Origin of the sequence: Eubacterium sp. MSJ-33 (assembly GCF_022174665.1) — a bacterium.
In the GTDB taxonomy this organism is placed as follows: domain Bacteria; phylum Bacillota; class Clostridia; order Lachnospirales; family Lachnospiraceae; genus Coprococcus_C.
Genome location: NZ_CP076562.1, coordinates 1,240,001 through 1,297,671 on the forward strand (window position 1 = coordinate 1,240,001; position 57,671 = coordinate 1,297,671).

Genomic DNA, 57,671 nt, shown 5'->3' on the forward strand with positions numbered 1-57,671 from the left:
GTATTTTATAATTACGTATCTCGAATTCGTTCTTGCTTAATTCTTTTTTATTATACAACAATTTTACATAAATTTCTACAAATTCTTACGTGAAATTTGTTCAAAATTATTATTTTTTTGTGAACACAACTTTGCCATCCACCACGGTCATACTTACCTTGTCAGATGCCTGAATCTTTCCGGACAAAATCTCCTCCGCCAGAGAATCTTCTATATTATTTTGAATTGCACGTTTTAATGGTCGGGCACCGTATTTCTTATCATAGCCCTTCTCGAAAATGAAGTTCTTCACTGTGTCGCCATAGGTAAGTGTAATATCCATCTGTTTTGCCAGACGGTTCTTCAATTCCTTCAGCATCAATGCAGCAATCCCCTTGACATCCTCTTTTGAGAGTGCACGGAATACAATAATGTCATCAATACGGTTCAGGAATTCCGGTTTGAATAACCGTTTTACCTCCTCCATGACATTATTTTTCATATCTTTATGCTCGGACTCTGCATTTTCCACGTTAGAAAATCCTAATTTCTTCGGATCTACGATTCTTTGCGCTCCGGCATTACTTGTCATAATGATAATCGTATTCTTGAAATCCACGGTTCTTCCCTGTGAATCTGTGATACGTCCATCATCGAGTACCTGCAGCAATACATTAAATACATCCGGATGTGCCTTTTCAATCTCATCAAATAAAATGACAGAATACGGGTTCTTACGCACCTGTTCCGAAAGCTGTCCACCCTCTTCAAAGCCAACATAGCCCGGTGGCGAACCAATCATCTTCGACACACTGTGTTTCTCCATATATTCAGACATATCCACACGGATAATTGCATTCTCATTTCCAAACATCGCTTCTGCAAGTGCCTTGGAAAGTTCTGTCTTGCCAACACCGGTTGGTCCAAGGAATAAAAATGATCCAATCGGACGCTTCGGATCCTTCAAACCAACCCTGCCGCGGCGAATTGCCTTAGCCACTGTCTCAACCGCCTCATTCTGCCCCACCACACGCTTATGCAGAATTTCTTCAAGCTTCAGCAACCGCTGGGACTCCGTCTGCGTAATCTTGCTGACCGGAATTTTAGTCCACACAGAAACAACATCCGCAACATCTTCTTCTGATACAAGCATCTGCTCCTGCTCTTTTTCGCGCATGTAATGTTTGGTCTTTTCGATTTTCTTGTCTGTCTTATCCAGATCCTTCTTCAATGCCTGCGCAGTTTCTATATCACCCTCTGAAAGTGCCGCCTCCAACGCATCCTCCAGATTGTGACGCATTTCTTCTGCTTTCCTTGCCGTTTTATTGCCTGCAAAGATGCCAAGTTTCTTTCTCGAAGCGGCCTCATCAATCAGGTCAATCGCCTTATCGGGCAGGAATCGGTCATTGATATAACGAATCGCATAGTCCGTTGCCGCTTCCAATGCATCATCCGAGATAGTTACTCCATGATGCTCTTCATACTTGCTCCGCAATCCCTGTAAGATGGCAATCGTCTCCTCACGTGTCGGTTCTTCCACATAGACTGGTTGGAATCGTCGTTCCAGTGCCGCATCTTTCTCGATATACTTCCGATATTCGGTCCGTGTTGTCGCACCAATCATCTGCACTTCGCCACGGGACAATGCCGGTTTCAGGATGTTAGAAGCATCCATGGCGCCCTCAGCACCGCCTGCGCCAATCAGTGTATGCAGCTCATCTACAAAAAGGATTACATTACCTGCCGCGCGCACCTCGGCAATCACACGTTTGATACGTTCCTCAAACTCGCCACGATATTTTGAACCTGCCACCATACCAGACAAATCCAGACTTAAGATGCGCTTGTCTGCCAGAATCTCCGGCACCGTACCAGATGCGATCATCTGTGCCAGACCTTCCACAACTGCGGTTTTACCTACGCCGGGCTCACCCACCAGACATGGATTATTCTTCATACGACGACACAGAATCTGCATCACGCGTTCCACTTCTGCATTTCTGCCAACAACCGGATCCAGGCGTTCTTCTCTGGCTGCTCCCGTCAGATCCCGGCTATACTGTTCCAATGTAGGATAAGAAGATTTTTTCTTACTCTTCGGATTTTTTAACGCACCCAGTTCACGCTTTGCCTGCGTCAGATCCATACCAAGCGCTGTTAACGTATCAACGAAAGTCTTTTGCAGATTAACAGCCATTGAATTCAAAAGCTTGATTGCAAGCGTATCAACCGATTTTAAAATTGCAAGCAAAATATGCTCCGTACCGATTTTCTCGTTACGAAGCCTGTCCGCTTCCTTTTCTGACTGTTCCAGAAGCTGTGTCAGTTTATCCGAATATGCCAGTTTCCTGGCTGTTTTTTTACTTCCGCTATTCTGTTCCAGATATTTCAAAACAAAGGATTCGTCTGCCCCATTTTCTGCAAGAATTTTCCACGCGGTTACCCAAGGACAGCTAAGCATACCAAAGAGCAAATGCTCCGTGCCGATATAGCTGTACTTCATCTGATGGGCAGTCTCCTCCATCACAACAAGCACTTCCCGTGCCTGCTCTGTATATTCTAGTCTCATGTTTTCTTGTTACCTCCGTGTGCAATGTCGCCAAATTCTTTATACATATCCGTTATAATCTGGTGCATTTCAGCAAGACTGATATCTTTGCATATTGCCTCTGCAACAAGCATCTGCATATCCAGATTGACCTTCTCGAGCTGTTCCTTGCGCGACTCTACCGTCACGCAGACAACAGCTCCTTTTCTGCGGTCAAGCTTCAGATATCCGTCATTTCGAAGTAATGCATATGCTTTATTCACTGTGTGCATATTCACACCGATATCTTCCGCCAATTGCCGAACCGACGGCAACGACTCACCATTCTTGATTTTATCCTGTGCAATTCCCAGTATGATCTGATTCCGCAACTGCATATAAATCGCCTCGTTGCTGTTAAAATCAAGTTCAATGAACATAAAATTCCTTCTTCCTAATTACTGTTCATCGATGGCCTTACCAATATCATGTCGCATATATTTGTTCTCAAAATCAATCCATTCGGTTGCTTTATATGCGTTCGCACGTGCCTCTACCAATGTCTTACCCTTCGCTGTCACACCTAATACACGGCCACCGTTTGTCACAATTCCTTTATCTGTCTGTTTGGTTCCTGCATGGAATACATAGTATCCGTCTTTATCCTTAAATGTATCCAGACCGTCAATGACAAATCCCTTGTCATAATGCTCCGGGTATCCATCTGACGCGAGAACTACGCAGACTGCTGCCTGCTCGTCGAACTCGAGTTCTACCTCATCAAGTCTGCCATCAATACAAGCTTCCATCACGTCGATAATATCATTCTTCATACGTGGAAGTACAACCTGCGCCTCCGGATCACCAAATCGTGCATTATATTCCAGTACACGCGGGCCATCCGGTGTCAACATCAGACCACAGAATAAGATTCCCGTGAAATCTCTGCCCTCCGCCTTCATTGCATCCATCGTCTTCTGGTAGACATGTTCCTTGCAGAATTTGTCTACTTCGTCTGTATAAAACGGGCTTGGTGAGAATGTTCCCATACCTCCGGTGTTAAGTCCCTTGTCACCATCTTTCGCACGCTTGTGATCCTGTGCGGACGCCATCGGTTTGATATGTGTTCCATCACAGAAGCAAAGCACCGATACTTCACGTCCAGTCATAAACTCCTCAATAACAATCTTATCTCCGGCAGAGCCAAACTGCTTATCAAGCATCAGCGTCTTGACGCCTTCCTTTGCCTCATCGAGTGTATTGCAGATCAACACCCCCTTGCCAAGTGCCAGACCATCCGCCTTCAATACAATTGGCATCTTTGCTGTTTCCAGATATGCAAGTGCCGCATCTGCATTGTCAAATGTCTCATATGCAGCACTTGGAATACCGTATTTTTTCATCAAATCCTTAGAAAATGCTTTTGAACCTTCTATAATAGCCGCATTGGCTTTTGGTCCAAATACACGAATTCCCGCATCCATAAATGCATCTGCAACACCTGCAACAAGCGGATCATCCGGTCCGACAATTGCAAGATCAATCTCCTTTTCTTTTGCAAATGCAACCAGTTTGTCTGCATCCATTACTGATATATCTACACAGGTTGCAAGCTGCGCAATACCTGCATTTCCGGGAGCTGCATAAAGCTCTGTCACACGTTTACTCTGACTACACTTCCATGCAATGGCATGCTCTCTGCCACCGCCACCAACGATAAGTACTTTCATGATTTCCTCCTTTATTCGGTTCTATTCCTACACTTCACCATTGGCAATCATATTGATAGCCGCCGGAAGCAATTTCCACTCTGCCTCTTCCATCACACGTCTCTGCAGAATTTCCGGCGTATCCCCCGGTTTTACTTCCACTGCCTTCTGTAAAAGAATCGGACCGGTATCTGTTCCTTTATCCACATAATGTACGGTTGCACCGGTCAGCTTAACGCCACGGGCAAGTGCCGCCTCATGCACTTTCAAGCCATAATATCCGGTTCCGCAGAACGATGGAATCAGGGATGGGTGAATATTGATAATCTTATTCTCATATTCATCGATCATAATCTCCGGAATCACAACCAGGAATCCCGCAAGTACAATCAGATCCGGCTTGTATGCACGGATTGCACAAAGCAGTCCTTCATTAAACGCAACGCGATTCTCGTAATCCTTTGGGGAAACGACCTTTGCATCGATACCCGCTTTCTCCGCACGCTCCAATGCGCGCACGCCATAATTGTTGCTGATCACACCAACCAATTCTGTATTTGTAATCGTACCATCTGCCACCGCATCAATAATTGCCTGCAGATTCGTTCCGCCACCGGACACGCACACAACAACCCTTAGCATAATTCGACTCCTTTTTCTCCTGCCTTTGTCTCACCGATCACCCATGCCTTATCTCCGGTCTTCTCCAAAGCAGCAAGTGTTTTATCTACATCGGCAGCATCTACAGCAAGCACCATACCGATACCCATGTTATATGTGTTATACATCATCTTCTCTTCAATATCGCCGGTCTTTGCAAGGAGCTTGAAAATCGCCGGTACTTCATAGCTGTCCTTCTTCACACTTGCAACGATTCCGTCCGGCAGCATACGCGGAATATTCTCATAGAAACCACCGCCTGTAATATGACTGCACCCCTTGATTGTTACTCCGGATTCCTTCACACCGCGGAGTGCCTTCACATAGATTCTTGTCGGTGCAAGCAGTGCCTCACCAAGTGTTGTCCCAAGTTCATCATAGTATGTAGACAAGCTTTCCTTTGTCATATCAAATACTTTACGGACAAGAGAGAATCCGTTGCTATGTACACCCGTTGAAGCAATACCGATCAATGCGTCACCCGACTTGATATTCTGTCCGGTGATCATATCCTTCTTATCGCAGACGCCAACTGCAAATCCGGCAAGATCGTATTCATCTTCCTGCATCAGGCCCGGATGTTCTGCTGTCTCTCCACCGATCAATGCCGCATCTGACTGTACACATCCCTCTGCAACGCCACTGACAATCGTTGCAATCTTCTCCGGGTAGTTCTTTCCACATGCAATATAGTCAAGGAAAAACAATGGTTCTCCACCTGCACAGGCAATATCATTGACACACATTGCAACTGCATCAATACCAATCGTATCATGCTTATCCATCACCATTGCAAGCTTCACTTTCGTTCCACAGCCATCTGTTCCGGATAATAAAACAGGCTCTTCCATATCCTTGATTGTATTCAGAGAAAAAGCTCCCGAAAATCCACCAATGTTGGTCAGCACTTCCGAACGCATCGTCTTCTTGATATGCTCTTTCATCAGTTCTACAGACTTGTAACCTGCTTCGATATCAACGCCAGCCTTTTTGTAATCCATAATTTTATCCTCCTGTTTGCGGGACGAACCCAATCTTCTTTTCATACCCGATAATTATAGTCGATATAGAACAGTTTGTAAACCTTGAAAATATGTATTTTTATGTCAAATTTTGTTGAATTTTGAGCCTATATATGCTACTTTTATAAGTGGGTATTACTATGTAAATTTTTGTCTTTTATGCATATTGACACAAAAAGACGTTCGGGGGTGTTTCAATTTTATGAAGAAAAACAACAAGCGGTTAAATATCGGTTTTTTTACCTGTCATTTGGATAATGACTATGCCTATGAGGTTTGTAAAGGCGTTGACTATGCTGCCAAAGAACTCGACGTAAATCTAATCGTATTTCCTGGTATGTATATGAACGCTTCCTATAACGATCCTAAAAACGCTCGTTTTGATTACCAGTATAATTCTATTTTTTATTATGCTTCCAAGCATACATTAGATGCATTAATTGTTTCCATCGGTTCGATCGGAAGCTTTCTATCCGAAAATGATATGATTGCATTTCTGAAAAACTTCGATATTCCGATCCTTACCATTGAAATTGAAGTTCCCGGATATCCTTATCTTTACACAGAAGGACGTACCGGCATGAGAGAAGCAATTGAACATTTAATTACCGAGCACCACAAAACAAAAATCGGTTTTGTCAGCGGGAGACGTGAGAACGCAGATGCCAAGGAGCGTCTAGATACCTATTGTCAGGTGTTGATGGATCATAACATTCCTGTCGAAGAAGACCGTATTGTATATGGTAATTTCTCAGAGTACACCGAAGACATTGTAAATAATCTGCTGGATGCCAATCCTGATTTGGAAGCAATCGTATTTGCAAACGATTCCATGGCAATTGGAGGATATAATGCCATTAAAGCACGGGGTCTCGAAATTGGAAAAGATATTCTGGTTACAGGCTATGACAATGCACCCGCATCTCTGATTTTAGATCCACCACTTACAACCGTACACAATAACATCCTCGATATGGGGTATCATGCAGTCCACGAAGTTCTGCATCTGCTTAAGCACGGAAATACAAGCAAAAGCATTTTAAATTCCAGTCTGATTGTGCGTTCTTCCTGTGGTTGTGGTGATTTTAAATCGAAGAAAGCTCAGGAATTAGCTTCGATACTGGCAAAGAAAGATATTGATCTGGCACGTAATTATATTCTGCAATATCTATTCGGAAGCTACAGGGATAACTTTTATTATTCCAAATTGATCAGCCTTTTCGCAGATCCTTTGGAGCTGATTTTGAAGCCGCTCATAAACGGCAGCATGGATTTCAATATTACCGATATCTCAGGCAGTCTTCTGGCAATGATTGATACCGATTTTATTGATTTATATTTCAGCAGTGACAAACTGACCTATGCCATACGGGAACTGAACCAGTTACTTTGCTCTATTGCAGACGAAAGCCACAAATGCAAAATAATGGAGTTATTCAACCGGCTCTACTCGGATATGCTTGCAAAATCATCAACAACATTATACAACACGATTCACAATCATAAGCAGGCAGTGTGGACTTCCATGTATATCACACGAGACACTCTGACTTACAGCGACGATGAAGAATCCTGTTTCCGTCTGATCATGGATAAACTGCAGGATGCACATTTTATAAGTTCTTATATGTACATGTACGAAGAGCCGGTTATGCTGATGGCTGACGGTTCCTGGAAGATTCCAAAAACCATGTATCTGCAGGCGTGTAACAACAACGGAAAAACAACTTATTTAAGCGGAGATGACCGTCTGATCTGTTCGGACAAAGTATTTTTCAACCAATACACTTCCTTCGACCGGCGCCGCACACTTGTCATCACTCCGTTGTTCACGAATAATATTCAATATGGTCTGTTCGTTGGTGAAATCGGCATTGAACATTTTCAGAATATCTATCCGAACAGTCTGCAGCTTGCAACATCCCTGAATTTTATTTCCCTGATGAAGCAGCAGCTTCTCACTCAGAGCAAGCTTGCAAATTCAGCTGCAGAACTGAACGAAAAAAATATTCTTTTAAATAAGCTTTCTATCACCGATGGTTTGACCGGCATTAACAACCGACGCGGATTTTTAGACAGCGTACAGGCGCATGTCAACTCTTCCTACAATGAAGGAAAGCCGGCCATGCTGTTATTCGCGGATATGGATAACCTGAAACAGGTAAATGACAGATTTGGTCACAAGAATGGTGATTATTCCATCAAATGCATTGCTCATATTCTTCAGCAAAGTTTTGACTCCGATGATGTAATCGGAAGAATCGGCGGAGATGAATTTGTAGCGTTCTGTTTCTTAGACGATCCTCATACACCGGATCATCTGTGTGCAAAAATAAAAGAGCTTTCCGATCACCTCAATCAAACAAACGAAAAGCCCTATTATATCGATGTGAGTCTTGGTATATCCACCTTTATCTGCAGTCCATCACTCAATATCGAGGATGTCCTGCATCAGGCTGACGAAGCCTTATATGAACACAAGAAAAATAAAAGAAAAGATGTTTTGAAGCCAGTTTAAAAACTGGCTTCATAAATCTGTTTTGTTACATCTGCTTTATTCATCGAATAAATATGTACGCCGGCAACGCCGTGTTTCTTGAGATCCAGAATCTGATTCACGGCATATTCAATGCCGGCTTTCTTCATATCCTCCGGATTCTCTCCGTACTTTGCAATCATATTGCTCATCTCAACCGGGACAGAAGAACCTGACAATGTTACACTTGTACCGAGCTGTTTTGCAGCCGTCACAGGCATGATACCTGCATGAACCGGAATATTAATTCCTGCTTTTTCCAGTTTGTCCATGAAGGAATAAAAAGCATTATTATCAAAAAACATCTGCGTAATCAGACAGTTTAATCCCAAATCCACTTTTTGCTTCAGATGCCGGATATCATCTTCCTGGTTTTTCGATTCCGGGTGTACCTCCGGATAGCACGCTCCTGCAATAAAGAAATCACCATTTTTCTTAATCTCCGGAATCAAATCTGTCGCATACTTAAAATACCTCTGGTCAAATTCTTCCTGAGTCATGGTTCTCGGTTTATCTCCTCGCAGAGCCAGAATATTTTCCACACCTTTCTTTTTCAGTTCGAACAGCAATGCACGAAGCCCTGCTTCATCCATGCCCACTGCTGTCATATGTGCGAGTGCCTCCACTTCGCATATATTCTGAATATATGCCGCAATCGTTGCGGTCTTTTTACTGTTGCTTCCGCCTGCTCCATATGTAACACTGATAAAGTCCGGTTTCAATGTCTTTATCTCATCCAATGTTTTATAAATCTGGTAGATGTCATCGTCTCGCTTCGGCGGGAACACCTCACAAGAAAACACAACACCACTATGTTCTTTTTCCTGAATCATGCCTATCTCCTTTTGTATTTTAAATCCGCCTTCCTTGTACCAATATCAATCATCATACATTTCAGGATTCGCCATCAGCAATAATTTTTCATACAGCTTTGGTGCTTCCTTCTTCAAACTTACCGGTTTGAAATCATTGTTCAAAAAACAATGGGCAGTCATCGCTGTATGTTTCACCGTCTTCATATCCGCATCATAAATCTTATAATTGATATAGAATTTGAATGCACTGACTTTATAAATATCCGGAACAACTTTAACGGTCTCTCCAAATTTTATGCTCTCTGTAAATTTCTCAGACAATTCCAACACCGGTATCATATATCCCATATTCTCCAATTCCGCATAAGGAAGACCATAATAGGACATCATATCAATCCGGCAATCTTCCAGAATACGAGCATAATTTGAATGATGCACGACTCCCATACGGTCAGTTTCATAATAATGAATTTGTCTTTCATAATATGGATATCTTTTCATGCTTAGGATTCCTTCTTTTCTTCAGCTTTTTTTCTCTGATCTGCAATATGCTTTTCTACTGATGTTTCTTTTTTCTTTGCTGTCTGCATTCTCACTTTATTCTTCTCATCATACAGCTCGTTCGAAAGAAGCTGACCAAGTTCCAAAATCTGCGCATATCGTTCTTCTTTGCTTAGTTCTTTCAGATTTCCCATCAGTTCGGCTTTATTTTCTTCCACAATTCGCGTTTTTTCTTCCAATGTATGTACAAACTCTTCATACTGTTGTTTTACCATACTGTAAGAATTCGCAAGCAGATCATTTACCTCTGTCAGCATCTCATCCGTATAAATCAGAGAAGCTGCGTAAATATCTCCGGCTGTACGAAGCGCCTCACGATCCTCTATCTGCAGATCCCCCGGATGGAACGCAGGAAGTGTCGACATTCGTTTTGTGACACGAATCCGGCTTGCATTCCGCTCCGCCTCCATCAGAATTTCTTCCGCTTCTTTTTTTGCCTCAGTCAAAATTCTGCCTCTTCGGTCATTCACTTCCCGATAAATCTTCAACTCACCCCGGACAATATTTTCCAGTTCTCGGATTAATCGAACCATCTCTTCTTTATCTACAAGTACTTTTCCAGAAGCAAACGGAACATTTTGTCCATTTTCAACGCTATCAATCAGTTGTTCAATAATTTGATCTGTTCTTCCGTTTTCCATAATCACATTTATCAACTTTCTATATTACTGTGTGTACAAAACTCACTATAATATACAAGTTTTCCTCTATAATTTCAACCTTTTTTCATCGGAAATGACACATATGCACAGAACTTCCCATCTTGTTCCGACAACAGCAAGACTCCGTCGAGATCCCGCGCAAGCCGTCTGACACTGCGGATACCAAGTCCATGCTTGAATTTATCTTCTTTTGTCGTGTGCAGTTTGGGATTATCTGTAAGTATTGGAACGCTTATACGATTTTGTACCAATATACAATACATCCCTTTTTCCTCATACATATCCAACGTGATTTCACGATTGTCTTCTTTTTCCTCTGCTTCAATCGCATTATCCAGCAGATTTGCCAAAATCACAGCCGTTTCCATCGTACATGCAGGCGGAACAACTCCGTTGATCCTTATATCTACCGGAATATTTTGTTTTGCCGCAGTTTCCAGTTTGTCATTTAGTACTGCATTAATTGCCCCACTCGAAGCATAATATACCATCTGAGAATTCAACCGCCGTTCTACGATGTCCACAATTCTGGTTCTTGCCTCTTCATATTCCGCATTTTCAAGCAATCCCAGAACTGCGACAAGATAAGATTTTACATCATGATTGATGGTACGCGCCTGCTCATATACTTCACTTACCTTCTGATACATCGTAGATTCCTGCGCAACCTGCATATTCAAAATCTCATTTTTGACAGCAATGCGTTTTAATTCTTTTAATGAATGCACACATATACATATCAATATACTCGCAAGAAGAAACACTACTACAAATACAAGAATCCCAATCCAATTACCATATTGCCCATTCGAGCCCAGCCAGACCACCATAGTCAGACACACAAGTCCGATTGAAAGCGCAATGGATAATGATAATACCAGTTTCCTAAGAAATTCCAAACAACATCCTCCTCACATAATTCGCATGCTGCCGGCGAACCTGTTCCAGATATTTCCGACTGACCGGTACGTGTTCCTGATTGTCTAACCGTATCTCCTTCGAATTAATTGCATAAATATTCCGCACATTCACCAAATATCCGACATGCACTCGCAAAAAGCCATATTTCTCCAGTTTCTTTGCAAATTCGGAGATTTTTGCCCGCAGAACCTCCTGCCTGCCATCCTCTCTGTGAATAATCACATAATGCCCACTGCTCTCAAGATACAGCACATCACTGACGCAAATCTGAACCATATTGACGCCTACTTCCATCTCACAATACATCGTCTGCTGCTTAATCTCCTCCAGCACACTCAGCAAAGCTTCTTCCAGTTCCTGCAGCAATCGCTCTTTCCGTATAAAACGGAACGGACGATAATGAAGCGCATCAAACACAAGTTCATTTCGATTTGTAATAAAAATAATGTTTACCATATGCTTTCGGCATTCAATCTGCTTTGCAATATGCATACCATCAATTCCCGGCATATCAATATCCAGTAATAGCACATGCATATTCAAAATTTCTTCGAAATTCCGCATCAGATCATTTCCGCTTTTATATGTACAGATAGAAAAAACAAATTTTCCTTCTTCATGAATCGGAGCAAATATCTCCTCTGTATTTTTTTGTATTCGGTTTAAATCATCCTTATTGTCATCACAAATAGCAATTTTTATATCCATAGAGTCCCCATCCCAAGGTGTATCTCATTTATTTATCCATATAAGTAATAAGCTCTGCTGTTTCTTTTCTCGGTGTTGCATCCGGTGTGAATTTCGGGAATCCGATCGGAATCAGAGCCGCAACCGTTTTTCCCGCTTCCAGGCCGATCGTCTCTGCAACCTTTGCATCATCAAACACACCCATAATACAGCTTCCAACACCCTTATCATAAGCTGCTAAGCTGAATGTCATCGCCGCGATACCCGCATCAAACATCTCCCAGCCGGTTCCCTTGCTTGTTGAGAAGCTTCCATCCTTCTCATAGCCGCATCTGCCGTTCACCTGTGTAAGCACAACCAGATTCTTGCATTTTGAAAGCGTCTTTGCATTGTGTTCAAATCCAAGCAGACAATCATCACAGATTTTCTTGATAATATCCTCATTCTGAATCAATATATAACGAAGCGTCTGTGTATTCTTCCATGTCGGTGCCATCTTCGCTGTATCTATAATCTCCTCGAACAATTCATGGCTGATCAGCTCCTCCGTATAGCGTCTCACACTTCTTCTTGTCTTTAATCCTTCTAATAATTCCATCGTTTTGTCCTCCTAATATTTATTTTTACTTGAATCCATATTCAAGTTATGGTACTCTAATCACTGCGTAAGTCAGATAAGTGATTGCGGCTGCCACATCGGCAGGTGAGGAAAGTCCGGGCTCCATAGGGCAGGATGCCGGATAACGTCCGGTGGAGGTGACTCCCAGGCCAGTGCAACAGAAATAAACCGCCACATATATGTGGTAAGGGTGGAAAGGCGAGGTAAGAGCTCACCGCTGTTCTGGTAACAGGGCAGGCTCTGTAAACCCCATCCGGAGCAAGACCAAACAGAAAACCATACAGCTGCCCGCTGTGTTTTCAGGTAGGTTGCTTGAACCTTACGGTAACGTAAGGTCTAGATAGATAATCACTCTCGACATAACCCGGCTTATCGTCTGGCTTACGCTTTTTTATTTTTCTTCCAGTTGCTTATACATCAAAACAGCTGCCCCCAACAAACTCCCGTAAAATTGAATTTGTCGGAATATTTGTTACCTCCATTCCAAGGAAATAATCCAGGAATTTCAACAACCGTTTTGCCTCATAATACTCTTCACATTCCTTTGGTACTGAAAACAAAAGCGGCTCCGCATATTGCTTAATTACACTCAATTCGTAGATCAAAGCTGAATTAAACATCACATCAGCCTCTTCTTGATATGGGAAAATGTATTTTTCTTCGCCACGTCGGACAGACGGCCACATCGCAATTGTCTCCCGTGCATCGTTTCCCCGTGTCCGGGCATCCCGCACAATCCGGCGAATCAGTCTTCCATCGGTAGTCGGAATCCGGTTATGATCATCAATATTAATTTGTGTCAGCGCACTAATATAGATTTTAAATTTGCTGTCATCCGGAAGCCCCTCTGTCATCAGTGGATTTAACGCATGAATTCCTTCCGCAACAAGCACATCGCCGGAATTTAATTTTAATTTCTTTCCTTTGTATTCTTTTCTTCCCTGTGTAAAGTTAAAAGTCGGAATCGGAATTTCTTCTCCTAAAAGTAACTTCTTCATGTCCGAATGGAACAGATTAAGATCCATTGCTTCAATACATTCAAAATCATAATTTCCATTCTCATCCTTCGGTGTATTCTCCCGGTCAACAAAATAATTATCGAGTGAAAGCGGATACGGCCGCAATCCATGTGCTCGAAGCTGCACACTTAACCGATGCGAAAACGTTGTCTTCCCGGAAGAACTCGGCCCCGCAATCAACACAATCTTCTTTTCACCTGCACGAATCATATCCGCAATCTGGGCAATCTGTTTCTCCTGCAATGCCTCATGCACAAGCATCAGTTCCCGGATATCGCCCTTTGTAATACACTCATTCAGCTGTCCAACATTGCTGACATCCAAAGTCTGACTCCAGTCATCCGATGTCTTCAATACAGAGAATAATTTCTCCCGCGGTTCAAACTCAGGGATAATCTCCGGTTCTTCCCGTGTCGGTGCCATCAACATAAATCCCGTATCATAGGGTACAAGATCATAACAGGTAATATATCCCGTAGACGGAACCATATAGCCATAGAAGTAATCTTCATAATCCTCAATGCTATACAGGTTTGCCTTTGACACACGTCTGTATCGGAATAAGCGTTCTTTATCAAACCGACCCTGTTTTGCAAACCTCTGTACCGCTTCTTCCGTGGATACCGATTCCTTGATAATTGCTATATCCTTGCGAACCAGTTCATTCATCCGGTTTTTTACACGGAATAAGATATCCTTTGTAACAGGAACTTCTTCTGATACCTTGCGTTCCCCGTCCCGCGAATTCTTCAGAAGCCGGCAATAATATCCTTTGCCAAGCGAATACATCACTTTTACACTGTAACCGCTTCCCATTACATCCGAAAACGCTTTTACCATAAGAAAGGTCAGACTCCGCTTATACGTATCCATACCAATCACAGACGTTTTCTCCACAAGGCGCAGTTCCACATCCCGATCTAACAGCTTGCCAAGTTCACACAGCTTCCGATTGCAAAACGCAAGCACATATTTCTGCTTATCCTCCTGCATATGTGCGTGCACAAATTCCGTGATTGCCGAAAATTTATCCACCTCATACACTTGCCCATCCATCGTAACCTTGATTTTTTCCATAACACCCACTCCTTTCATGCACACCTATAAAACCGAAAACGGAACCCCGACTTCCGCTGTCTCGATTTCAACATCCATACAATAATCCTGCAGATATTGATACATCATATGCATAAATATATGTTCCAATCCATAATGCGAAGCATCCAGAATTGAAAGTCCCATCTCGTTTGCATCCAATCCCTCGTGATGTCCGATATCTCCTGTGATCAGACAAGTCGCACCTTTTTTAACCGCAATATCTATTACGCTTTTTCCAGAGCCTGGGCAAATTGCCACTTTTCCCACTGTATCATCTGTATTTCCGTACAATATCACATTTTTTAAATCGAACTTTTCTTTCACCAGTGCAGCCAGATCCCGCACCTCCATCGAAACAGGAAGATATCCGATCTCGCCAATGCCTTCGCCGTCTTTTGTCTCATCCAGCACTTCCACATTCTGCAGCCCAAGCATCATGGCTGCTTCTTTCGCCATGCCACCTATTGTATCAAAATTTGTATGCATCGCATAGCAACAAATACCGTGTTCAATCAGTTTCAATATTTTCCGCCCCAGTACAGTTTCATCATTGACCCGATCAACTTTGCCAAATATCACAGGGTGATGCGATACAATCATATCAACCCCTTTTGAAATAGCTTCGTCAATCACAGACTCTGTGACATCAAGCACTAACAGCAGCTTGCGAACTTCCCTGTCACGTCTTCCCACCAGTAATCCAACATGATCCCATTCCAGTGCATACTCCCTGGGAGCTTTTTTATCCAACAGGTTTATAATATCCATACATTGCATCGTATCACCTCATTTCGCATCATTCGAATACAATCCGATTGCTTCACCAAGCAGGTTCAATTGTGTATCTAATTCCTTTATTCTCCTTTGTGATGACGCCGTCTGTTGTTTTACTAACCGTTCTCTCAATTCCTGCATTTTCTTTTCTTCCAGTTGCAGATAGGTATTATATGTCTTATTTTCCTTATGTAATAAAACAGGGCCATACAGCATTTCTACCGGCTGCATATTCATACACGGCTGCTGTGGTTGTTTTTTTATTGCTTTGATAATTGTGTAAAACTTACCATCTTCTTGCAAAAAATCCTCATCTACAATGATGTATCCCTGCTCCTGCAAGTATCGGCGAACTGTTTGCGGCTCCGATTGCGGTTGTAAAATCAAGCCAATCCCTGCCTCCAGGTGTTTCCTTCCACGCATCAATATTCCGCGCATGAGTTCCCCACCCATTCCTGCAAGAACCGCCCAGTCTGCTTCCCACATATCAAGCTGCTCAAATCCGTCAGAAATACGTGTTTCTACACTTTTATCGAATCCATATTCCTGGATATGTGTCTGTGCGATTGCCAAAGGTCCTTTTCGTACATCCATAGCTATCACATGATCTGCCAACGACTCTGCTATACACGACATCGAGACAAACGCATGATCACATCCGATATCCGCTACACAGGCAATCTTCCCATGTGCTTCTTTCTCCCGTCTCAGCATCGCAAGTATCGCCTGCATACGCATGGACAAAGGTATTTTTCTTTTACTCGTTTGCATCTAAGAAATCCTTCAACTTTCTACTCTTGCTTGGATGTCTCAGTCTACGCAATGCTTTTGCTTCAATCTGGCGGATACGCTCTCTGGTTACCTGGAATTCTTTTCCAACCTCTTCCAGAGTTCTTGCACGGCCATCATCCATACCAAAACGAAGACGTAAAACCTTCTGCTCTCTCGGTGTCAATGTATCCAAAACCTCATTGAGCTGGTCTCTAAGCAGATTGCTCGCTGCAGCCTCTGCCGGAACCGGCACATTCTGATCCTGGATAAAATCACCCAGATGGCTGTCTTCTTCTTCACCGATCGGAGTTTCCAGCGATACCGGTTCCTGCGAAATCTTCAAGATCTCACGTACACGCTCTACAGAAATCCCCATACGCTCTGCAATCTCCTCCGGAAGCGGTTCTCTTCCTAACTCCTGCAGAAGCTGTCTGGACTCACGAATCAGCTTATTGATTGTCTCAACCATATGAACCGGAATCCGGATTGTTCTTGCCTGATCTGCGATTGCACGTGTTATCGCCTGACGAATCCACCACGTTGCATACGTACTAAACTTATATCCCTTTTCATAATCGAATTTTTCAACAGCCTTGATGAGTCCCAGATTTCCTTCCTGAATCAAATCCAAAAACAGCATACCACGTCCTACATATCGTTTTGCAATACTGACAACCAAACGAAGATTCGCTTCTGCAAGTTTCTGTTTTGCCTTCTCATCGCCTGCCTCCATGCGTTTTGCCAACTCAATTTCTTCCTCTGCTGTCAAAAGCGGTACCTTTCCAATCTCTTTCAGATACATACGAACAGGATCTTCAATGCTTACACCGTCCGGAACAGACAAATCAATCTTCTCGATATCAATGTCCGCATCTTCCGTATCTTCCAGAATCATATCATCCAGAATCTCATCATCATCCTCTGTCTCAGACAATACAGCAACATGATGTTCATCCAGATAATCAAATATTTTTGTCATAATATCTGTCGTGAGTGTAATATCCGGCTTACCGACAAAATAATTCACGATTTCCGTATCGATCAACGTATTATCATTCTTCTTTGCCATCTCCACAAGATTCTCCAGATGTTCCTTCATCTGATCTGTCTGCATGATGTTCTCATCTGTATTCTTTGCTGTGCTTGTTTCCTTATCTGTTACTTTCTTTGCCATTTTAGGTTCCATCCTTCCATTGTGATTATATTCTATCCATTCTTTAATGAAATATGCAATTTCGTCAATTTTGCCTTTTCTGCTATCAACTCCGGCAACTGTTCCGGATTTAATGCAATATTCGCCAATTCATAATCAATCCTTGCCATCTTTACTTTTCTGACCAGATCATTGATTATGCGCTCCCGTTCCTCTTCTGTAACCTGAACATCCAATTCTGTCTGTAGAATCTTCGCAACCAGTCTCTGTTTTTCAACATCCTCAAACAGATTCACAATTGCTGCCGGGTTCACGGTTCCTGTCTCCTTATATTGGTCAAACAATCTTTTTGCCACTATATGATAATCTTCATCCACAAAGTCCGCTTCCGTGAGAATCCCATCTAAAAGCTGAAACAATTCCGGATTTCCAACCATCCAGGTAAGAAGCACCCGCTGTGGTTGCAGCCTCTGATCATCCGGATCTTCTCTTGAACGTCCATAGCCCTCCGTTGACTGTCTCACCTCCGGTTCCACCGAAATCGGCACATCAGTCTCTGGCTGTGACGGTGATGTCTTTATACCTATCGTACCATATTTTGTCACCATCGACTTCAGATCCCCTACATCTATATGATACTTTTCTGCAACCGCCTCTATATAACTGTGCCGGACAACCGGTTCATCCAGTGCGGACAATCGTTTCGCCGCATCCTTTGTAAATTGAATCTTCTCTTCCGGATCCTTCAGATTATAATTCTGTGCAATTGCATCAATCTCGAAAACAATTCCCGTTACCGCATCGGCAATGCGCTCTTCAAATGCTTCCTTCCCAAGATTATGTATAAATTCATCCGGGTCTTTATACGGTTTCAAATTTATGACACGTGTTGCAATTCCAACCTCCCGCATAATTCCAATTGCTTTCATTGTTGCTTTTCGGCCGGCGCCATCACTATCATATGCCAGATAAACCTCATCCGTGTATCGTTTTACAATGGTTGCATGTCCCATCGTCAGTGCAGTGCCAAGCGAAGCCGCTGCATTATCAAAGCCAGCCTGATGCATTGCAATTACATCCATATATCCCTCACACAGGATAATCCCCCGCCGCTTCGAGCGTCTCGCATAATTCATGGCAAACAAAGTGTGGCTTTTATCGAAAACCGCTGTCTCCTTCGTGTTGATGTATTTGGGCATTCCGTCACCGAGCACACGACCGCCAAATCCGACAACTTTACTGTTGATGTCCATAATCGGAACCATCGCCCGGTTCCAGAACATGTCCTGTCCTCCTCTGCGCTCATCAATCCGAACCAATCCGGAATCTTTCATCTGCGCATCTGTATATCCTTGTTTCTTTAAATGCTGATATAAATCATTCTCATAAATATTCGCATAACCAAGTCCAAACCGCTGAATCGTCTCATCCGTGAATCCACGATTGTGATAATACTCCAGCGCATGTTTTCCAGCCGGTGTCGCAGTAAGCAGATAATTAAAATAAATTGCTGCTGTTCGGTTCATATCTTTCAGAAGCACTTTATAATTTTCCCTCTGTCTTTGTTCTTTCGAAAAATGCTGTTCCGGCAGATTTACCCCGGCACGTTCTGCAAGCATCTTCAACGCTTCCGGAAATGAAAAATTCTCATATTCCATAATAAACGTTATAACATTTCCGCCCACGCCGCATCCAAAACAATGATACATCTGTTTATCGCGATTCACATGAAAGGATGGCGTCTTCTCATGATGAAATGGACAGCATGCCATATAGGAATTTCCACGTTTTTTTAATGTAACGTAGCTGCCAATCACATCCACAATATCATTTCGGCTGCGTACCTCTTCAATTACATTTTCTGAATAATACAAAACTACTTCACCTGTTTCTTATACAAACTTTATTCCTTGCTCCACGATTTTGGAATAAAGATTTTCTTCGCCATATCAATCGCATAATTATCAGTCATCCCGGCAATATAATCGCAGATGACTGTCTCTTTCAATTCTCCCTGCTCAATAAACATCCTATATTCTTCCGGAAGCCTTTCTTCATGCCCCATGAATTCCTCATACAACATACCAATCAGACGTTCCGCTTTCACCTCTTCACTTTTTGCAACCGGATTCGTATATAAATCCTGAAACATGAATTTGCGAAGTTCTTGAAATGCTTCCTGATATTCCTGCGGTAATATAATATCGTCTATGTCTGTACTCGCAGTAACCACCGTATGTATAAGCGTATTGATTCGATCCCGGGTATTATGTCCAAGAAGATTTGTACAAGCCGCAGGCAGCATATCCTCTGTCAAAATCCCCGCCCGGATACCATCATCTATGTCATGATTTACATACGCAATTTTATCCGAAAGTCGAACAATCTTTCCCTCGAGTGTTGCCGGAACACATCTGCTTCTATGATTCAGTATTCCATCTCGAACTTCCCATGTCAAATTCAGGCCTTTTCCATTTTTCTCTAATCGTTCTACCACACGTATGCTCTGTTCATTGTGGCAAAACGGTTTTGTTGTATATTTCGATAACGCACGCTCCCCAACGTGTCCAAATGGCGTATGTCCCAAATCATGTCCAAGCGCAATTGCCTCTACCAGATCTTCATTCAGATACAGACTTCTGGCAATCGTTCTGCCAATCTGTGCAACCTCCAGGGTATGCGTCAATCTTGTCCGATAATGATCTCCTCCCGGTGACAGGAATACCTGCGTCTTATGTTTCATGCGCCGAAATGATTTCGAATGTATAATTCGATCCCGATCCCGCTGAAATTCCGTGCGCAAATCACATTTTTCTTCTGCCCTGTCTCTTCCTTTCGATTCATCTGCAAAACATGCACATGGTCGAAAGATCTCGTGTTCTCTTTTTTCCAGACACTCCCGAACGATCAATTCAAACCTCCTATATCCTGTAAAAGTCTATTTACCCATACAATAATATTATTCCACAATTCTTTCTTATTCCCTTTTTTTCTTTAAAATTTTTTATTGCATCACAAAAACACAGGTGCAGATAACCTGCTGTTTTATAACAGCAATCCTATCTGCACCTGTGTTTTTTCTCTACTCTATATTGTTTTATAATCTGCTTGTTACTGAATCAAATTATTATTCTCAAGATCCGCAGCCAGATAAGAAAGGTCATAATCCGCCCATACAGTTCCTTCCATATCCTTCTCCGTATCTACCTCTATTGTGCTGAGCCACTGCTGTTCCAGACTTTCAAACTGATCATCCACTACATCAGATGCAACTGCATACGCATAACTGTCAAGCAGATCCTGATCATGATCTGTCTTCACATACAAGACAATATATCCAAGATCATTCTCTGTGATTTCAGAACATTCACCGGCTTTCAGATTCTCCAGCTGTTTGTTCATATTCTCAGAAAACGCACCAACATAGCCGGACATCTCCTGACTATATTTGTCGACTCCATACTTTGTCAAAAGCTCATCAACGTCCCCACCATTTTCCAATTCTTCAATCATCTTCTGGGCATTCGCATAAGCATCCTTCTTCTCGTCCTCCGGCAATGCAATATAGCTGCCGTCTGTATCGGTTGCAGGATTATCGTTCTCATCCGTCTCAACAATCGGGAACACGATATATTTCAACACCATAAAATTGTAATCTTTGCACTTCTCCTGAATATCAGTGGTTGCTTTCTTACCCATATCGTTTCGAATATCATTTTCGAACTTTGATACATATGTCTGCTCTGTAAATGCTCGTTCAATCACTTCATCAGAGATACCATATTTATCTCGAAGCGCCTGCGGCACCTTACTCTTAAAGTTTTCGATTGTTGTAATAATCTTTTCTTTATCGTCATCTGTCAGTTCCACATCATTATGCTGTGTTACATCATACAGGATTTTTGTCGTTCGAACCAAAGACAGGACACCATCCTTGCAAGTATCCGGATTTGCTTTTACTGCAGCCTCTGTACCCTTGTTCATCATTAAATACTGCATCGCATAGAACATCAATTCATCCATATAGATGTCGTAATCTCCGATTACCATAGCCTTCGTCTTCGAAGCATCTTCCTGAGACATCCCACCAGCCTTTGTCAAAGCGTTCTTGTCTTTACTCAATCCATTCGAGCAACCGGTCAGCATCGCAGCTGTCAGTAGTCCAACCACGAATCTTTTTATTGCCTTTTTTAATTTCATTTTGTCCTCCATCTATTACAACATGCATATTCACGTCTGCATTCTTTTATACTGCTCTATTTTAGTTTACTTTGCATATATAGTCAACCGCTTTCACAAAATATACATAAAAAAGGATCGTCCGAAGACGATCCTTAAAGTTATCGTAAAAAGTAATAATTACTCCTTTACACCACCAAGAGCAACACCGGCAATGATGTACTTTGACAATGCAAAGTATACGACGAAGATTGGCAATACCGTCAGACACAGACCAAGGTAGATAATACCATAGTCAGACCTGAACTGTTCTGAACGAAGTGCCATAATAAACATAGGCAATGTCTTCTTCGCTGTATCTGTCAAAATCATGGATGGTGTGTACAGGTTGTTCCATGAACCAATGAAAGCAAAGATAGCCTGTGTAGCCATAGCCGGCTTCATCAAAGGCAATGCAATCTTGTTAAATGTAGAGAACTCACCAGAACCATCAATTCTTGCTGCCTCAACAATTTCTACTGAGAATCCTGTCTGCATATACTGCTTCATGAAGAAATATGTAGATGGAGCTGCAGCTGCAGGAATAATCAGTGGCCAATATGAATCATAAAGACCAATCTTAATCATGAACTGCATGAAACCGATGATAGATACCTGTGCAGGAATCATCATGATAGCCATAATGAAGGAATGAGCAGCATTCTTCAGCTTGAAGTTATATACTGTCAGACCATATGCAGTCAATGTTGAAATATAAACCTGAAGAATTGTTACAGGAACAGAGATGATCGCACTGTGAAGCATAGCGCCCCATACAGAAGTACCAACTCCTGATGCCTTTGCATTCAAATTCTTAAAGTTTGTTGAAAGCTGTGAAAACGCATTCGACTTTGGTAACAAATGCAATCCTGCCTTGATTGTGTCTGAATCAAGTGTTGCATTAATTAACATAATGTAGAATGGTAAAATACTCATAATACACAAGAGTACGCAAATAATCGTTCTGAAGATCTTAATGCCTCTTATCTTAGCTGAGTAACTTGCATCTATATCTGCTGATTTTTTAGCCATTATCCGCGCACCCCCTTATCTTACTACAGCATGTCTCTGCTTTGGTTCTCTCTCTTTTGTAAGAGCGAAGAACAAAAGACTGATTATCATTGTAACTACGAACAATACCATAGACGCCGCTGCTGCCTTACCATAATCCTTCGACGTGAATCCAAGGAACTTAATCCACATGGTAATTGTCTCAGATGCGAAGTTTGGCATACCGTTGAAGGATGCATCGACATTGAACAGTGACGGAATATCGTACATCTGCAAACCACCGATACATGATGTAACCAAACTGAACTGAATAATCGGCTTCAACAATGGAAGTGTGATGTAGAAGAACTGCTGTTTTCCACTTGCACCATCCACCATGGCTGCTTCGTAAAGCGAAGGGTTAATACCCAGAATACCTGCAATCAATACAATCATCGTATTACCATACCACATCCAGAACTGCATGAAAGCAATCAATCCGACTGTCTTTCCCGGGCTCTCCATGATATGTCTGTCTCCAATCAACTGTGCGATTGGACCGTTTGCACTAAACAAACTGTAGAACAATACGGCGATAGAAGATGCTGTAATGATATTCGGCATGAACATCATAATCTTGAAAGCGCCCTGTCCTTTGAGTTTTACGACTGTATCTGTAAACCAAGAAGCCAGAAGCAAAGCTAACAGCATCTGAGGAATAAAGTTCAGAACCCAGATCTTAATCGTGTTACCGATAGACTGCACGGCTTTGTTGTTAAACCAATGGGTTACAACCAGCTTACCATCAGCACCCTTCTTTGCATCAGAAAGAACGAGGATATAGTTCTTAATACCATTGAAGTTTGGTCCCTGGAACTTGCCAAGTTTAACCTGATAATACTCTACAAAGCTAAGGTATACTGTGTAAATCAACGGATACAGCTGGAACAAAAAATAAACTAAGAAGAATGGCAGAATGAAGAAATATCCATACTTGCCATATTCGACTGTTTTTCTCTTCATATTTTACTTCCCCAACCTTTTCATAATTTTAAAATTTCTTACACGCACCCCGCTAGACATTTTATAAGGGATGCCTTCCGGTATCTCTTATGAAATGTCTAGCAGTGCCCGAATGTCTTTTTTTAAATTATGCACCGGGCGGACCCGGTGCATAACCATTAGTTCTTATAGATACTAAACTCTTGAATTGCCAATAGATTACTCTACTGTAAGGTTCTGATATGCATCTCTGATAGAAGACTTAACAGCCTCAACAGCCTCATCGATTGTAGCAATCTCGCCTGAGTTGTAAGATCCTGAAGCATTATCAAGGAAACCGTTCATTGTTGAATCGTACTCTGTAGCGTTCTTAACGTCGATCTTCTCAGCGTTAGCCATGAATACAGGAACTGGATCCTCGCCGCCAAGTACCTTAGAAGCGCCCTTACCGTCATCTGTAATCTTCTGCATTACGTTCTTGTTGTTTACATAGTCAAGTGTCTCTGCTGAAAGCTTGTAAAGAACATCCTCATCAGCACACAGTGTATACATAACAAGTGCAGCAAGTTCCTTGTTAGGACAAGCATCTGTTACACCAAGATATGTACCGCCCCAGTGGTAAGAAACAGGGCCCTGGCACATGTTGAACTTACCTTCGATATCTGTACCCTCTGCCTGAGCACCAAGTGTCCAGTACAGGAACCATGTACAACCGAACCATCCAAATACATCACCAGTTACATCTGCGAACCAGCCATCTGTCCATGCAGCGTTGTTGTTTGTGTATTCACCATCGTAAAGCTTCTTAGCGAACTCCATGTACTCAACATAAGCATCATCGAAGTTTACTGTGTCACCCTCTACCCATGGCTTAGCCTTGTTGTCAATGATAGGTGTCTTAGCATCGCCAGGGCCAGAAAGAATCTTGTAATCAGCTTTCTTCAGCTCTTCTGCTGTAGCAAGGAATGTATCCCAATCCTTAACCTTCTGCTGGATATCATCAGGATCTGCTGTTCCGAATACTTCTTCAGCGATATCTGTTCTGTAGATGAAACATCCAGGTGTTGCCTGCCAGCACATACCCTTGAGTTTGCCATCGATTGTAGCGTAGTCAATTGTATACTGATAAGCACCTGAGTACATATCTGCTGTGATACCAAGATCTTCAACAGGTACGATAGCATCTGAAGCCAAGAAGTACTTAGCTACAGCATCATCACAAGCGATGATAGAAGGAACCTTCTCACCACCAGTTGCGATAGCGTTCTCGATAGCTGTCTTGTACTCGTCAGAACCACCGCCGAGACCAAGGTTCTCATACTTGATGAGGTCAGCATACTGAGGATACTTATCCTTTACATACTGAAGTCTCTCACCAAACTCTGTGTTCCATGAGTAGCAGTAAATAGGATCGCTATCTTCTGCCGGCATTGGAAGTGCAACCTCTGCGTTTGATGCTGAAGCATCATCTGCTGTTGCGTCATCTGTTGCTGCCTCTGTTGTTGCTGCCTCTGTTGTTGGAGCCTCTGTTGTTGTCTCTTCCTTCTTGTCGCCACAAGCTACAAGTGAAAGACCCATTGCAAGTGCCAAAGACAATGCTACGGCTTTCTTAAACTTTTTCACAAAAAAACCCTCCTTTTAATGTGTATTTTCCGTCTTTTCAATCGTCGAATTATCCGTTCCGTAAAAAATTCCATATGCAAGTCCCTCAAAAAATCAGTATTGCGTATGTGCAATATTCACAGTTCTTCCAATTACATACGATTCAAAATGACTTTCGAACCTTTTTTAGCAGTTATTATTACTGCCGGTTCCTAGTTAATTGTGAAATATCGCAGTATTCATCACCGCGACTAAGGTAATTATAGGACATATTTAACAATTATGCAAGCACTTTTTCATTTTTTTGCGGTTTATTTGTACAGTTTTACCATAAATTGAGGCTGCGCGTCTTTACTTGTCTAACTCTTGTACAAAATCACGGATTTTCTGTGCAACTGTTTCCGGATCGTACGTGTATAATCTGGAAGGTCCGGAGATCTCTTCAACAGCAACATTCTTATATTTCTCATAGATTACTTTTTTGTCCGTATTAAACTCTTCCACATATCCCACTTCTGCTTTTCCCTGCGCAAGTGCATCCGTATCTGTACCATACACTTCTTCTAAGGCCGCATCGTACTCTTCTTTTACATCTGAATCATCATTAATATATGGTTCCATCAGTGGGTTGGCAAGAATAAACAGCATCGGTGTATTCTCCGGCCAGCCCATCTCTTCCACCTTCTTTGCATTCGCAATCGTCTGTAAGTCTTCTTCATACATACCAGATGTATAGAATCCTTTTGAGATCAGTGCTTTTCTGACTACCATCTGTTTTTCTGTATAAACCGCACCGATATTTTCCGGATATACACTTTTTACAAAACGATGGCCGCCGATCTTCGAGAACAGTGTCATCAGATAATTCAGCACACCGCAATACTGCTCCTCTGTGATTCCATCAAACTCCTCCGCAATGGAAATATTGATTCCAACGACCGCCTTCACTTCTTCCGGATACTTATCCGCCCAATATGTGGCTTCCAGTCCGGCAATTCCATTCGGAACAAGAATATACGGACCCTCAACACCGGCTTTCTTCAGCGCCTGTCTTGTCTCTTCCACAATACTGTCAATATCTTTTCCTGTCTTTGCATTCTCACTGAATCCATATCCACTCCGATCCACATACGCAAGCCTGTAATCCTGAAGCTTCGCAAACAACGGTTGCAACGCAATCGAATCATCGGTGATTCCGTTGCTGTGAATAAACACGAGTGTATCTTCCGCTTCCAGATTTCCCGCAACAACTGTATGCAGCTTATGTCCGTCAACTTCTACCATCTCTCCGGGTGCCTGCAGATATCCGCGTTCATCCGCCAGTTTATTATTATGATTGATATAAACGCCGGTGATGATAAGTACATTTACAACCAATATCACAATCAGCAATATCAGAATCACCTTGAAAAATTTATGCAAAAATCCTTTGAAGGTTTTCTTCTTCCCCCGCTGCACCTGTGCCAGATTCGGTCCCTGCAGCTTCTTTCCCGTTTCTTTCCCGTTTTCGGTCTCTTTTTGATGTTCCATCTTATTTACAAATCCTTTCTGTTATAGAAATATACATACTTTTATATCATAATTTAGAACGCGTAAAATGTAAATAGTTTGAAAAGTTTTCACATTTTTTATTAGGATGTATCGCAAGTCTATGCTATAATTGACAATATATGAATTTATCCGCAATATCATCTGTACTGCATATGTATAAATACACGGAAAGGAACAACGCTTATATGAGTGAACAACATAATACTCCACAGGTAAATTCTCAGCCCGCAACAGAGAATCAGGAAAATATTACAGCCGAAACCAGCCAGAAAGCAACTTTCAAAGCAGAAGCAACTCCTTGCGAGCCGGCTGTCGAACACGAGGACAATTTGGAAATCCAGAGTCTTCGATTTTTTGCAAGGCAGCGTGCCAAAAGAGCAAAACTGAAAAAAAACATGGAAGGCATGAGCGGATTCGAGAAATTCAAATATATTTTTTCATATTATAAATGGAAGATCCTCATCACCTGCGTCATCTTGGGCATCTGTATTGCACTCCCGCTTACCATATACAAAAATACACGCCCGATTGCAATCTCTTATGTGATCGTAAATGCCGAAGATCCGAAAGCGGTTGATACAAGTTTTGTGGACGACTATATCCAGACCTTCCATATCAAAAAGCCATATCGTACAGCCTGCGATCTGGATGTGCACTTAGACAAGGAAACTTACCTGAAAGAATTCAGCCAGAATATGAATGCTTCTGATTATACAGAGCTTCCTATGAAATGTTACAACGGTTTTTATGATGTGATTATCATGGATAAAAAGGGAATGGAATATTGTGGAATGCAGGAAATCACATATCCACTGAAGAAATATCTTCCCGCGGACATCTACACTCTCGTAGAAGACCGCGTAGTTGAAACAGCCGGTTATGATGGTTCTGTTGTACCTTTTGCAATCGATATCAGCGATACAGATTTTGCCAAAAGTTTAAACCTCGGATACGACGATGTGTATATCGGTTTTCCAGGCAACACCGACCAGAATTACAAAAATGCCAAGCGTATGCTCAAATATATTCTGAATCTCGATATCGATACCGAGACAACGTATTGATTCCATATGTCCGATTACAGAACGGTTCTGTCTGTTACAGTATTTATATATTACAAGCAAAAGCGGATATTCTTTTTCAAAAGGATATCCGCTTTACATTTTCATTTATACAGTTTTCCTGTATTGTCAATCACATGATCAATCCTGATCATCACTTGCCATATTCATAACCTGACGTTTTCTTGCAAGTTCATCGTTTGCTAGGTATTCGTCGTAAGTTGTCTGCTTGTCAATCAATCCCGTATTCGTAAGTTCCATAATGCGGTTCGCTGTTGTCTGTACAAACTGGTGGTCCTGGCATGCAAAAAGACAGACACCCGGGAACTTAATCAGTCCATTATTTAATGCCGTGATACTCTCCATATCCAGATGGTTTGTCGGTTCATCGAGAATCAACACATTGGAGCCCATAATCATAAGCTTCGACAGCAGACAACGCACTTTCTCGCCACCAGAAAGCACCTTGACCTTCTTCACGCCGTCCTCACCGGCAAACAACATTCTGCCAAGGAATCCACGTACATAGGTTGCATCCTTATCATCCGAATACTGTGCCAGCCAGTCCGCAATCACAAGATCGTTATCAAACTCCTTCGTATTATCTTTCGGAAAATATCCCTGTGATGTCGTAACGCCCCACTTGTAGCTTCCTTCATCCGGTTCTTCCTCTCCGGCAAGAATACGGAACAGTGTTGTCGTTGCAATCGTGTTTGGTCCGACAAATGCAATCTTATCATCATGCCCGACTGTAAACGAAATGTTGTCAAGCACCTTTACGCCATCAATTGTCTTGGAAATGTTCGATACAGTAAGCACCTCGTTTCCAATCTCTCTCTTTGGACGGAAATCAATGTATGGATATTTTCGGCTCGATGGGCGGATCTCATCAAGCTGAATCTTCTCCAACGCCCTCTTTCTGGAAGTTGCCTGTTTGGACTTTGAAGCGTTTGCGGAGAACCGCTGAATAAATTCCTGCAATTCCTTGATCTTCTCTTCTTTCTTCTTGTTTGCTTCCTTCATCTGCTTAATCATAAGCTGGCTGCTCTCATACCAGAAGTCATAGTTACCTGCATAAAGCTGAATCTTCGCATAATCGATATCTGCGATATGTGTACATACCTTGTTCAGGAAATAACGGTCATGGGATACAACAATAACCGTATTCTCAAAGTTAATCAAGAATTCTTCTAACCATGCAATAGCATCGAGATCCAAATGGTTCGTCGGCTCGTCCAAAAGCAGGACATCCGGGTTGCCAAAAAGTGCCTGTGCCAAAAGCACCTTCACTTTCAGGTTACCATCAAGTTCACTCATCATCTTGTAATGAATATCTGTATCGACACCGAGTCCATTCAGAAGAGTCGCCGCATCACTCTCTGCGTTCCAGCCATCCATCTCGGCAAACTCCGCCTCTAGCTCCGATGCACGGATACCGTCTTCATCCGAGAAATCTTCTTTGGCATAGATGGCATCCTTTTCTTTCATAATGTCATACAGGCGCTTATTACCCATAATAACGGTATCTAATACCATATATTCGTCATATTTGAAGTGGTCCTGCTGCAGGACAGACAAACGTTCACCATCATTCATGATAACTTCACCGTTTGTCGGTTCGAGTTCGCCGGAAAGAATCTTCAGGAATGTAGATTTACCGGCACCGTTTGCGCCAATCAGCCCATAACAATTTCCTTCTGTAAACTTAATATTAACATCCTCAAACAAAGCCCGCTTTCCAAGCCGCAGGGTTACATTATTTGCACTAATCATATCTGTTTTCCTTTCTTTGCTGCTTATCCAAAACTAGCTATGAGTATAACAACCACCCTCTTTTATGTCAAGCGTTATGCCGTGTCCGGATTGTGCCTCTTCTGCCGTTCGTCGGTCATAAGAAAAAGGGACTTCCGAAAAAGTCCCTTCGTTTCTTATAAATCTTTTACAATCGGATCATACAGATCCAGTCTGCAATGCTCGTCCTCTGCGAAATGTCTGCAATTCAGACAACTTTTCTCATCCTCTGCCACATTACAGAAACAAGATTTGCGCTCGCTCTTGTCATAAGCGCTGCAACGCTCAGCTACTTCTTTGTAGATTTCTGCTCCAGCTCGCATGCCATATCCTCCTTCTCTGAACTGTTTTATTCCAGTTCCCGGATAGTATGCACCAAAACGTCATTCTTTATGCCGCACCAGTCGCTAGCTGCAACAACGAATGCATCACTGCCAGACTCACAATATACGAATATGCACAATCCAGATTTACATCACCCCGGTCATGCATATAACGCTCGTGTTTTTCTTTAATATAATCAAGCAATTCCTGAAATGAGCAGATTGTCGGCAGCATCCTTTCATCATACTGCATCTCTCCGCTTTCATACCGATGGCGGACAAAGCTTCGAATCCGGTGTTTCAAATCCTCCTCATATACACAGTGGTCCTTCAAACTTCCCGGATAATGTGAATTATGTGGATATGTAAAGTAATCCGCAATGTAATGCAGGATCACACCCATCCGGATACTCGATGAAATCGAAACACCTTTTTTCTTTGTCTTATAATGCTTCAAGAATCCAAGCATCTTCTTTTCACACACATCAAACGTATCATCGATACAATGACGTCTTGTCAAAAAAGAAGGTGTGCAATCCGGAAGTATACTTCCTACATACAGGGAAAAATGATGCCCAAATCGCTGTTCTGCGGACAACCCGTGTACAACACCCTTTGTTAGTGATATGTGTGACTTCTTACGCATGAAATGCCTCCTTTGGTTTTTAAGCTTACCTACGTTTTTCCCAGGTCATGTGTTTCCCGGTCTTTTTTGAAATAATATAGCGTGGGCGGCATTTAACCTCCTCGTAGATTTTCGCTATATAATAACCAATAATCCCAAGCCCCATAAGAATCAGGCTTCCCATAATCAGTATAATCAAAATCACTGTCGTGAAACCCTCTACTGCATGGCCGGAAAAATAATTTACAAGTGTCTGTATCCCCAGTATAACCGCAAACAAGAGTCCAAGTATACCGGTAATTGTTACCACCGTCATCGGTGCAGAGGAAAATGAAACAATATTTGAAATCGCATAACGGATCAGAGATTTTGTCGACCATTTCGATTCGCCAATCTCACGATCCCGGACATCAAACTCCACCGATATGGACCGGAATCCGATCCACGATGAAAGCGCCCGGAAAAACGCATTCCGTTCCGGCATCTCCAGCAATGCTTCTACCGCACGCCGGTCAAGCAGCTTAAAATCAGATGCATGAGACATATCAATCTTCACAGCTTTCGAGATCATCCTGTAGAAGAGTCCTGCACTCATTTTGTGAAAAACACTTTCTCTGCCGCGCGTTCTCTTCACACCTTCCACAACTTCATATCCCTGCTGCCACAGCCGATACATCTCTACGATTGTCTCCGGTGGATGCTGCAGATCACAATCCATCACAACCACGCAGTCACCGTCCGCATTCTCAAGCCCTGCCATCATTGCAGATTCCTTGCCAAAATTTCTGGAGAAACGAACACCGTTTACATGCTCATCTTCTTTCCCGGCACTCTCAATTTCTCTCCAGGTTCCATCCTTTGAGCCATCATCCACAAATACTATTTCATAATCAATCTCTTCATTTTTTAAAATATTCCCTATCGTTCCTGCCGCTTTCTTAATCATTTTTTCTTCGTTGTAGGCAGGTAACACTACTGATAACATGCGCTCACCGTTTACACTTTCCTGTTTGTTTTACTGATTTTATTTTATCACATTTACTGTAAATAAAAAAGAGGCAGTACAACTTTCTGCCTCTTTTTAACGTTATTTTCACATTTTGTTTACTCTGCAAGTGCCTTGAATGCCTCATCGAGATCTTCAATGATATCATCGATATTCTCTGTACCGATAGAAAGACGGATTGTATTCGGCTTGATTCCCTGATCGAGGAGTTCTGCCTCGTTGCACTCAGAGTGAGTTGTAGATGCCGGATGAATGGCAAGCGATTTTACATCAGCTACATTTGCAAGCAGAGAGAAGAGTTCCAAATTATCGATAAACTTCTGTGCGTCTGCAGCACCGCCCTTGATTTCAAATGTAAAGATAGATCCACCGCCATTCGGGAAGTACTTCTTATAAAGCGCCTGCTGTTCCGGATTCTCAGAGATAGAAGGATGATTCACCTTCCCAACCTGCGGCTGGTTTTTAAGATACTGTACAACCTTGAGTGCATTTTCCACATGGCGCTCTACGCGGAGAGACAATGTCTCAAGCCCCTGTAAGAAGATGAATGAATGTACCGGCGAGATTGTTGCACCAGTATCACGGAGCAAAATAGCACGGATATAAGTTGCAAACGCGGCCGGAGCAGTATCCTTTGCAAAGCTGACTCCATGATAAGATACATTTGGCTCAACCAGCCATGGGAACTTGTCCGCTGCCTTCAGCCAGTCGAATTTACCACTATCAATAATCACGCCTCCGAGTGTTGTTCCATGGCCACCGATAAACTTCGTTGCTGAATGAACGACGATATCTGCGCCATACTCGATTGGTCTTACAAGGTATGGTGTTGCAAATGTATTATCAACAACAAGCGGAACGTTGTGTGCATGTGCAATCTTTGCGATTCGCTCGATATCAACCACCTCCGAATTCGGATTTCCAAGTGTCTCGATCTGAACTGCCTTTGTATTCGGCTTGATAGCCGCTTCGATCGCATCGTAATCAAACGGATCTACAAAAGTTGCCTCAATACCATAATCCGGAAGTGTATGTGCAAGCAAGTTGTATGTTCCGCCATAGATATTCTTGGCTGCTACAATATGGTCACCTGCATGTGCCAATGCCTGAAAGGCATATGTAAGAGCTGCTGCTCCGGAGCCGACTGCAAGTGCTGCAACGCCACCTTCGAGTGCTGCGATACGCTTCTCAAATACATCCTCTGTCGGATTTGTCAGACGTCCATAGATGTTACCTGCATCCTTCAAGCCAAATCTATCTGCCGCATGTTTACTGTTATGGAATACATAAGAAGAAGTCAGATAAATCGGAACGGCTCTTGCATCTGTCACCGGGTCCGGCTGTTCCTGTCCTACATGCAGCTGTAATGTTTCAAACTTTAAATTTCTGTCCTCATAATGTTTTTTACTCATAATATTATACCTCATCTTTCTCTTATTTTCCGGCATGTGCCTTGTTGTCTTTATCTGTGTCGCAACCCGTTTTCTTGATTGCAAGGTTATCTTACCACCCTAATTCCTATTTGTCTAATAGGAATTAAATTGAATTAGTTATAATTTTTGATTATAACTAATATCTTGACACCACTGTACGTTCTCGATAAAATAATAGGAAATTTATTCAAATCAAAGGAGTGATTTTTTTTGGACACAAGTCCCGCGTTACAAATTATTGTGATTATAATCTTACTGATATTATCTGCTTTTTTTTCTTCTTCAGAAACCGCACTCACTACCGTAAGCCAGATAAAGCTGCGTTCGCTTATTGACGAAGGAAATCGAAGAGCAAAAAAAGTATTAAAGATTACCGAAAACCCAAGTAAGCTTCTAAGCGCAATTCTGGTTGGTAATAACATTGCAAACATATCTGCATCCGCACTGACAACAACCTTTTGTACATCTGTATTCGGAAATAAGTATATCGGAATTGCCACCGGTGCCCTGACTTTTTTAGTTTTGATTTTTGGTGAGATTACACCAAAAACAATTGCCACCGAATATTCCCTGCAGCTTTCCATGATTGTTGCCTACCCGATTTCATGGCTGATGACAGTTTTAACACCGGTTATTTTCTTATTAAATATTATTACTTCCGGTATCTTCCGTCTGTTCCATGTAAATCCTTCCGCGCGAAAATCAAGTATCACCGAAGCCGAGCTTCGAACAATCGTGAATGTATCACACGAGGAAGGTGTCATAGAACCGGAAGAAAAGTTTATGATTTCCAACGTTGTCGACTTCGGGGATGCAGTCTCCAAGGATATCATGATTCCTCGTGCAGACGTTGTAGCCGCGGATGTAAATTCCACTTATGAAGAACTGGTCAATATCTTCAAAAGCGAAACCTATACAAGAATCCCGATTTACGAAGATTCCAAAGAAAATATCATCGGAATTCTAAACATCAAAGATTTGTTTTTCTATCGCGAATTATTAGACATCCGCTATTTTGATCTTCGAAGTATTCTTCGAAAGCCATTGTTCGTATCCGAATACCAGAAGACAAGCCAGATCTTCGCAGAGATGAAAACATCTGCTGACAGTATGGCAATTGTATTGGATGAATACGGGCAGGCATCCGGTATTATCACAATGGAAGATCTGGTTGAAGAGATCGTCGGGGATATCCGTGATGAATATGACGACAACGAGAATGATCTAATTCGTGATCTCGGAAATCACACCTACGATATTGATGCGTCCATCAAGCTGGACGATTTAAACGATAAGCTGCAAACAAATTTCGAATCAAAGAATTATGATTCACTTGCCGGTTTTATCATTGAATTGTTGGATAACATTCCTACCGCCGGAGAGGAAGCCAATTGTGACGGTGCCCATTTCAAGGTGACAGAAGTTCACCGTAACCGTATTGAACGCGTTACCCTTACACTTCTTCCAAAAGAGCCCCAAACAGAAAAAGATGAGACGTAATTTACGTCTCATCTTTTTTCTTCTTTTTCTTCTCTCGCTCGTTTTGCTGTTCCTGCTGCTTTGCCTGTTCTGCAGCCATCTCATCAATAATCTGCTCCATGATTTTCTTCTTCATGAATATATCGTAACCAAGCAATGACAAAAAATTCAGATTCTTGATATATCTATCATCCGCGCCGGGGAAATCATGTTCCGACAGCTCAAAGGTCTTTACAATGCTGTTTTCAACCCGGAAATGCTGATGCTGCTCCAGTTTATAAAGGCTTGTATAGATTTCTTCTAAACTATGGGACGCTTCCGGATTCTCAAAATAATGATCAATCAACGGTTTGAACATAATCTGAATATCACTGATTGAGATTACATTTTTCAAATAATAAATGTAAATCAGTAAAATCAGATGTTCCTTCGTATACCGTTTTTTTTCCGGTGACGGAAGCAGATTGTTCTTCGTATAATTATTGATCATCGTCTTAGTCAGTGTCTTATCTTCCTCGTAACGTTTATTCTGTGAAAGATATTTATCCATAAACGTCGTGACTTGATCCATATACAGTTCAATCGAGGGAAGATCCTCCGGGGCAATATACCCAAGCTGCGTCATTTCCCTAATTTTCTTTTTTAGGCTGTCCTTCTCAATATCCATATAATATACGCTCCTAACGCGTATATTATATAGTATTGAAAACCATGTGTAAAGGTTTAAATGAATATATCTGATTAGTGTGTCTTATAATAGTTGATCAGACAGCCGGCTAAGATAATATCTCTCTCATCATCCGTCAGGTCTCCCAGTTTCAAAGACAGTTCTTTCATATCTTTATTTACAACGTATGCCTTGATAATCTCATCCTTATTGCTGATTGCCTGTGCAACCCCCGGAATAAATACATAATCATCCACATCAAAATCGTAATCTTCATCCATTACAAATGGAAGCATACCCCAGTTGATTAGGTTCGAACGATAACGCTTTGTTGCATACTCCTTGGCGATATTCGCCCAGCCGCCAAGTACCTTCTGGCAGGAAGCTGCCTGCTCACGCGCAGAACCATCGCCCGGTTTTACCGCAAAGATTGTACTTCCGACGCCCGTGTTTGAACCGCATGCATCCGGGAACATTTCTTTTACTTTGTGCATTGCAGCCTTCATGTTCGGATCTGCTTCGCCCATGCACCCTCCTGCTTCACGCACACGCTCAACCTTTTGGATTGCCTTTGCTCTGCCTACATATTCCGGATCCTTACGGGACAATGTAAACTCTGCAAGTCCAAGTGGGTTGGAACGATAAGAAGATGTCTCACCGGAAGGAATCAACTCATCCGTCGTTGTAACCGGATCATGAATCACAGATGCAACCTTGAGCATCAAATTATCTGTCAGTGCTACCATCTCCGGCCAGTCTTTGATATTTGGTCCAAACTTGATCTCCTGCTCCGGCTGCGGATGTCCCCAGCCATTATAAACACGGTTATCGTAAATCTTCTTGTCGAAGAAATATTTCTGTCCCTTGTATTCTACATCCAGATCAGTTGCGGATGTTAAGAAGCCCTTATTCGCTGCTGTTGCTGCAATGGAACGTGCATCCATCAATGCAACAGAAGCAATCTGTCCATTCTGAATCTTCGAGCCTTCACGGTTCGGGAAGTTTCTCGTAGAATGACGGATAGAGAATGCGTTGTTTGCCGGTGTATCTCCAGCGCCGAAACACGGTCCACAGAATGCAGTCTTTACAATCGCGCCTGTCTCGATCAAGTCGGAAAGTACACCGTTTTTTGCAAGCTCCATATAAATCGGAGTCGATGCCGGATATACAGAAAGCGTAAACTCGTCAGCACCAATATATTTGCCACGGATCAGGTCTGCTGCCTGACAAATATTCTCGAATCCACCACCTGCGCAGCCTGCGATGATTCCCTGTTCTACATAGAGTTTTCCGTCAACAACCTTATCCTTCAGTGTAAAGTCAATCTTGCCATCTAAGGATACCTGTGCACGCTTTTCTACGTCATCTAAGACATCCATCAGATTTGCCTTTACATCTTCAATCGTATAGACGTTACTTGGATGGAATGGCATTGCAATCATAGGTTTTACCTTGGACAGATCCACATAAACAACGCCATCGTAATATGCAACCGCACCCGGATTTAATTCCTTGTAGCATTCTGGTCTGTAATGCGTCTCATACCACTCTTCAATCTTCTCATCCGTCTTCCAGATAGAAGAAAGACAGGTTGTCTCGGTTGTCATAACATCGACACCGATACGGAAGTCTGCCGAAAGCTTATCCACACCAGGTCCTACGAACTCCATAACCTTATTCTTTACATAACCACAACCAAAAGTTGCTCCGATAATTGCAAGAGCAACGTCCTGCGGACCAACGCCCTTCTGAACCTCACCATCCAGATAGATTGCTACAACACCCGGCTTAGCCACATCGTATGTACGCTTCAAAAGCTGCTTTGCAAGCTCACCGCCGCCTTCACCGATCGCCATTGTACCGAGAGCTCCGTAACGTGTATGGCTGTCAGAGCCTAAAATCATAGCACCACATTCCGCAAGCATTTCTCTTGCGAACTGATGGATAACCGCCTGATGAGGTGGTACATAGATTCCACCATATTTCTTTGCACAGGAAAGACCAAATACATGGTCGTCCTCATTGATTGTTCCGCCAACCGCACACAAAGAATTATGACAGTTTGTAAGTACATATGGAATTGGGAATTCTGTCAGTCCAGACGCTCTCGCTGTCTGGATAATTCCAACGAATGTGATGTCATGACTTGTCATCTTATCGAACTTGATTTTAAGCTGCTCCATGTTTCCTGAAGTATTATGTGCCTCAAGAATCCCGTAAGCCATCGTATTTTTTGATGCGTCCTCTTTTGTCGTCTGTACACCTTTTGATGCAAGAACTGCCTGTGCCTGTCCATCATCTGCAATCAGTTCAGAACCATTCAGCAAGTACGCACCTGTTTCATAAAGTTTTACCATAATTCGCCTCCATACTCTCGTTATTGTTTATTTTGATAAGCTAAAATATAGCTTTCGCTGTCATCCAATGTTGCTGTTTCAAAGTCTTTTACGCCCTTGTTCAGAGAGGTTGCCAGCGTTTCACTCTGCTGTGACAGATATTCTGTCTCATCGACAACCTGCTCATTAACATAATAAGTACCATCTACATTCTGTACATATGGCCCATCCGTAAGCACTCCATCCGCATACCTTTTCAGGCAATATTCATCCCCGGATACCCTGGTTGAATACCACGGGAACGCGACAAAACTACTATCACTGCAAAAACTTCTTACCTTTGCATATCCAAGGTACGAAACTGCTCCATCCCGATACGTGAAAATAAAGCAGCTTACATAGGTCTCATTTCGTTCCATACTATTATAGAAAAATACTTCCGGTACGCCATCCTCATCCACATCATAAAGCAGCATACTATCCGGCTTAATGTTCTTATAAACAGAATCCAGAATATTGATACCATCTTCTGTATCACCAAGTGCTTTCTGTATTTCTGAATCTGCGTTTTCTGCCAGCTTGACGTATGCCTTCTGCCAGTCTTTTGCCATGGAAAGCTTAAATTTCCGGAGATTCATATCATCAGAATAATACTTTTCAAGCTTTGTCAGCAAATTAAGTGCATTTTCATTGTCTCCAATCTCGATATAGGTATCAAGCAGATTGTCATAATAATTCATTCCGGTTGTATACGCCAGGTTGTATAAAGAATAATATTTTTCAATATACTGGGAATCAAGCGGATCTAACTGAACAGATTCACATATGTTTAACGCTGTCAGATAATCGCCTGTCTCATAAGCATTCTGCGCCGTATCATACAGTTCACGATATGTCTGAATTACTTGTATGTTATTTCCAAGAACCGCGACGTAATCTGAAATATCCGACACTGACAGATTATTAACAATCCCAATATACCCGGTCATCTCTTCCGCAGTGATCCCACCAGCAGCAAACTGCTGATATTTCTCATTTAATACTTCAATCACAACTTCTTTTTTAGTGTCCGCATCCAATCGCAAATTGATATTATTAATCATCTGGTTTGCCTGTAAAGCACCCTGTCCATTGTAATTTTGATTTGCATTGTAGATTGCTTCAATCGCATCCCGGTATTCCATACGGTTTACCATTATATTATATTTGGTGCATATCGTTTTTGTCTCATCAATACTGTTGATTGCATCATATGCAGCAACTGTATAGATATAATCCTTCGTACCCGTCTGATACTCAAGACAAATATGCTTCGCATAATCCGGAAGCATTTTCTGCACTTCCTGCTGTCTCTGACTATCCAAAGATTCGTAGGTCTTTTGTACCTCACTCCACTGACCCGCTTCAATTCCATCAAAAACTTTATATTCATTGTAATACGGATATAGGAAAACAATCGTTGCACACGCAACAGCCGCAAGCACTATAAACGACACAATGATCAATCTGTTCCATGTCTTCTTCATCACTGTACCTCCGTCTATTCTTCCACTACCGGTTTTGCATCTTCTTGATCAGACGGCAATGTCTCCACGCCATCCATATCCTGCGTTGAACCATCGCTTGGTGTCGCCTGTTCAAATGGCTGCTCAATCCATGTATCCACCAGATCCGATGGTGTTGCAATTCCCTGTAGCAACTTCACCTGCTGTTCATATTTTGAAGTATCTGTCTCTGTTGCAAATCCCTCAACATGAAGATTCCGTTCCTTCTCTCCTACTCTTGCATAAGCCGGTGCAATCACAAGCCGATATACAAACAATGCCGCTGTCGCCATCCCCGCAATCAACAACATCAGGGACAGAACGCCCCAAAATTTATGTGCGCCTCCCGCTTTCATCTGCTCGTATGTCTCATCATCCACATCGGCGTATTTTGCCCGTTTTTTTTCCTCTTTCGCTTTTATCTTCTCATCCTTGATCCGATTCTTCCGCTCCCATTTGTTTTCTTCCGAAACATAAGCGCCAAACAGTGAAGAAGATTCACTTTCCATATCATCCGACGTAGTCTCCGGATTCTCATTTGCTTTTTCAGTTTCCCCGCCTGTCTCCTCCTGCGGCACAGATTCCTCCGCGGCATCTGCCCCAACATTCTCCGGTGCAGCATCAGCCTCCTGATTGCTCCATGATGCATCCATATCGGACTGTAGTTCTGCAACAAACTCCGATTCTGCATCCGTCGGTTCCACATCACTTTCCGCATCTGTCTGATCTGTATCATCCTCATCCATTGTATCAATCGGGATTAAATCAATCTCTTCTTTATATTCTTTATTTCTTTTTTCTTTCTTTTTTCTGCCCATAACAAAACTCCTTTGGCTGGTTTTTGCTGTGTAAAAGCTTAACGTATTGATTATATCAATTTCGATCAGATTATTCAAGAATGATTGTAATTTGCCAAGAAAAACCGCCGATTCTATTTACATTTTTTAACAGAATGGTATAATTATTCTGTTTTTTATTGTTTAAAAGAGAAATGGAGTGCAATATATGAAAAAGAACATCGAAATCAGATGGCACGGACGTGGAGGTCAGGGTGCCAAAACCGCAGCACTTCTGCTTGCGGATGTTGCTTTCAACACAGGTATGCACGTCCAGGGATTTCCGGAATATGGTCCGGAACGTATGGGCGCACCAATCACTGCCTACAATCGTATTGGCGAATCCGAAATCCGGGTACATTCCAATATTTACCATCCCGACTATGTGGTAGTCGTTGATGAGACACTGCTTCACTCTGTTGACGTCACAAACGGACTGAAAGAAGATGGTGCTATCGTCATCAATACCGCACGCCAAAAGGAAGATATTCTCCCTTTATTAAACGGCTACAAGGGAAACGTTTATACGATCGATGCACACAAGGTTTCGATGGAGACACTTGGAAAGTATTTTCCAAACTCCCCGATGCTTGCTGCTATCGTAAAAGTGGCCGACATCATGGAAAAAGACGTGTTCCTGTCCCAGATGCAGGCATCTTATGAGCACAAATTTGCAAAGAAGCCAGAGGTTATCGAAGGCAACATGCGTGCACTGAAAATGGCGTTCGAGGAGGTAAAATAAATGTCAAAAGCAACGGATATTTCGAAGATCAATGAACATAGTCCTTATTATGATATGACACCGGGTAACCAGATCTATGGCGGCGGCGGGTCCCGCAAATTCTGTACCGGTGAGTGGAGAACAAAAACTCCGGTTATTGACTGGGAAAAATGTACACAATGTCTGCTCTGCACACCGGTCTGTCCGGATAGCTGTATTCCGGTAAAGGACGGCAAAAGAGAAGACTTCGACTTAGACCACTGCAAGGGCTGCGGTATCTGTGAACGCGTCTGCAGCTTCGGTGCAATCACAATGAAGGAGGGAATCTAATATGGCAATTCGTGAAAGAATGTCAGGTAACGAAGCTGTTGCACACGCAATTAAACAGATCAATCCTGACGTAATGGCAGCATTCCCAATCACACCATCGACAGAGATTCCACAGATGGTATCTACCTTCATCGCAAATGGGGATATCGACACAGAGTTTATCCCGGTTGAGTCCGAGCACAGTTCCATGAGTGCTACAATGGGCGCCTGTGCTGCCGGTGCAAGAGCAATCACGGCAACTTCCTCCTGTGGTCTTGCCTACATGTGGGAAGTTCTGTATGTAGCCGCTTCCGATCGTCTTCCAATTGTTATGGCAGTTGTAAATCGTGCTTTAACCGGACCGATCAATATTAACTGTGATCACTCTGACAGTATGGGTGCCAGAGATGCCGGCTGGATTCAGATTTACGCTGAGAACAATCAGGAAGCTTATGATAATTACATTCAGGCATTCCGCATTGCAGAGCATCCGGATGTCAAGCTTCCATTTATGGCATGTCAGGATGGTTTCATCACCAGCCACGCAGTTGAGAATATTTCACTGATTGAGACAGAAAAAGTAAAGGAATTTGTAGGAAGCTACGAACCGGAAAATTTCCTGTTAAATGCAGATATGCCAATGGCTGTCGGTCCTTATGCAAACTCCCCATTCTATATGGAGACAAAGATGAACCAGCGTATCGCCATGAAGAACGCGAAGAAGGTCATTCTGGAAGTTGCAGAAGAATTCGAGAAGATCTCCGGAAGAAAGTACGGACTTTTCGAAGAGTATCGTATGGATGATGCAGAGTACGTCATTGTAATCATGGGATCTGCGGCCGGAACAACGAAGGAAGCCGTTGATGAACTTCGCGAGCAGGGCATCAAAGCAGGCATGATCAAGGTTCGTGTATTCCGTCCATTCCCAGGTGCAGAGTTAGCTGCTGCACTTAAAAATGCAAAAGGCATCGCAATCATGGATCGTGCCGAGAGCTTCTCCGGATGCGGCGGTCCGCTTGGTTCCGAACTGAAGGCCGCTTTATACGACGCAAAGAACGAGTCTGCAACCGTCAACTATTTCTACGGTCTTGCCGGAAGAGATTACACAGTTGAGACTGCCTGCGGTATCTATCAGGATTTGATAGATTATGTATCCGGCAAGCAGGAAGCAGAACAGTTCAAGTATATCGGACTTAGAAAGTAACGGAGGGAATCGAGATGGCATTTAATTTTAAAGAAGTAATGAGTAAACCGGAACGTCTCGCTCCGGGACATAGAATGTGTGCAGGCTGTGGCGGAACGATTGCTGTTCGTACAGTTCTGCGGGCCCTGCATGAGGGTGATAAGGCAGTTATCGGAAATGCAACCGGCTGTCTGGAAGTATCCAGCTTCATGTATCCATATACCGCATGGGAGGACAGCTACATGCACAATGCATTTGAAAATGCAGGTGCAACACTTTCCGGTATTGAAACCGCTTACCATGCATTAAAGAAAAAAGGAAAGATTTCCGCAAATTATAAATTCATCACATTCGGTGGTGACGGCGGTACTTATGATATCGGCCTCCAGTCTCTGTCAGGTGCCATGGAGCGTAATCATGACATGGTGTATGTCTGCTATGATAACGGCGCATACATGAACACCGGTATCCAGCGTTCTTCCGCAACACCAATGTTTGCAGATACAACGACAACACCGGTTGGCAAATGTTCCAACGGTAAGATGCAGAACCGGAAGGATCTTGCATCTATCATCGCAAACCATGATATTCCATATGTTGCACAGTCTACCTTCATCGGAACAATGAAAGATCTGTATGAAAAGTCAGAGAAGGCAATCTACACACCGGGTGCCGCATTTTTAAATATCATGTCACCATGTCCACGTGGCTGGCGATATGACACACCGGATATCATGAAGATCTGCAAGCTCGCAGTTGAGACATGCTACTGGCCGCTGTTCGAGGTTGTGGAAGGCAAGTGGATCTTGAACTACGAGCCTAAGAAGAAGCTTCCAATCGAAGACTTCCTTCGTCCACAGGGCAGATTCAAGCATCTGTTCAAGCCGGAAAACGAGAACCTCCTTGTACAATATCAGGAAGAGGTTGACCGCAGATGGGAAAACCTGCTTTATATGTGTTCGAAGTAAATATTTGATATACAACATACATATAAATCCATAAGGGATAATTATATGTAAAACAAAAAGGAGTTTCCTGTTCATGAAAAATCAAAACAGGAACTCCTTTTTCGTTTATCTATCACGCTGTCTTCTGCGCCGCCATTTCCTCCACCATATCAAGCGGAAGTCCTGTGCTCTCAGAGATCTCTTCATGTGACAGTTTATTCAATGTCAAAAGCAGCCTTGCTGTCTCTTTTGCTTTTTCTTTCTCCACACGTTCTGCCGTCTCTTTCTCCACACGTTCTGCTGTCTCTTTCGCTACTTCCTCAGCTACCTCTTCACACATTTCTTCTAAAATCCTACACATACGGTCTCTGCCTCCTTCCGTCTCTTTTAGATATTTTACTTCATCCGCCAGTATTTTGCTATACATATCTTCCGATCTTGTACAATAAAAATCATGCATCAGCCTGCCTATCGGCGTTTCCACATCCTGATACTCACCATTCACATACAGTATATGCAGTCCATCTGCAAACAGCGCATTCCCTTTTTCTTCAATCTTCCGCTCTATATGATACACCGGCACACCTTCATCGTATTTATCGTCCTCCGTGATAAATATAATAAATGATTCCGGCAGTTCTTCGAAATTCCTGCCCTTATCCAGCAGTTCCCGGTCAATCATGCTGCCATGAAAACGCGCCCTTCTCGGGCCTGTTCCCGCATCTGCTCTCTGTATCTCTATATCAAAATGTTCTTCGTTCCGATCAACCGCCTTAATATCCAGACAGATCGAACGCTTCGTGGCACTCTTGTATTCCACCTGTGCTTTCGTCTCCACAACCTTCAGGTCATCACGTTCCAATACGGTTTGCAGGATATACTCAACCGCTTCAATCTTTCCATCCAGCGCTTCCGAGAAAAAATCATCATCCATCAATCGAAGCTTCGAGATACGTTCCAGATACATCTCTCGATTCTGCCACGTTTCCTGCTTCTGCCGCTTTTCCTGTTCTTTTGTCTTCTCCGCCATACACTCCTCCTGTACAGCCCCGGGGTGATGGTTCTTCCATCAGATATTGTCGACACAAAAACCATAGCACAGGCAGACACAAAATGTAAAGTGTAATTATGGAACATTGGGAAAAAGCACGCAGGAATGCGGGGTGGCAGACAGAATTTCACACATATTTCACAGATATATAACGAAACGAAAGATGCTCCCTGTTCAATATGAGGTGACCCCGCAATATACTCAAACAGGAAGCATCTTTCGATTATCTATCACGCTGTCCTCTGCGCCGCCATTTCCTCCACCATATCAAGCGGAAGTCCTATGCTCTCAGAGATCTCTTCATGTGACAATTTATTCAATGTCAAAAGCAGCCTTGCTGTCTCTGTTGCTTTTTCTTTCTCCACGCGTTCTGCCGTCTCTTTCGCTACTTCCTCAGCTACCTCTTCACACATTTCTTCTAAAATCCTACACATACGGTCTCTGCCTCCTTCCGTTTCTTTTAGATATTTTACTTCATCCGCCAGTATTTTGCTATACATATCTTCCGATCTTGTACAATAAAAAGATATATAACTATTATTTTAACCAATCGTCCTTATCTGCTTTCAAATATGCCTTAAACATTTCCAAATCATCTTTTGTAAATCACTTTTTCTTTTTACCTGCTCCATCTCTTCGATCCCTTTCTATAATACATATCCTCATTTCCATTTGATTAAACATGTATATGAAATCTGTAATTATCCAGCATTCACTGATTGTTGTAAAAGAAATTTTTATATTTCTATTTAAACGGGCATACCCTCACACATTGTTGACATCGAACACACGCATCCTCGTCAATCTCAGGATATTCGAATCCCTCCTCGTCTTCAACCATATTTATCGCACATTTCATACATACAGAATAGCATGCACCACATCCGCAACAGTCTTCTTTATTTTCAAATAATGTAGGTACTTCCATCAATTTGCTTCACTCCTATTTATATTTGCTGTATAGTAGCATTTGACCAATATTACTCAACTAATATCCATCTCTTCTATCCCGAATAACCTTAAGCACCGGTGCTACAACAGGTTTTAATTTCATTTTTATTTTTGTTTTTAATGACAGTTTGGATGGTTTTGCATACTTGAAAATAAGGTCAGAAAATTTTAACTGATTCAAATCATGATAAAACCCATCTCTCTGGGATGGTCGAACCGGTGATTTATAATCACTCGGATTTCCATTCACGCCGGCTTCATATGTCACTTCTCGTATTTTCATATCATTACATACATTTTCAAATAGCTTCTCTCCCTTTTTTGTACGTATCAAAACCAGAGAAGTTCCTTTGTTGTCATTCATTCTAGACGCCACATTATCTATCCCCCAGAAATCAGCTATTGTAATATCAGATAATTTTGTTTCTCTTGCTACGCATCTATAACACGACGGACGCAATGCATAATTTCTAAGAAACACCAACATATATGGGTCTGTTTCCTTCGAAACGAATTCCGATATGGATTTTCCTGTAAATGGATCCCTGTATGACATTTTCATCCCATACTCAGCCCATCCTTTATCCTTGCAACGAAAATTCACATATGTCAGTTTCGCATTATGTTTTTCTTCCTGATAATATACATACTTTTTCCAAAGCTTTGGCGATGGTGCTCCATGGCAGATTACATCTGCACAAATTAGATTCTCATAGTCAGCACCTAAATATTTTTTTAATCCATTTACCTGGCACGGAGTGCCTGTAAATAAAACAATCCTTCCTTCTGTCAAATCCCTCTTGACTTTCTTATATGTATCACCAATTCCTGCCTGTACATACTTTGAACCTCTAAGATTATCCAATTCATCCAAAGATGACGCTGAATAAAAACTAGCGCTATAGCAATCTGTATTCATTGCAACCCCATACACAATGCCTTTTAAGGAGAAAATATAAGCCGCAAGGATCGAGAACACTCCTCCTGAGGAACTATTTATTCTTACCGCTTCATTCTTGATACAGCATGCATATGTCTTTAATGGTTTCATCTGTATTCCTCCCGCACCTATCGCAACAACAGACATCAATAATTTATCTTTAGCAAATGGCTAGCATTGCATATTCTACCTACTACCTTCAATTTTTCGTTTCCCGCGCAGTTTCCTGATTATATTTCTGATAATCCCCTTCTCATAATCATTCATTCCATATCGATACAGGAACAGACAATATACAATTGTGTAAAGCATAATCAATCCTAAATAAGGAAGAATACCTAGTCTTTTAACGGTTCTATTCAATATACTACCAAGTAATAAAGGAATACATATTGACAACAAAAGCTTCCCTATGTTCTTCCAAAATCTGCATATGTCCAATCCGATTCCTTTGGCATAATATAGATTCATCACCAATCCGTTCATAACTAATAAACTAATTGCAGTTCCGGTTGCTGCACCAATCGTCCCCCAACGTTTTGCCAAAAAAATACTTATGACAACATTCACAAATGCCATAAAAAAATATATAATCGACCGAAAATAATGTTTATTTACCGCTCGCTGAATTTCAATTCCAATATTCTGAATCAATGGAACCACACCCGGAATAATAAGAAGCAATGCAACATAGTAAGAATCCACATATTCTTTACCCGCATATATATTCTGCACAAAATATTTTCCAAAGAAAACAAATCCGCTTGTGATTAGCGCAAGAATCATAAATTGAATCCGTCCAACTTTTATAAATAATTCATCAAAATTCTTTTCCCGATTTTCCGAATATACTGCTATTTTATTAATTCTCGGAGAAAAAACAGAGGATATCGCTGTTGAAAACGAGATAGTCATTGTGTTGATTTGAGCACCCACTCCATACTCCGCTACAGCCTTTGTTCCAATCACATTTCCTAAAATTAATTTATCTACTGTCCAATTGATTTGATCAATAATCATATTTAAAAACAGGAAAAAACTAAATATTCCCATCTCCTTTAGTATCTTCCAATCATAGTTTCTAAACCGGATAGGTGTTTTTAATCTGAAAATACAATAATATATATTCACGATTAGTTGTAAAAATGTAATACATGTTGTAACCAAAACTACCGCCACCGATCCTTTTCCTTCTATAAGCAAAGGAAGTACAATCAACGGATTCAGAATAGTTCCGATAATTGTCACAAGCTTCTGAAACAAAAATTGTTCTTCCGCTGTAATCATAGAATTGAAAACGGATGAAGGAAATGTCAGTGCGATATTGATAACAAGAATTACCATCAATACTCTGGCGGTGCTAAGCTCCTGCTCCGTAAGATTTGTTCCAAGGATGGTGTTGCAATGCAACGATAAAACGCCTCCGCACAGCAACGCAACAACACCCATGACTAAAAACAGGCTCAGAAACATTCCGTTAAAGCTTGCAATCTCATTTCTGTCACCAGATTTTCTCTTAATTGTACTGAATCTGAGATAAGCCCCTGTAAAACCCATGCTGAAAAGGCTTAAATAACTCACAACACTTCCGACAAGATTGTATAATCCATATTCGCTTTTTCCAAGCAGCCGAATCATAATTGGCGTATATGCCAACTGCACAATCATGTTCAATCCAATCTGTAAATACGAAAGAAATACACCTATTTTCAGTTGATTTGTACTGTTTTTTTTCAACATATTACAATCCTCATTTACAAATTTGATTCTAATACATGTACCGATCGATTGCGCATATCCTCCAACCGCCGGCTGATTACTTCATAATTTATTTGTCCATCCTTGCACCTATTTCCTTCACAGAGTCTATCCTGCAGACCAAAGCTATCCAAAAGAGAATATATACGGCTGTTCATATTGCTTTTTTTTCTGTCTCTAAGCACATGATAAAACTCTTTCTCATAAATGATAGAAAACACGGTTCCATGAAAAGAATCCGTAAGAACGTACTCTGCGTGATGTATCAGCCATAACCATTCTCTCGGTCCAACATGATACAGGATATTCTCTCCCTTTGTTGTATCATCATATTTATTTCTTTCACCCACCCATATCGGATATACAATTTTACACTGTTTTTCTGCTGCAAACTTTTGTGCCAGAACTCTTTTAGTTGTAGATTCTTTCAAATAATAACAAACGATATATTTTTCATTCTCTATCATGTCCTTCGGGCGCTGTTCCTGTTGTTCCCATGTTTCTCTCAGAAACAGCATCGTTGGATCCAAAACTAAATCAGCAGAAATGCCACAGGTTTTACCAAGATAATCTACCGCCTTCTGTTCCCGCACGGATACCCAATCAAACGCCCGTACTCCTTCCTGCAGCTGTCTTTGTTCATATTCAGAAAAATCAAAACGCGCCATACTCGCGGCATAAGCGAGCTTCTTTTTCGATGTGAACTTCAATAAATATATATCCCGCAACCATTTGGGATTCCATACCTGATCACTTCCTACAATAAAGACATCTATTTCATCATCCAACTTCGAAAGATATTCTTCATCAATCATATCTGTATGTGGTATCTCATCTCTAAATTCAGCACACAATTCGCGAGTAAACTTCAAATCACTTTCTGATATTTCAGATTTACGTACCAAGTTGTCTATTCTGCTTTTCAAAGATTCGATTGCATACTTACACCCATGTTCCTTTATTTTTGTAAGTGTCGATCGATGCAAATATATGTTACTCCGCTTTCCCGGCATAATCTGTTTTGCATCATAATTCATAGATCTAAGCAGATGTGTCAAAGCGAACGCCTGTAATAATCCACCATAGTTACACGAATCCTTATATAATGTTATGATACCAATCTTTTTCATAGCCGCCCTCACATCATATTTTATCTTCAATTTGCGTTTTAAAATTATTCATAAAGATAATGCCCATGATAATGTAAATATAATTCCGAATATAATTCAATGTCCCAGATACAAGAAAAACTCCTGCAAGTATTATCAAAATTCCATATGCCAAAATGTTCTTCCTGCCATGTGTAACCAATTTTTCAAATAAAATTCCAAGGCAGACTGTCCCTATGATTCCAATCCCCATCAATACATCCAAATAAAAATTATGTGCCATATAACTAAATGCATATCCTTTTTCCGTTCCCAGTATAGGATAATAGGTAATTCCCTCACCCATAAGTAACGCCTTGATATGTGTTAGAAGATAGTTAATACATTCAATCCAAATAAAAGATCTTCCATTATCTCCACCACTTCCGGATGAGAATCTACCGAATAGCTTATCCAACAATAGCAAAACCAAATCCTTTTGCATTATATATATGACAAAAATCACCACGGCTCCTATGACTATCAGTTTTATCCCCTTCACTTTCGAGTATCGGACCATCCAGGCAAGAAACAGTACTGCCATCAGCAAAACACCTATCATAAAGACTCTAGATACAGTCAATAGGCCAAACAGGATATGCACTGAAAATATCATACAACTCAGTATTTTTTTTATTATGGTATCTAACTTTCCATATAGAAAATACACCATAATCACATACATCGTTATCGAGTTAAATACGGGGATTTCCATAGAACCAGGCAATAATGAAATTGTTGACTCCTGGCCAAACCGATACCACGATATGTCATTATTGTAAGCAGACAACCCGCCTCCAATTATCAAAACCGCTGTACACGCGATTGTTGCAGAAACAATAAATACAAAAGCCATTCGATTAATACTCCAATTAATCAGTTCGTCTTTCTCCGTTATTACTAATAATCCAAGATACAGGATTGGTGCTATCGTATTTATAAACGAAAACAACTCCACATGAGAAAAATCATTAATTATTTCTAATAACAGAAGTATTGTTATTGAGATACTTACAACGATATCCAAATGCATTTTTCTTTTTTTTATCAATACAAGCATCGGGATTATACACATAATTCCCCGCAATGAAGTTCCTCCTATCGCCCAACAATACTGAAACGGAATCATTGCGACCAGGATATCAAAATTCTCTTCCGGTGTTCCGGTCAGCAGCAACAACATCGATATCACAACTGCAAGAATTCCAAATGCATTATTTCCATTGCTAGCGCCATAGGACGCAAATAATATGCATACAACAATCAGTAATCCCATTCTAATTTTTGATTTGTGTATTTCCAGCTTCATGCTCTGATAACCCTTTTTTCTTCCTTCTATATAGATAATAGCCTGCCGGTTTTGTACAGAATAAAAGAACTCTCTCGCAAGCTGTAAAACTCCTAACATTTCTATGCTGGCTTATATATTTATAGCTATTATAGCGAATTGCAGCCTTTATGCGACTCAACATGTCAGTTGCAAACTCCATATTCTGTGCTTCATGATACATACGTCCAACTGGATTCCTATATGATATCACTTGCATGTTATTCGTATATCCATCATCTAAATAATGACAAATCGTTAATATGCAATCTGTCACGATATATTCGTACGATCTGTCAATTTGATCGTATATATATGCTTCTGTCAAAAATTTCTCACCATCTATAATAGGGAATTTGTATCTTCGAAGCACATCTGTCCGAAAACACAATGTTGTATCCCCTGTAAATGTTTTTCCAAAAAAGCTACTCATCCTGCATATCTTATGTTCTGGAAAACTTCCAATCCCTAACTGCCGATTCTCGTCATACCCTCTTTTTGCAATAATACCTGCGATATTATCCGACCCATATTCTCTCCATTGATCTACCAAATGCTCAACAGCGTCTGGCACGAGATAGTCATCTGAATCAACACATACAAACAATTCCGTATCCGCCATATCAACTCCATAATTGTGCGCCATCATCTTTCCGGAATTTTTTTGATAGAAATATCGAACGTCCAATATACCTTCCTGAATCCAATCTTCAATCAATTTTTTTGTATTATCTGTTGACCCATCATCGACAATCACCCAACAAAAATCAGGATTCGTCTGTCTTTTTAGGCTTTCATAGAGATTTCCAAGTATATATGCACGATTATATGTAGGTGTAAACACCGTCAAACTTTTTTCCATTTTCGTTTCTGTGTTTCCTCTCATTTTTTCTTTATGAGTCTATTGAACGTTTGCACGATTTTTGTATTTACTTTGTTACGTTTTGTCGTCCAACTCGCCGTGTAATGATGTATTGAATATGTCCTATCTGTGCAGTGAATCTCCCCTGTTCTACTATCATAGGGATTAAAATATTCCTTTGGATATATCTTAATTCCTTCTATCTCTTGTATACCTTTATCATTCTTCAGTCCATGTTTCACGAGTAAATTCGTCATGTATTCAACAACCGTTGTAGTATCTATACTTCCACTTGCATCACAGAAATGTCGCATTTCATATAGTTCCAAAAACTCCCGATAAATAGAATGTCCTCCATGTGCAGCAATTCCCAATCCAGGATTTACAGCAATTTTTGTATTATCATTTCCACCATCAATCTCACACCCCATAAATGACCCATATTTCAAAATATCATTAAAGGATTTGATCACCTCTACATCTGTATCAAAATAGACGCCTCCATATTGATATAGAATATCAAATCTTGCAAAATCACTGACAAATGCCCACTTTTTATTTTCATATGCCTCTTTTATGTAATCACAGCTATTCACATCATAATTTGACTCATTCCATTCTATAATTTCATAGTCTGGGAAATATCTTTTCCAACTTTCGATACATTTTAATTCTGTTTTGCCTAACGGATTCCCCCCAAACCAACAATAATGGATTTTCTTTGGTATTTCTAATTCATATGTGTCTTTTCTTCCCATTTTTTCATACACGATGATCAGATTTCCGACTGTCACTCGCATCCTTTCTTTTTTTTCATAATCATTTGCCATATATGCGTTTTGCAATCTCTATTTTTCCTTCAATATATTAGAATACAAATCTAATGTTTTCCTTGTTACATAACTCCATTCAAATTTCTTAACTGCTTCGAATGCATTAACTGACATCCTACCTATTTCGTTTCTGTTTTTTATAGCATTTTTTATCATTTCCGAGATATCATATAGGTCTGTATCACAATGAAATCCGCACTTAAATTCATCAATAATATCAGAAAAGCCCACCGGATTGGTTGTTACCAACGGAATGCCATATGACAGAGCTTCTAAAACCCCCAGTGGCAATCCCTCAGATCTAGATGTTTGAATAAAATAATCAGCATCTAATAATTCCTTTTTCTTCGCCTCTCCAAATCTTCCATTCTCATCGATAGTAACAATTTCCTGTAGGTTTTCTTGCTCTATTACACTATACAAATCTTCAAGTGACTCACCAACATTGTTTGTTCCTATAATTTTTACTTTGGCATTCGACTGAATCATAATATTCTTTATTTTAGATACTGCTTGTACCAACAAATCCAATCCTTTATAGAAAACAGTAATTCGACCAATATACGTAAATATAATTTCGTCCCGTTGATGTTCTTTATACATAACCCGATTTGGGATTTCCATTCCGCTTGCACATATTATTTTGTTTTTGTTTCCTACATCAATAGAATTATTCTTTTCGTTTTCACTCAGAAATTGAATTGCCTCTGCACGCTTATAAAATTGCCGAAACACAAATCTGTTTGCTATCCTTTTTTTATGCTCTGAATTTTTTTGTGCAATTTTCGTCAATCCACCATGAGGTACAAAAATATATTTATATCTTTTGAAAATATATCTATAAAAAAACAACAACGTATTCAGTTCATACACACCATGTATAATTACTAAATCATATTTTTTATTTTTGTTGAATCTTTGATGTGTGTACAAGTTTAACAATTCAACATCCGCATATATTGACTGATGCCGAACATATTCCGGTACAATCTCAGATATTCCATTCGATCTAGTTCCTTTAATATTGCATACATGCAAAATTTTCATTTCAATTCACCTACAAAAAAACATTCCGTACTTCATTCACTTCCTACGCCGAAGCAAGCGCTACATTTTGTATATGTTTATCTCTTATTTAATAATATTCTTATACGATGCTGTATACTAGCCGGTAGCTTACTCCATATATGTCCAGCCAAACTATAATCATGTGCTCTCCAGTATCCATCAACATCTCTCCAATTCAGCCTCTCTTTCCACAGTTTAAGTATTTCATTTCTTTTATCAGAATGTGAAGATGGACATTTTAAAGGCTCATTTCCCTCCCTAATGTCCTCATAACTAACATATTCATACACAATGTCCGCTTTCTCTAAAATTTTTTTCCCTTTTTCAGAATTAACAAGCAAACATGATATCCCTCTCTCGATATCAAATACCTGCTTTAATTCCGGTCTTTTTCTTATAATCCCCCAAAAATCTCCCACAGTAATATCTGCACCTCTGCTTCCGCATGCATAGGGACAGCTATAACAACTCTCTCTATATATTTCTCCGTCAAGATAGTATGTCATATAGGAAGACATTCTGTGATTAACTTTTTTTTCTTTCTTACCGACATATATAATTTTATTATTATATGTCCAACCTTGTGACTTATCTCGAAAAACAAATCGTTCAATATTATCTTTGTCATACATTTCCAAATACGAAACAAACATTTGGTTATTTGAAACCCCATGACAAATAACCTCTATTGTATACAAATTTATATGATCTCCAGTGTATTTTTTTATTGCTGCAACTTGGCAAGGTGTGCCAGAAAAGAGTATTTTTTTCCCTAATTGTAATGCATCTAAAATTTCTTTATATATATTATCCATAGAACATTGAACATATTTGGAACCATACATATCTTTTATATTTTCATTATTAAAAACCAATTTCTGTTTTGCTAAAAAAGAATCATCTAAAACGCAACCCGAAATACCCCATTTACCACTATCAATTAAACTTTCTGCTATTGATGCAAATACACCTCCTGATGATGATAATTTCAGTTTATCTTTATCTTTTCTTGCCGCAGCATAGCACAAAATCGGATTTTTTAACTCAATCGGGTTTGTTATAATACAGTTATCACAGCATTTACCACACTCAATACATTTACCTTTATTGACAGAAGGATAACTAAACCCTAAATTATCTTCTTCCATTGTTATTGCTGCAACAGGACATATTTTTTCACATAATCCACAACCACAGCAATCTTTTTTTTCATTTTGAGAAACATTCATTTTTTATACCTACTAAGCTAGAAACTCATTTATATAATTGATTGAAAACAATCTTTCCTTATCAAGAATTTTCTCAACTTGTGTATAATCAATTTCATTGTTTTCAACATTAATATCTTCATTTTGCGTCACAAACCTATTTGATAATTTAAACTTATTTAACAAATCTATTATTCGTGAAACCTGTGTTTGATTTTGTCCATGCTGTCTATCAAATACCCAAAAATTTTTTTCATAATTTATACTAAATGCTGTTCCATGAAAAGAATCTGTTAATATCAGTTCTGCATGGTGAATCAGATATAAAAATTCCCTCGGTCCAGCATCTATAAATTTAAGATTTGAAAAATCCTTATATATTTCAAACTTATATGGCAATGCAATAATGGGCAGTTCATATTTTTTTATGATATCTTTTAAAAATCTAATACTCATATCATTCGGACAATCTAAAAAATACATTAAAATGTACTTTGGTACTGTCTCTATATATGTCTCTATTTTTTCCCACTCAGACAAATCCAACAAAAACGACGGATCCAGCACAACTGGTACCTCTGTTCCAATCAAATCAGCCAAAATACTTTGTCCTTGTTTTTCTCTAACAGAGACTTTACTGAAATCTTGAATATATTTTTTCATGCATTTTTTATTGTATTTGGGTATATCATTTTTACCTAAACTTGGTGCATACGCGATCCTTTTGCTTTTGGGTGCAAATCTCAAATAATAAAACGGATCAACATATATTGCATATGAATTCCATATCTGATCACTTCCCGCTACGACAACCTTACATTCACGACTATGTGCAAATCTAAATATTTGATGATAATTTTTATAATCTATATTTAAATATTTTTTTTCAAACTCATTAAATTTCAAGACGCTTTCCGCCGAAAATTCTTTAGAAAAAGTGTGACCATATGTGTTCAGCGTCTTTCTTAAAAGACTCGGATATCTAATAATTTTCCTAAGCATTCCCAACACTTTTAAAAGTCTTACATCTCTCCTTAACTCTTTTTGATTACTCCACCAAATCAGTCTAGCATCATACCCATAACCACAAATTTTTCTTTGTAACGCATATGCTTGCAAGACCGCACCATAATTCAATTCTCTAGGTGTTGTTACAATTCCTATTTTTTTCATGAATATTATCCGTTCTAAAAATAATGTTTTTTTATAGCGTTTATTATGTATATCAGTGTATTTATGAAAACATTTACCCTTCCTATTCCCATATCTTCTCTCTGCACTTGCCAGAAATACTTAACCTCACCCATTCGATTAGAAGAAAGTGAATTCTCCGAAATTCTATATTTTGTATACGCCTCATTGATTCCATATGCATCCCCATAGTTTTTTAGTATCGTGAGCCATAATGAATAATCCTCTGCACTCTTTCGAATGGGCATTTTTACAACCGGTACAATATTTCGATCAATAATAACTGTAGACGTTGCAATTATTGTATTTCTCAACACATACTTGTACGACACGCATTCTTTAAGATTTCTTTTTCTTTTAATCTGTTTTCCATCCTCATCTATGTATGAAATGGCTGTATACGTAAAAGGTGCGCCCGGGTGATTCTTAAAAAGCTTCAACTGTTCGGATAATTTATTTTCCTCCCATATATCATCACTATCGCAAAACGCTATATACCGTCCTCTCGCACGCTCGATTGCTTTGTTTCTCGCCATTGCAACCCCTAAATTTTTTTCAAGTTTGAAATACGATATACAGGAGATATTTTTTAAATATTCATCTATAATTGCATATGTATTGTCTGTAGAACCATCATCAACAATGATTATTTCTTTTTCCTGATAATCTTGTTTTATGATAGCATCTAATGTTGCAGCTATGTATTTTTCCGAATTGTATACAGGTACAATGACAGAAACCAGTGCGTCATTTAATTCTCTAATTTCCATACTTATCCTCTGCAATTCAAGTCGTCGACTATCAATATTATCTTTTAACCTTAATAGATTGGTGTATTCCAATCAGAATAACCTTTTTCTTTTCCAGTCACTATATTCAAATATTTTTTCTTTATTTGAGGTAATACCTGCTCTACGTTTTTCTCATACCCGTCAATGCTCAATATAGAAGTCATTTCCATCGCCGACCCACACAAAAATGCTTCATCGCACGTATACAGTTCTGTCCGATCAATGCTTCTCTCAACAACCGGAATTTTCATATCCTTTGCAATTTTTATAATGGTATCTCTTGTAATACTTTCCAGTACGCTGTCTGTCAGTTGCGGTGTAATCAACATGCCGTCTTTAATCATAAAAAAACAAGATCCCGGTCCTTCTGCAACCTTACCGGTCTCATTTAAAAATATGCATGTATCATATCCGTTCCGAAGCGCCTCTCTTTGTCCAACTCTGCTATTCATATAGTTTGCACCACATTTTATTCTAGGAGATAATGTCTCATCACTGATTCTTCTCCATGATGTCACACATACATTCAAGCCCTTTTTATTGTATTCCGCACTGGTTCTGCCCCGTGGAATCGGTGCAATAAACATCTCTACCGGGGCGCAGGATCCCCAGGAGCCAAAGCCATCCACAAATAAGGTCTGTCTGACAGAAAGATTCTCATCATATTCATTTACCCGAATTACATCTATAAATGCCTGTTTTAATTCTTCTTTCGTATATGGGCAATCAATCTGAAGAAGTTTTGCTGATTTAAGCAACCGATTATAATGATCCTCCAACCGAAACGCATACAATTGCTTTTCTTCTTCATTCCAATAACACGGAATACCTTCAAAGACATTTAATCCAAATTGTGATGTCGGAGCCAGCACATTGATGTTAGCATCGTTCACATCCACTACATTTCCCTTAAACCATATACGCCTGTGCTCTATATCATATTTCATTCGGAATGCCCTCCCTTCGTTTAATCCGGCAGATGAGCCAAGCGAATGATTTCAGCTTCTTCTACCTGTGCAGCTTCTTCATCGTTCATAGACTCATCCAGCTTGTTCTCATAGATATCTTCCTTCGCAAACACACGGAACACAGACTCTATCAAAATTTTGATATCCGTCAGTACACCGTACTTGCGAAACTTGTCTACATATTCATTGTCATAGCCAACCTTCTCGTCCCATGAGATATCATTTCTTCCCTTAACCTGGGCAAGTCCCGTCAAACCGGCCTTTACATCAAAGCGTTTCCTGTATCGCTTATTCAGAGTTTCAAATTCGCCCAATTCATATGTCACACATGGTCGCGGGCCAACCACAGACATATCACCCTTGAATATATTGAATAGCTGCGGCAGCTCATCTATACTGCTGTCCCGAAGCTTCCGTCCTACTTTTGTCACACGGGGA

Annotated in this window: 53 protein-coding genes and 1 other RNA gene (1 of these 54 cut by a window edge); 8 read left to right on the plus strand and 46 right to left on the minus strand. The window is 40.9% G+C overall.

Going from position 1 to position 57,671, the window contains the following annotated elements:
- Positions 1-109 precede the first annotated feature (109 nt).
- From KP625_RS05785 to purM, 5 genes are read right to left on the minus strand one after another with little or no spacing between them, the layout of a single operon-like run.
- Positions 110-2,548, minus strand: coding sequence for an ATP-dependent Clp protease ATP-binding subunit (locus KP625_RS05785; RefSeq protein WP_238299734.1), 2,439 nt, complete (start codon positions 2,546-2,548; stop codon positions 110-112).
- Positions 2,545-2,946, minus strand: coding sequence for a GntR family transcriptional regulator (locus KP625_RS05790; protein ID WP_238299735.1), 402 nt, complete (start codon positions 2,944-2,946; stop codon positions 2,545-2,547). The genes KP625_RS05785 and KP625_RS05790 overlap by 4 nt, the downstream gene beginning before the upstream one ends.
- An 18-nt stretch (positions 2,947-2,964) precedes the next feature.
- Positions 2,965-4,236, minus strand: a complete 1,272-nt coding sequence (gene purD, locus KP625_RS05795) for a phosphoribosylamine--glycine ligase (protein WP_177970471.1) — start codon at positions 4,234-4,236, stop codon at positions 2,965-2,967.
- Positions 4,237-4,263: 27 nt separating this feature from the next.
- Entirely contained in the window at positions 4,264-4,857 is a 594-nt protein-coding gene (gene purN / locus KP625_RS05800; protein WP_177970470.1) for a phosphoribosylglycinamide formyltransferase, read from the minus strand.
- Positions 4,851-5,876 (minus strand): phosphoribosylformylglycinamidine cyclo-ligase, encoded by a 1,026-nt coding sequence (purM, locus tag KP625_RS05805; RefSeq protein WP_238299736.1) that lies wholly within the window; start codon positions 5,874-5,876, stop codon positions 4,851-4,853. The genes purN and purM overlap by 7 nt, the downstream gene beginning before the upstream one ends.
- A 223-nt stretch (positions 5,877-6,099) precedes the next feature.
- Here purM and KP625_RS05810 point away from each other — a divergent pair, with 223 nt between their 5' ends.
- Entirely contained in the window at positions 6,100-8,415 is a 2,316-nt protein-coding gene (locus tag KP625_RS05810) for a diguanylate cyclase (RefSeq protein ID WP_238299737.1), read from the plus strand.
- Here the strand turns inward: KP625_RS05810 and metF are convergent.
- From metF to KP625_RS05840, 6 genes are all read right to left on the minus strand, one after another.
- A complete protein-coding gene (metF, locus tag KP625_RS05815; RefSeq protein ID WP_238299738.1) occupies positions 8,412-9,266 on the minus strand; it encodes a methylenetetrahydrofolate reductase [NAD(P)H] in 855 nt (284 codons plus the stop codon). The two genes, KP625_RS05810 and metF, sit on opposite strands and share 4 nt — an antisense overlap.
- 45 nt (positions 9,267-9,311) lie before the next feature.
- On the minus strand, positions 9,312-9,749 hold the full coding sequence (locus tag KP625_RS05820; protein WP_238299739.1) for an acyl-CoA thioesterase: 438 nt from the start codon (positions 9,747-9,749) through the stop codon (positions 9,312-9,314).
- 2 nt (positions 9,750-9,751) lie between these two features.
- Positions 9,752-10,450 (minus strand): hypothetical protein, encoded by a 699-nt coding sequence (locus KP625_RS05825; RefSeq protein ID WP_238299740.1) that lies wholly within the window; start codon positions 10,448-10,450, stop codon positions 9,752-9,754.
- Positions 10,451-10,524: 74 nt separating this feature from the next.
- Positions 10,525-11,370 carry a sensor histidine kinase gene (locus KP625_RS05830; protein WP_238299741.1) on the minus strand — a complete coding sequence of 282 codons (846 nt, stop codon included), beginning with the start codon at positions 11,368-11,370 and terminating at the stop codon, positions 10,525-10,527.
- Complete coding sequence (locus KP625_RS05835; protein ID WP_238299742.1) at positions 11,357-12,100, minus strand: LytR/AlgR family response regulator transcription factor; 744 nt, start codon at positions 12,098-12,100, stop codon at positions 11,357-11,359. The genes KP625_RS05830 and KP625_RS05835 overlap by 14 nt, the downstream gene beginning before the upstream one ends.
- 28 nt (positions 12,101-12,128) lie before the next feature.
- Positions 12,129-12,677 carry a nitroreductase family protein gene (locus KP625_RS05840; RefSeq protein WP_238299743.1) on the minus strand — a complete coding sequence of 183 codons (549 nt, stop codon included), beginning with the start codon at positions 12,675-12,677 and terminating at the stop codon, positions 12,129-12,131.
- 68 nt (positions 12,678-12,745) lie between these two features.
- Here KP625_RS05840 and rnpB point away from each other — a divergent pair.
- Positions 12,746-13,086: RNase P RNA component class A (gene rnpB / locus KP625_RS05845), an RNA gene on the plus strand.
- Positions 13,087-13,108: 22 nt separating this feature from the next.
- Here the strand turns inward: rnpB and KP625_RS05850 are convergent.
- The 11 genes from KP625_RS05850 to KP625_RS05900 form a co-directional block, all read right to left on the minus strand.
- Positions 13,109-14,794: a nucleoside kinase gene (locus KP625_RS05850; RefSeq protein WP_238299744.1), complete on the minus strand. Its 1,686-nt coding sequence runs from the start codon at positions 14,792-14,794 to the stop codon at positions 13,109-13,111.
- A 24-nt stretch (positions 14,795-14,818) separates the two neighbouring features.
- Positions 14,819-15,583, minus strand: a complete 765-nt coding sequence (locus KP625_RS05855; RefSeq protein WP_238299745.1) for a Nif3-like dinuclear metal center hexameric protein — start codon at positions 15,581-15,583, stop codon at positions 14,819-14,821.
- Positions 15,584-15,601: 18 nt separating this feature from the next.
- Positions 15,602-16,321, minus strand: a complete 720-nt coding sequence (locus tag KP625_RS05860) for a tRNA (adenine(22)-N(1))-methyltransferase (RefSeq protein ID WP_238299746.1) — start codon at positions 16,319-16,321, stop codon at positions 15,602-15,604.
- Positions 16,322-16,346: 25 nt separating this feature from the next.
- A complete protein-coding gene (rpoD, locus tag KP625_RS05865; RefSeq protein WP_370641427.1) occupies positions 16,347-17,534 on the minus strand; it encodes an RNA polymerase sigma factor RpoD in 1,188 nt (395 codons plus the stop codon).
- A 32-nt stretch (positions 17,535-17,566) separates the two neighbouring features.
- Positions 17,567-19,387, minus strand: a complete 1,821-nt coding sequence (gene dnaG, locus KP625_RS05870; RefSeq protein WP_238299747.1) for a DNA primase — start codon at positions 19,385-19,387, stop codon at positions 17,567-17,569.
- Between the two features lie 29 nt (positions 19,388-19,416).
- The gene (locus tag KP625_RS05875) at positions 19,417-20,424 is read right to left on the minus strand and encodes a deoxyguanosinetriphosphate triphosphohydrolase (protein ID WP_238299748.1); all 1,008 of its coding nucleotides are present in this window, start codon (positions 20,422-20,424) and stop codon (positions 19,417-19,419) included.
- 200 nt (positions 20,425-20,624) lie between these two features.
- On the minus strand, positions 20,625-21,713 hold the full coding sequence (locus tag KP625_RS05880; RefSeq protein WP_238299749.1) for a peptidylprolyl isomerase: 1,089 nt from the start codon (positions 21,711-21,713) through the stop codon (positions 20,625-20,627).
- 159 nt (positions 21,714-21,872) lie between these two features.
- Positions 21,873-22,763: a carbohydrate ABC transporter permease gene (locus KP625_RS05885; protein WP_238299750.1), complete on the minus strand. Its 891-nt coding sequence runs from the start codon at positions 22,761-22,763 to the stop codon at positions 21,873-21,875.
- A 15-nt stretch (positions 22,764-22,778) separates the two neighbouring features.
- On the minus strand, positions 22,779-23,744 hold the full coding sequence (locus KP625_RS05890) for a carbohydrate ABC transporter permease (protein ID WP_238299751.1): 966 nt from the start codon (positions 23,742-23,744) through the stop codon (positions 22,779-22,781).
- 198 nt (positions 23,745-23,942) lie between these two features.
- On the minus strand, positions 23,943-25,346 hold the full coding sequence (locus KP625_RS05895) for an ABC transporter substrate-binding protein (RefSeq protein WP_238299752.1): 1,404 nt from the start codon (positions 25,344-25,346) through the stop codon (positions 23,943-23,945).
- A gap of 330 nt (positions 25,347-25,676) precedes the next feature.
- Entirely contained in the window at positions 25,677-26,855 is a 1,179-nt protein-coding gene (locus tag KP625_RS05900; protein WP_238299753.1) for an alpha/beta fold hydrolase, read from the minus strand.
- A gap of 206 nt (positions 26,856-27,061) precedes the next feature.
- Here KP625_RS05900 and KP625_RS05905 point away from each other — a divergent pair, with 206 nt between their 5' ends.
- On the plus strand, positions 27,062-27,940 hold the full coding sequence (locus KP625_RS05905) for a hypothetical protein (protein WP_238299754.1): 879 nt from the start codon (positions 27,062-27,064) through the stop codon (positions 27,938-27,940).
- A 138-nt stretch (positions 27,941-28,078) separates the two neighbouring features.
- On the opposite strand, the gene KP625_RS05910 is transcribed toward KP625_RS05905, so the two are convergent.
- The 5 genes from KP625_RS05910 to KP625_RS05930 all read right to left on the minus strand — a co-directional run bounded on the left by KP625_RS05910 (position 28,079) and on the right by KP625_RS05930 (position 33,094).
- Positions 28,079-29,710 carry an ABC-F family ATP-binding cassette domain-containing protein gene (locus KP625_RS05910; protein WP_177982868.1) on the minus strand — a complete coding sequence of 544 codons (1,632 nt, stop codon included), beginning with the start codon at positions 29,708-29,710 and terminating at the stop codon, positions 28,079-28,081.
- 155 nt (positions 29,711-29,865) lie between these two features.
- On the minus strand, positions 29,866-30,051 hold the full coding sequence (locus tag KP625_RS05915) for a hypothetical protein (RefSeq protein ID WP_177971145.1): 186 nt from the start codon (positions 30,049-30,051) through the stop codon (positions 29,866-29,868).
- 67 nt (positions 30,052-30,118) lie between these two features.
- On the minus strand, positions 30,119-30,697 hold the full coding sequence (locus KP625_RS05920; protein WP_177971143.1) for a zinc dependent phospholipase C family protein: 579 nt from the start codon (positions 30,695-30,697) through the stop codon (positions 30,119-30,121).
- A gap of 25 nt (positions 30,698-30,722) precedes the next feature.
- Positions 30,723-31,661, minus strand: a complete 939-nt coding sequence (locus KP625_RS05925; RefSeq protein WP_238299755.1) for a glycosyltransferase family 2 protein — start codon at positions 31,659-31,661, stop codon at positions 30,723-30,725.
- 119 nt (positions 31,662-31,780) lie between these two features.
- Positions 31,781-33,094: an O-acetylhomoserine aminocarboxypropyltransferase/cysteine synthase family protein gene (locus KP625_RS05930; RefSeq protein WP_238299756.1), complete on the minus strand. Its 1,314-nt coding sequence runs from the start codon at positions 33,092-33,094 to the stop codon at positions 31,781-31,783.
- Between the two features lie 231 nt (positions 33,095-33,325).
- Between KP625_RS05930 and KP625_RS05935 the strand changes: the two genes are divergently transcribed.
- Positions 33,326-34,615, plus strand: coding sequence for an HlyC/CorC family transporter (locus tag KP625_RS05935; protein WP_238299757.1), 1,290 nt, complete (start codon positions 33,326-33,328; stop codon positions 34,613-34,615).
- A 1-nt stretch (position 34,616) separates the two neighbouring features.
- On the opposite strand, the gene KP625_RS05940 is transcribed toward KP625_RS05935, so the two are convergent.
- From KP625_RS05940 to KP625_RS05955, 4 genes are all read right to left on the minus strand, one after another.
- Positions 34,617-35,261 (minus strand): DUF1836 domain-containing protein, encoded by a 645-nt coding sequence (locus tag KP625_RS05940; protein WP_238299758.1) that lies wholly within the window; start codon positions 35,259-35,261, stop codon positions 34,617-34,619.
- A gap of 74 nt (positions 35,262-35,335) precedes the next feature.
- On the minus strand, positions 35,336-37,618 hold the full coding sequence (locus KP625_RS05945) for a hydratase (RefSeq protein ID WP_238299759.1): 2,283 nt from the start codon (positions 37,616-37,618) through the stop codon (positions 35,336-35,338).
- A gap of 20 nt (positions 37,619-37,638) precedes the next feature.
- Positions 37,639-39,123 carry a hypothetical protein gene (locus KP625_RS05950; protein WP_238299760.1) on the minus strand — a complete coding sequence of 495 codons (1,485 nt, stop codon included), beginning with the start codon at positions 39,121-39,123 and terminating at the stop codon, positions 37,639-37,641.
- Between the two features lie 14 nt (positions 39,124-39,137).
- Entirely contained in the window at positions 39,138-39,959 is an 822-nt protein-coding gene (locus KP625_RS05955; RefSeq protein WP_177969585.1) for a hypothetical protein, read from the minus strand.
- 187 nt (positions 39,960-40,146) lie between these two features.
- Here KP625_RS05955 and KP625_RS05960 point away from each other — a divergent pair, with 187 nt between their 5' ends.
- Genes KP625_RS05960 through KP625_RS05975 form a run of 4 tightly spaced genes read left to right on the plus strand, consistent with a single transcriptional unit; the run spans position 40,147 to position 43,158 of the window.
- A complete protein-coding gene (locus tag KP625_RS05960) occupies positions 40,147-40,719 on the plus strand; it encodes a 2-oxoacid:acceptor oxidoreductase family protein (protein WP_177969584.1) in 573 nt (190 codons plus the stop codon).
- Complete coding sequence (locus KP625_RS05965; RefSeq protein ID WP_021985672.1) at positions 40,720-41,028, plus strand: 4Fe-4S binding protein; 309 nt, start codon at positions 40,720-40,722, stop codon at positions 41,026-41,028. It begins immediately after the preceding gene.
- Between the two features lies 1 nt (position 41,029).
- A complete protein-coding gene (gene porA, locus KP625_RS05970) occupies positions 41,030-42,211 on the plus strand; it encodes a pyruvate ferredoxin oxidoreductase (RefSeq protein WP_177969583.1) in 1,182 nt (393 codons plus the stop codon).
- A 14-nt stretch (positions 42,212-42,225) separates the two neighbouring features.
- Entirely contained in the window at positions 42,226-43,158 is a 933-nt protein-coding gene (locus KP625_RS05975) for a thiamine pyrophosphate-dependent enzyme (RefSeq protein WP_021985674.1), read from the plus strand.
- A gap of 112 nt (positions 43,159-43,270) precedes the next feature.
- Here the strand turns inward: KP625_RS05975 and KP625_RS05980 are convergent, their stop codons facing one another.
- From KP625_RS05980 to KP625_RS06050, 15 genes are all read right to left on the minus strand, one after another.
- Entirely contained in the window at positions 43,271-44,167 is an 897-nt protein-coding gene (locus KP625_RS05980; protein ID WP_238299761.1) for a PD-(D/E)XK nuclease family transposase, read from the minus strand.
- A 251-nt stretch (positions 44,168-44,418) separates the two neighbouring features.
- Positions 44,419-44,688 (minus strand): hypothetical protein, encoded by a 270-nt coding sequence (locus KP625_RS05985; RefSeq protein WP_238299762.1) that lies wholly within the window; start codon positions 44,686-44,688, stop codon positions 44,419-44,421.
- A gap of 245 nt (positions 44,689-44,933) precedes the next feature.
- Positions 44,934-45,116, minus strand: a complete 183-nt coding sequence (locus tag KP625_RS13660; protein WP_370641438.1) for a 4Fe-4S dicluster domain-containing protein — start codon at positions 45,114-45,116, stop codon at positions 44,934-44,936.
- Positions 45,117-45,176: 60 nt separating this feature from the next.
- Complete coding sequence (locus KP625_RS05995) at positions 45,177-46,190, minus strand: Coenzyme F420 hydrogenase/dehydrogenase, beta subunit C-terminal domain (protein WP_238299763.1); 1,014 nt, start codon at positions 46,188-46,190, stop codon at positions 45,177-45,179.
- 75 nt (positions 46,191-46,265) lie between these two features.
- A complete protein-coding gene (locus KP625_RS06000; protein WP_238299764.1) occupies positions 46,266-47,819 on the minus strand; it encodes a lipopolysaccharide biosynthesis protein in 1,554 nt (517 codons plus the stop codon).
- 14 nt (positions 47,820-47,833) lie between these two features.
- Complete coding sequence (locus KP625_RS06005; RefSeq protein ID WP_238299765.1) at positions 47,834-48,967, minus strand: polysaccharide pyruvyl transferase family protein; 1,134 nt, start codon at positions 48,965-48,967, stop codon at positions 47,834-47,836.
- A gap of 13 nt (positions 48,968-48,980) precedes the next feature.
- Positions 48,981-50,294, minus strand: coding sequence for an O-antigen ligase family protein (locus KP625_RS06010; RefSeq protein ID WP_238299766.1), 1,314 nt, complete (start codon positions 50,292-50,294; stop codon positions 48,981-48,983).
- Entirely contained in the window at positions 50,263-51,174 is a 912-nt protein-coding gene (locus KP625_RS06015; protein ID WP_238299767.1) for a glycosyltransferase family 2 protein, read from the minus strand. Before KP625_RS06015 ends, KP625_RS06010 begins: the two co-directional genes overlap by 32 nt.
- 20 nt (positions 51,175-51,194) lie before the next feature.
- Positions 51,195-52,004 (minus strand): glycosyltransferase family 32 protein, encoded by an 810-nt coding sequence (locus tag KP625_RS06020; RefSeq protein ID WP_238299768.1) that lies wholly within the window; start codon positions 52,002-52,004, stop codon positions 51,195-51,197.
- A gap of 18 nt (positions 52,005-52,022) precedes the next feature.
- Positions 52,023-53,054 (minus strand): glycosyltransferase family 4 protein, encoded by a 1,032-nt coding sequence (locus tag KP625_RS06025; protein WP_238299769.1) that lies wholly within the window; start codon positions 53,052-53,054, stop codon positions 52,023-52,025.
- Positions 53,055-53,131: 77 nt separating this feature from the next.
- Positions 53,132-54,304 carry a Coenzyme F420 hydrogenase/dehydrogenase, beta subunit C-terminal domain gene (locus KP625_RS06030; RefSeq protein WP_238299770.1) on the minus strand — a complete coding sequence of 391 codons (1,173 nt, stop codon included), beginning with the start codon at positions 54,302-54,304 and terminating at the stop codon, positions 53,132-53,134.
- Positions 54,305-54,316: 12 nt separating this feature from the next.
- Positions 54,317-55,456: a polysaccharide pyruvyl transferase family protein gene (locus KP625_RS06035; RefSeq protein ID WP_238299771.1), complete on the minus strand. Its 1,140-nt coding sequence runs from the start codon at positions 55,454-55,456 to the stop codon at positions 54,317-54,319.
- Between the two features lie 14 nt (positions 55,457-55,470).
- Positions 55,471-56,244 (minus strand): glycosyltransferase family 2 protein, encoded by a 774-nt coding sequence (locus KP625_RS06040; protein ID WP_238299772.1) that lies wholly within the window; start codon positions 56,242-56,244, stop codon positions 55,471-55,473.
- A gap of 50 nt (positions 56,245-56,294) precedes the next feature.
- Positions 56,295-57,212: a branched-chain amino acid transaminase gene (locus KP625_RS06045; protein WP_238299773.1), complete on the minus strand. Its 918-nt coding sequence runs from the start codon at positions 57,210-57,212 to the stop codon at positions 56,295-56,297.
- A gap of 20 nt (positions 57,213-57,232) precedes the next feature.
- Positions 57,233-57,671 carry the 3' portion of a sugar transferase gene (locus KP625_RS06050; protein WP_238299774.1) on the minus strand. Its footprint extends 245 nt past the window's final position, so the window shows 439 of its 684 coding nt (coding positions 246-684); the start codon falls outside the window, past its right edge; its stop codon occupies positions 57,233-57,235.

What these genes read in the sequence shown, in the direction of transcription:
- KP625_RS05785 (WP_238299734.1), bottom strand. Translation starts at nt 2,548, where the DNA reads ATGAGACTAGAATATACAGAGCAGGCACGGGAAGTGCTTGTTGTGATG.
- KP625_RS05790 (WP_238299735.1), bottom strand. Translation starts at nt 2,946, where the DNA reads ATGTTCATTGAACTTGATTTTAACAGCAACGAGGCGATTTATATGCAG.
- purD (WP_177970471.1), bottom strand. Translation starts at nt 4,236, where the DNA reads ATGAAAGTACTTATCGTTGGTGGCGGTGGCAGAGAGCATGCCATTGCA.
- purN (WP_177970470.1), bottom strand. Translation starts at nt 4,857, where the DNA reads ATGCTAAGGGTTGTTGTGTGCGTGTCCGGTGGCGGAACGAATCTGCAG.
- purM (WP_238299736.1), bottom strand. Translation starts at nt 5,876, where the DNA reads ATGGATTACAAAAAGGCTGGCGTTGATATCGAAGCAGGTTACAAGTCT.
- KP625_RS05810 (WP_238299737.1), top strand. Translation starts at nt 6,100, where the DNA reads ATGAAGAAAAACAACAAGCGGTTAAATATCGGTTTTTTTACCTGTCAT.
- metF (WP_238299738.1), bottom strand. Translation starts at nt 9,266, where the DNA reads ATGATTCAGGAAAAAGAACATAGTGGTGTTGTGTTTTCTTGTGAGGTG.
- KP625_RS05820 (WP_238299739.1), bottom strand. Translation starts at nt 9,749, where the DNA reads ATGAAAAGATATCCATATTATGAAAGACAAATTCATTATTATGAAACT.
- KP625_RS05825 (WP_238299740.1), bottom strand. Translation starts at nt 10,450, where the DNA reads ATGGAAAACGGAAGAACAGATCAAATTATTGAACAACTGATTGATAGC.
- KP625_RS05835 (WP_238299742.1), bottom strand. Translation starts at nt 12,100, where the DNA reads ATGGATATAAAAATTGCTATTTGTGATGACAATAAGGATGATTTAAAC.
- KP625_RS05840 (WP_238299743.1), bottom strand. Translation starts at nt 12,677, where the DNA reads ATGGAATTATTAGAAGGATTAAAGACAAGAAGAAGTGTGAGACGCTAT.
- KP625_RS05850 (WP_238299744.1), bottom strand. Translation starts at nt 14,794, where the DNA reads ATGGAAAAAATCAAGGTTACGATGGATGGGCAAGTGTATGAGGTGGAT.
- KP625_RS05855 (WP_238299745.1), bottom strand. Translation starts at nt 15,583, where the DNA reads ATGGATATTATAAACCTGTTGGATAAAAAAGCTCCCAGGGAGTATGCA.
- KP625_RS05860 (WP_238299746.1), bottom strand. Translation starts at nt 16,321, where the DNA reads ATGCAGGCGATACTTGCGATGCTGAGACGGGAGAAAGAAGCACATGGG.
- rpoD (WP_370641427.1), bottom strand. Translation starts at nt 17,534, where the DNA reads ATGGCAAAGAAAGTAACAGATAAGGAAACAAGCACAGCAAAGAATACA.
- KP625_RS05880 (WP_238299749.1), bottom strand. Translation starts at nt 21,713, where the DNA reads ATGAAATTAAAAAAGGCAATAAAAAGATTCGTGGTTGGACTACTGACA.
- KP625_RS05885 (WP_238299750.1), bottom strand. Translation starts at nt 22,763, where the DNA reads ATGGCTAAAAAATCAGCAGATATAGATGCAAGTTACTCAGCTAAGATA.
- KP625_RS05890 (WP_238299751.1), bottom strand. Translation starts at nt 23,744, where the DNA reads ATGAAGAGAAAAACAGTCGAATATGGCAAGTATGGATATTTCTTCATT.
- KP625_RS05900 (WP_238299753.1), bottom strand. Translation starts at nt 26,855, where the DNA reads ATGGAACATCAAAAAGAGACCGAAAACGGGAAAGAAACGGGAAAGAAG.
- KP625_RS05905 (WP_238299754.1), top strand. Translation starts at nt 27,062, where the DNA reads ATGAGTGAACAACATAATACTCCACAGGTAAATTCTCAGCCCGCAACA.
- KP625_RS05910 (WP_177982868.1), bottom strand. Translation starts at nt 29,710, where the DNA reads ATGATTAGTGCAAATAATGTAACCCTGCGGCTTGGAAAGCGGGCTTTG.
- KP625_RS05915 (WP_177971145.1), bottom strand. Translation starts at nt 30,051, where the DNA reads ATGCGAGCTGGAGCAGAAATCTACAAAGAAGTAGCTGAGCGTTGCAGC.
- KP625_RS05920 (WP_177971143.1), bottom strand. Translation starts at nt 30,697, where the DNA reads ATGCGTAAGAAGTCACACATATCACTAACAAAGGGTGTTGTACACGGG.
- KP625_RS05925 (WP_238299755.1), bottom strand. Translation starts at nt 31,661, where the DNA reads ATGTTATCAGTAGTGTTACCTGCCTACAACGAAGAAAAAATGATTAAG.
- KP625_RS05930 (WP_238299756.1), bottom strand. Translation starts at nt 33,094, where the DNA reads ATGAGTAAAAAACATTATGAGGACAGAAATTTAAAGTTTGAAACATTA.
- KP625_RS05940 (WP_238299758.1), bottom strand. Translation starts at nt 35,261, where the DNA reads ATGGATATTGAGAAGGACAGCCTAAAAAAGAAAATTAGGGAAATGACG.
- KP625_RS05945 (WP_238299759.1), bottom strand. Translation starts at nt 37,618, where the DNA reads ATGGTAAAACTTTATGAAACAGGTGCGTACTTGCTGAATGGTTCTGAA.
- KP625_RS05950 (WP_238299760.1), bottom strand. Translation starts at nt 39,123, where the DNA reads ATGAAGAAGACATGGAACAGATTGATCATTGTGTCGTTTATAGTGCTT.
- KP625_RS05955 (WP_177969585.1), bottom strand. Translation starts at nt 39,959, where the DNA reads ATGGGCAGAAAAAAGAAAGAAAAAAGAAATAAAGAATATAAAGAAGAG.
- KP625_RS05960 (WP_177969584.1), top strand. Translation starts at nt 40,147, where the DNA reads ATGAAAAAGAACATCGAAATCAGATGGCACGGACGTGGAGGTCAGGGT.
- KP625_RS05965 (WP_021985672.1), top strand. Translation starts at nt 40,720, where the DNA reads ATGTCAAAAGCAACGGATATTTCGAAGATCAATGAACATAGTCCTTAT.
- porA (WP_177969583.1), top strand. Translation starts at nt 41,030, where the DNA reads ATGGCAATTCGTGAAAGAATGTCAGGTAACGAAGCTGTTGCACACGCA.
- KP625_RS05975 (WP_021985674.1), top strand. Translation starts at nt 42,226, where the DNA reads ATGGCATTTAATTTTAAAGAAGTAATGAGTAAACCGGAACGTCTCGCT.
- KP625_RS05980 (WP_238299761.1), bottom strand. Translation starts at nt 44,167, where the DNA reads ATGGCGGAGAAGACAAAAGAACAGGAAAAGCGGCAGAAGCAGGAAACG.
- KP625_RS05985 (WP_238299762.1), bottom strand. Translation starts at nt 44,688, where the DNA reads ATGTATAGCAAAATACTGGCGGATGAAGTAAAATATCTAAAAGAAACG.
- KP625_RS13660 (WP_370641438.1), bottom strand. Translation starts at nt 45,116, where the DNA reads ATGGAAGTACCTACATTATTTGAAAATAAAGAAGACTGTTGCGGATGT.
- KP625_RS05995 (WP_238299763.1), bottom strand. Translation starts at nt 46,190, where the DNA reads ATGAAACCATTAAAGACATATGCATGCTGTATCAAGAATGAAGCGGTA.
- KP625_RS06000 (WP_238299764.1), bottom strand. Translation starts at nt 47,819, where the DNA reads ATGTTGAAAAAAAACAGTACAAATCAACTGAAAATAGGTGTATTTCTT.
- KP625_RS06005 (WP_238299765.1), bottom strand. Translation starts at nt 48,967, where the DNA reads ATGAAAAAGATTGGTATCATAACATTATATAAGGATTCGTGTAACTAT.
- KP625_RS06010 (WP_238299766.1), bottom strand. Translation starts at nt 50,294, where the DNA reads ATGAAGCTGGAAATACACAAATCAAAAATTAGAATGGGATTACTGATT.
- KP625_RS06015 (WP_238299767.1), bottom strand. Translation starts at nt 51,174, where the DNA reads ATGGAAAAAAGTTTGACGGTGTTTACACCTACATATAATCGTGCATAT.
- KP625_RS06020 (WP_238299768.1), bottom strand. Translation starts at nt 52,004, where the DNA reads ATGGCAAATGATTATGAAAAAAAAGAAAGGATGCGAGTGACAGTCGGA.
- KP625_RS06025 (WP_238299769.1), bottom strand. Translation starts at nt 53,054, where the DNA reads ATGAAAATTTTGCATGTATGCAATATTAAAGGAACTAGATCGAATGGA.
- KP625_RS06030 (WP_238299770.1), bottom strand. Translation starts at nt 54,304, where the DNA reads ATGAATGTTTCTCAAAATGAAAAAAAAGATTGCTGTGGTTGTGGATTA.
- KP625_RS06035 (WP_238299771.1), bottom strand. Translation starts at nt 55,456, where the DNA reads ATGAAAAAAATAGGAATTGTAACAACACCTAGAGAATTGAATTATGGT.
- KP625_RS06040 (WP_238299772.1), bottom strand. Translation starts at nt 56,244, where the DNA reads ATGGAAATTAGAGAATTAAATGACGCACTGGTTTCTGTCATTGTACCT.
- KP625_RS06045 (WP_238299773.1), bottom strand. Translation starts at nt 57,212, where the DNA reads ATGAAATATGATATAGAGCACAGGCGTATATGGTTTAAGGGAAATGTA.